Source organism: Nonomuraea sp. NPDC049269 (assembly GCF_043197155.1).
GTDB lineage: Bacteria > Actinomycetota > Actinomycetes > Streptosporangiales > Streptosporangiaceae > Nonomuraea.
In genome coordinates this window covers 414,418-462,265 of record NZ_JBICSO010000004.1, presented here as the reverse complement: position 1 = coordinate 462,265, position 47,848 = coordinate 414,418, and the positions used below count along the sequence as shown (strand labels likewise).

General features: G+C 70.4%; 42 protein-coding genes (1 of these 42 cut by a window edge). 17 read left to right on the top strand and 25 right to left on the bottom strand.

Annotated features, from left to right (window positions below):
• Positions 1-123 precede the first annotated feature (123 nt).
• The 10 genes from ACGFNP_RS24670 to ACGFNP_RS24625 form a co-directional block, all read right to left on the bottom strand.
• On the bottom strand, positions 124-3,141 hold the full coding sequence (locus tag ACGFNP_RS24670) for a hypothetical protein (protein WP_393322401.1): 3,018 nt from the start codon (positions 3,139-3,141) through the stop codon (positions 124-126).
• Positions 3,142-3,185: 44 nt separating this feature from the next.
• Positions 3,186-4,163, bottom strand: a complete 978-nt coding sequence (gene hemB / locus ACGFNP_RS24665; RefSeq protein ID WP_358315228.1) for a porphobilinogen synthase — start codon at positions 4,161-4,163, stop codon at positions 3,186-3,188.
• A gap of 5 nt (positions 4,164-4,168) precedes the next feature.
• Positions 4,169-4,978, bottom strand: a complete 810-nt coding sequence (locus ACGFNP_RS24660; protein WP_358315225.1) for an aspartate/glutamate racemase family protein — start codon at positions 4,976-4,978, stop codon at positions 4,169-4,171.
• The gene (locus tag ACGFNP_RS24655) at positions 4,971-6,167 is read right to left on the bottom strand and encodes an FAD-dependent oxidoreductase (protein WP_393322397.1); all 1,197 of its coding nucleotides are present in this window, start codon (positions 6,165-6,167) and stop codon (positions 4,971-4,973) included. Before ACGFNP_RS24655 ends, ACGFNP_RS24660 begins: the two co-directional genes overlap by 8 nt.
• Positions 6,164-6,889, bottom strand: a complete 726-nt coding sequence (locus tag ACGFNP_RS24650) for a hypothetical protein (RefSeq protein WP_358315221.1) — start codon at positions 6,887-6,889, stop codon at positions 6,164-6,166. The genes ACGFNP_RS24655 and ACGFNP_RS24650 overlap by 4 nt, the downstream gene beginning before the upstream one ends.
• Positions 6,889-7,185: a hypothetical protein gene (locus tag ACGFNP_RS24645; RefSeq protein ID WP_358315218.1), complete on the bottom strand. Its 297-nt coding sequence runs from the start codon at positions 7,183-7,185 to the stop codon at positions 6,889-6,891. Before ACGFNP_RS24645 ends, ACGFNP_RS24650 begins: the two co-directional genes overlap by 1 nt.
• 98 nt (positions 7,186-7,283) lie before the next feature.
• Positions 7,284-7,481: a hypothetical protein gene (locus ACGFNP_RS24640; protein ID WP_214635801.1), complete on the bottom strand. Its 198-nt coding sequence runs from the start codon at positions 7,479-7,481 to the stop codon at positions 7,284-7,286.
• Between the two features lie 52 nt (positions 7,482-7,533).
• Positions 7,534-7,863: a hypothetical protein gene (locus ACGFNP_RS24635; protein WP_358315212.1), complete on the bottom strand. Its 330-nt coding sequence runs from the start codon at positions 7,861-7,863 to the stop codon at positions 7,534-7,536.
• Positions 7,864-7,874: 11 nt separating this feature from the next.
• The gene (locus ACGFNP_RS24630) at positions 7,875-9,470 is read right to left on the bottom strand and encodes an MFS transporter (protein ID WP_358315209.1); all 1,596 of its coding nucleotides are present in this window, start codon (positions 9,468-9,470) and stop codon (positions 7,875-7,877) included.
• Positions 9,467-10,243 (bottom strand): hypothetical protein, encoded by a 777-nt coding sequence (locus ACGFNP_RS24625; RefSeq protein ID WP_358315207.1) that lies wholly within the window; start codon positions 10,241-10,243, stop codon positions 9,467-9,469. Before ACGFNP_RS24625 ends, ACGFNP_RS24630 begins: the two co-directional genes overlap by 4 nt.
• A 218-nt stretch (positions 10,244-10,461) precedes the next feature.
• On the opposite strand from ACGFNP_RS24625, the gene ACGFNP_RS24620 reads away from it, so the two are divergent.
• Both ACGFNP_RS24620 and ACGFNP_RS24615 read left to right on the top strand, forming a co-directional pair.
• Positions 10,462-11,712: a Scr1 family TA system antitoxin-like transcriptional regulator gene (locus tag ACGFNP_RS24620; protein WP_393322391.1), complete on the top strand. Its 1,251-nt coding sequence runs from the start codon at positions 10,462-10,464 to the stop codon at positions 11,710-11,712.
• A gap of 165 nt (positions 11,713-11,877) precedes the next feature.
• The gene (locus ACGFNP_RS24615; protein ID WP_358315201.1) at positions 11,878-12,711 is read left to right on the top strand and encodes an SAM-dependent methyltransferase; all 834 of its coding nucleotides are present in this window, start codon (positions 11,878-11,880) and stop codon (positions 12,709-12,711) included.
• A gap of 85 nt (positions 12,712-12,796) precedes the next feature.
• Here the strand turns inward: ACGFNP_RS24615 and ACGFNP_RS24610 are convergent, their stop codons facing one another.
• Positions 12,797-13,615 (bottom strand): DUF4253 domain-containing protein, encoded by an 819-nt coding sequence (locus ACGFNP_RS24610; protein WP_358315198.1) that lies wholly within the window; start codon positions 13,613-13,615, stop codon positions 12,797-12,799.
• A 131-nt stretch (positions 13,616-13,746) separates the two neighbouring features.
• Here ACGFNP_RS24610 and ACGFNP_RS24605 point away from each other — a divergent pair, with 131 nt between their 5' ends.
• The 3 genes from ACGFNP_RS24605 to ACGFNP_RS24595 are packed head-to-tail and all read left to right on the top strand — an operon-like array spanning position 13,747 to position 16,465.
• The gene (locus ACGFNP_RS24605; RefSeq protein WP_393322386.1) at positions 13,747-15,270 is read left to right on the top strand and encodes a carboxylesterase/lipase family protein; all 1,524 of its coding nucleotides are present in this window, start codon (positions 13,747-13,749) and stop codon (positions 15,268-15,270) included.
• Positions 15,271-15,284: 14 nt separating this feature from the next.
• The gene (locus tag ACGFNP_RS24600) at positions 15,285-15,890 is read left to right on the top strand and encodes a response regulator transcription factor (protein ID WP_358315192.1); all 606 of its coding nucleotides are present in this window, start codon (positions 15,285-15,287) and stop codon (positions 15,888-15,890) included.
• Positions 15,881-16,465, top strand: a complete 585-nt coding sequence (locus tag ACGFNP_RS24595) for an HAD family hydrolase (RefSeq protein ID WP_393322383.1) — start codon at positions 15,881-15,883, stop codon at positions 16,463-16,465. The genes ACGFNP_RS24600 and ACGFNP_RS24595 overlap by 10 nt, the downstream gene beginning before the upstream one ends.
• Here the strand turns inward: ACGFNP_RS24595 and ACGFNP_RS24590 are convergent.
• Together ACGFNP_RS24590 and ACGFNP_RS24585 are read right to left on the bottom strand one after the other, a co-directional pair.
• Complete coding sequence (locus ACGFNP_RS24590) at positions 16,462-17,277, bottom strand: MerR family transcriptional regulator (RefSeq protein WP_393322380.1); 816 nt, start codon at positions 17,275-17,277, stop codon at positions 16,462-16,464. The genes ACGFNP_RS24595 and ACGFNP_RS24590 overlap by 4 nt on opposite strands.
• 239 nt (positions 17,278-17,516) lie before the next feature.
• Positions 17,517-18,548 carry a TIGR03118 family protein gene (locus ACGFNP_RS24585; protein ID WP_358315183.1) on the bottom strand — a complete coding sequence of 344 codons (1,032 nt, stop codon included), beginning with the start codon at positions 18,546-18,548 and terminating at the stop codon, positions 17,517-17,519.
• Positions 18,549-18,768: 220 nt separating this feature from the next.
• Here ACGFNP_RS24585 and ppgK point away from each other — a divergent pair, with 220 nt between their 5' ends.
• Positions 18,769-19,482: a polyphosphate--glucose phosphotransferase gene (gene ppgK / locus ACGFNP_RS24580; protein ID WP_393322377.1), complete on the top strand. Its 714-nt coding sequence runs from the start codon at positions 18,769-18,771 to the stop codon at positions 19,480-19,482.
• Between the two features lie 248 nt (positions 19,483-19,730).
• Positions 19,731-23,600, top strand: coding sequence for an ATP-dependent RNA helicase HrpA (gene hrpA, locus ACGFNP_RS24575; protein ID WP_393322374.1), 3,870 nt, complete (start codon positions 19,731-19,733; stop codon positions 23,598-23,600).
• Here hrpA and ACGFNP_RS24570 read toward each other — a convergent pair.
• Positions 23,590-23,856, bottom strand: a complete 267-nt coding sequence (locus ACGFNP_RS24570) for a Uma2 family endonuclease (RefSeq protein WP_393322371.1) — start codon at positions 23,854-23,856, stop codon at positions 23,590-23,592. The two genes, hrpA and ACGFNP_RS24570, sit on opposite strands and share 11 nt — an antisense overlap.
• 134 nt (positions 23,857-23,990) lie before the next feature.
• Here ACGFNP_RS24570 and ACGFNP_RS24565 point away from each other — a divergent pair, with 134 nt between their 5' ends.
• A complete protein-coding gene (locus ACGFNP_RS24565) occupies positions 23,991-24,644 on the top strand; it encodes an HAD family hydrolase (RefSeq protein WP_393322368.1) in 654 nt (217 codons plus the stop codon).
• Here the strand turns inward: ACGFNP_RS24565 and ACGFNP_RS24560 are convergent.
• Both ACGFNP_RS24560 and ACGFNP_RS24555 read right to left on the bottom strand, forming a co-directional pair.
• Positions 24,637-24,960 carry a DUF5709 domain-containing protein gene (locus ACGFNP_RS24560; protein ID WP_358315172.1) on the bottom strand — a complete coding sequence of 108 codons (324 nt, stop codon included), beginning with the start codon at positions 24,958-24,960 and terminating at the stop codon, positions 24,637-24,639. The genes ACGFNP_RS24565 and ACGFNP_RS24560 overlap by 8 nt on opposite strands.
• A gap of 46 nt (positions 24,961-25,006) precedes the next feature.
• The gene (locus ACGFNP_RS24555; protein ID WP_393322364.1) at positions 25,007-26,740 is read right to left on the bottom strand and encodes an ABC transporter ATP-binding protein; all 1,734 of its coding nucleotides are present in this window, start codon (positions 26,738-26,740) and stop codon (positions 25,007-25,009) included.
• A 70-nt stretch (positions 26,741-26,810) separates the two neighbouring features.
• On the opposite strand from ACGFNP_RS24555, the gene ACGFNP_RS24550 reads away from it, so the two are divergent.
• A complete protein-coding gene (locus tag ACGFNP_RS24550; protein WP_358315166.1) occupies positions 26,811-27,230 on the top strand; it encodes a MarR family transcriptional regulator in 420 nt (139 codons plus the stop codon).
• A 6-nt stretch (positions 27,231-27,236) separates the two neighbouring features.
• Here ACGFNP_RS24550 and ACGFNP_RS24545 read toward each other — a convergent pair whose 3' ends face one another.
• Together ACGFNP_RS24545 and ACGFNP_RS24540 are read right to left on the bottom strand one after the other, a co-directional pair.
• A complete protein-coding gene (locus tag ACGFNP_RS24545) occupies positions 27,237-28,316 on the bottom strand; it encodes an amidohydrolase family protein (protein ID WP_358315163.1) in 1,080 nt (359 codons plus the stop codon).
• A gap of 64 nt (positions 28,317-28,380) precedes the next feature.
• A complete protein-coding gene (locus ACGFNP_RS24540) occupies positions 28,381-29,538 on the bottom strand; it encodes a helix-turn-helix domain-containing protein (protein WP_358315105.1) in 1,158 nt (385 codons plus the stop codon).
• Between the two features lie 100 nt (positions 29,539-29,638).
• On the opposite strand from ACGFNP_RS24540, the gene ACGFNP_RS24535 reads away from it, so the two are divergent.
• Positions 29,639-31,747: a M6 family metalloprotease domain-containing protein gene (locus ACGFNP_RS24535; RefSeq protein WP_393322359.1), complete on the top strand. Its 2,109-nt coding sequence runs from the start codon at positions 29,639-29,641 to the stop codon at positions 31,745-31,747.
• 114 nt (positions 31,748-31,861) lie between these two features.
• Positions 31,862-34,339 (top strand): tetratricopeptide repeat protein, encoded by a 2,478-nt coding sequence (locus ACGFNP_RS24530; protein WP_358315099.1) that lies wholly within the window; start codon positions 31,862-31,864, stop codon positions 34,337-34,339.
• Here the strand turns inward: ACGFNP_RS24530 and ACGFNP_RS24525 are convergent.
• On the bottom strand, positions 34,320-35,192 hold the full coding sequence (locus tag ACGFNP_RS24525; protein ID WP_393322356.1) for a hypothetical protein: 873 nt from the start codon (positions 35,190-35,192) through the stop codon (positions 34,320-34,322). The genes ACGFNP_RS24530 and ACGFNP_RS24525 overlap by 20 nt on opposite strands.
• Before the next feature lie 65 nt (positions 35,193-35,257).
• Here ACGFNP_RS24525 and ACGFNP_RS24520 point away from each other — a divergent pair, with 65 nt between their 5' ends.
• On the top strand, positions 35,258-36,049 hold the full coding sequence (locus ACGFNP_RS24520) for a tyrosine-protein phosphatase (RefSeq protein WP_358315093.1): 792 nt from the start codon (positions 35,258-35,260) through the stop codon (positions 36,047-36,049).
• 6 nt (positions 36,050-36,055) lie between these two features.
• Here ACGFNP_RS24520 and ACGFNP_RS24515 read toward each other — a convergent pair whose 3' ends face one another.
• Positions 36,056-37,105: a Gfo/Idh/MocA family oxidoreductase gene (locus ACGFNP_RS24515; RefSeq protein ID WP_393322352.1), complete on the bottom strand. Its 1,050-nt coding sequence runs from the start codon at positions 37,103-37,105 to the stop codon at positions 36,056-36,058.
• A 20-nt stretch (positions 37,106-37,125) separates the two neighbouring features.
• A complete protein-coding gene (locus ACGFNP_RS24510) occupies positions 37,126-38,025 on the bottom strand; it encodes a PAC2 family protein (RefSeq protein ID WP_358315087.1) in 900 nt (299 codons plus the stop codon).
• Positions 38,026-38,110: 85 nt separating this feature from the next.
• Between ACGFNP_RS24510 and ACGFNP_RS24505 the strand changes: the two genes are divergently transcribed.
• Positions 38,111-38,512, top strand: a complete 402-nt coding sequence (locus tag ACGFNP_RS24505; RefSeq protein ID WP_393322349.1) for an ankyrin repeat domain-containing protein — start codon at positions 38,111-38,113, stop codon at positions 38,510-38,512.
• A 154-nt stretch (positions 38,513-38,666) separates the two neighbouring features.
• Entirely contained in the window at positions 38,667-39,587 is a 921-nt protein-coding gene (locus ACGFNP_RS24500) for a hypothetical protein (protein WP_358315082.1), read from the top strand.
• Here ACGFNP_RS24500 and ACGFNP_RS24495 read toward each other — a convergent pair.
• Positions 39,584-41,695, bottom strand: a complete 2,112-nt coding sequence (locus tag ACGFNP_RS24495; protein WP_393322346.1) for an ATP-binding protein — start codon at positions 41,693-41,695, stop codon at positions 39,584-39,586. The genes ACGFNP_RS24500 and ACGFNP_RS24495 overlap by 4 nt on opposite strands.
• Before the next feature lie 121 nt (positions 41,696-41,816).
• On the opposite strand from ACGFNP_RS24495, the gene ACGFNP_RS24490 reads away from it, so the two are divergent.
• Positions 41,817-41,942, top strand: a complete 126-nt coding sequence (locus tag ACGFNP_RS24490) for a hypothetical protein (RefSeq protein WP_281428821.1) — start codon at positions 41,817-41,819, stop codon at positions 41,940-41,942.
• A gap of 34 nt (positions 41,943-41,976) precedes the next feature.
• Here ACGFNP_RS24490 and ACGFNP_RS24485 read toward each other — a convergent pair whose 3' ends face one another.
• Positions 41,977-42,546 carry a helix-turn-helix domain-containing protein gene (locus ACGFNP_RS24485; RefSeq protein ID WP_358315076.1) on the bottom strand — a complete coding sequence of 190 codons (570 nt, stop codon included), beginning with the start codon at positions 42,544-42,546 and terminating at the stop codon, positions 41,977-41,979.
• A gap of 94 nt (positions 42,547-42,640) precedes the next feature.
• Between ACGFNP_RS24485 and ACGFNP_RS24480 the strand changes: the two genes are divergently transcribed.
• Together ACGFNP_RS24480 and ACGFNP_RS24475 are read left to right on the top strand one after the other, a co-directional pair.
• Positions 42,641-43,393: an enoyl-CoA hydratase/isomerase family protein gene (locus tag ACGFNP_RS24480; protein ID WP_358315073.1), complete on the top strand. Its 753-nt coding sequence runs from the start codon at positions 42,641-42,643 to the stop codon at positions 43,391-43,393.
• Between the two features lie 23 nt (positions 43,394-43,416).
• Positions 43,417-44,322 carry an NmrA/HSCARG family protein gene (locus tag ACGFNP_RS24475; RefSeq protein WP_393322341.1) on the top strand — a complete coding sequence of 302 codons (906 nt, stop codon included), beginning with the start codon at positions 43,417-43,419 and terminating at the stop codon, positions 44,320-44,322.
• Positions 44,323-44,455: 133 nt separating this feature from the next.
• On the opposite strand, the gene ACGFNP_RS24470 is transcribed toward ACGFNP_RS24475, so the two are convergent.
• Both ACGFNP_RS24470 and ACGFNP_RS24465 read right to left on the bottom strand, forming a co-directional pair.
• Positions 44,456-45,304, bottom strand: coding sequence for an ABC transporter permease (locus ACGFNP_RS24470; RefSeq protein ID WP_219531113.1), 849 nt, complete (start codon positions 45,302-45,304; stop codon positions 44,456-44,458).
• Positions 45,305-45,437: 133 nt separating this feature from the next.
• On the bottom strand, positions 45,438-47,848 hold the 3' portion of the coding sequence (locus tag ACGFNP_RS24465; RefSeq protein ID WP_393322336.1) for a CocE/NonD family hydrolase. The gene runs 298 nt beyond the window's last position; 2,411 of the gene's 2,709 nt are visible here — the last part of the coding sequence; its start codon lies beyond the right edge, outside the window; its stop codon occupies positions 45,438-45,440.

The window sequence follows — 47,848 nt, the reverse complement described above, 5'->3', positions numbered from 1 at the left end:
TACCCCCCCCCCCCCCCCCCCCCCCCCCCCCCCCCCCCCCCCCCCCCCCCGCCCCCCCCCCCCCCCCCCCCCCCCCCCCGGGGGGGGCCCCCCCCCCCCCCCCCCCACCTGAGGTTCCTGGAGCTATCCGCAGTTCGTCCAGTAGCCGCCGCCCTTTCCGTCGGCCACGAACGCTCCCTTGGCGTTGGCCACGGTCCAGGACAGGCGCAGGTTGAGGGTTCCGCTGCCGCGGGCGACGCCCGTGGTGTTCGCGCCGTCGCCGCTGGACGTACCGGTCCACCGTAAGGTGATCCGCCCGAACTCGGTGGCGGGCGGCCCCGGACAGCCGGGCCGCGAGGCGGGCACGCGCACCCGGAACGCGTGCGTGGAGACCGCGATCCCCTTCGATCCGGACACCGCGGTGATCTTACAGTCACCCGGACAAACCAACCTGAATGATCCGGTACGGCGGGTGCCCAGGTTGATCGACGACGGCGACAGGCTCGCGACCGGGGGATTGGGACCGGGCAGGGCTATCTTCTGCGGCCGGACCTCGCCGGTGGGGGTGTCGCTCATCTTGGATTCCGGCTTGGACGGTGCTGCCGTGGCACTCGGGTCGCCCTTGGCCGACGGGGTGGGCGCGGGGCCGGTCGCCGTCACGCCGGCCGGTGGTGGGACCACCGTGGGGTTGAGCGTGACGTTGGGGCCGTTGGCCGGTGGTGCGGCCGGGATGGTGCCGGTGTTCGACAGGCGGGTGGTGTGCGTCTCGGACATGGCGGGGCGCTGGCGGCTCTGAAGGCCGGACCAGGCGAGGCTCGCCACCAGCATCCCGGCGCCGACGAGCAGCCCCACCGTGGCCACGGACCGGATGGTGAACCGGCCGTCGGGCCCGAAGTCGTCGGGACGGTTGCGCCAGAACTCCGAGTCCGGGTCCTCCGGGCGGTCGCGCCAGATGTCCGCGTCCGGCTCGGCGCCTCCTGGGCCGAGGTCGGTGCTGGGGGTCGCGACCAGGAGGTCTCGGTGCTCGCCGCCGGCGATGATCAGGGCGTCACGGTGGGTTCCGGCGGTGGTGAACAGGGCGTCCGGGCGGTTTGTGGTGAATGGCTCGTTTCGGTGGGTGGTGAGCAGAGCATCCTGGCCCGCTGTGCTGAACGGTCCGTTTCGGCGGGTGGCGGGGGTGGAGGTCAGGGCGTTCTGGCGGGTGCCGGTGGTCGCGATCAGAGTGTCCGGACGCGTGCCTGTCGTGGCGAACGGTCCGTCTCCGCGGGTGCCGGGGGCGGTGGTCGCGGCGCCTCGGTGGGTGTCTGGGGTGGGGGTGTCCCGGCGGTTACCGGACGTGGCCGCGTCCCGGTGCGGGCTCGTGGTCGTGGCGTCCCGGCGGCTGCTCGGGGCCGAGGGGGCCGGGCGGCTCCTGGCGGCGGAGGTTTCGCGGCGGGTGCCGCTGGCCGCTACGAAGACGCCCTGCCTGTCGCGGGCGGTGGCCACCAGGACGTCCCGGTGACGATCGCCGAAGGGGTGCCGGCCACGAGGCCCCGCACCGGCCGCCGGACCACGATCGGACGCATCCGGCGGCGCCTGGCCGGTGGACGCACCCGGCACGGGCGGGTCGTCGACGCCCAGCGCAGGTGGCTCGCCGACGGGGGCGCCCAGAGGCGGCCGGTTGCCGACGGGGGCGCCCAGCGTGGGCGGCTTGGCGATGGGGGCGGTCCGAGGTCGCCGGTTGCCGGTGGGCGCGGTCGCCGCGTGCGGGTTGGCCGGTGGCGTGCCCAACTCGTGGCGACTCTGTGCGGGCACTTCAGGCACCGGAGGCCCACCGATGACCAGCCCAGGCAACCGCAAGACCGGCTGGGGTGGCGGAGAGGCCGCTTCGGGCAGCCGCAAGACCGGCTCAGGTGGCGGCGAGGTCACCTCGGGCGGTGGTGAGTCAGCTGGGCTCGCATTCCGGTCCTGCTGGCGGTTGGTGGGGGCGCCTTGTGGGGGAGCCGCCGGAGCCTCAAACGTGGGGGCGGCCAGGATGCCGGGAGCGGACGGGCCAGTAGCCGCGGCGCTCCGCGGAAGGACGCCGGCAGCGGGTTTCCGGGCGAGCGGAATGGTGGTCTCGTGATCGCGAGGCGCCGGACTCGCGTCCGGGTCGGACCGCTGAAGCGGAATGGCGGCCGGGGCGTCGTGACGAGGCGGGGTGGCGGGTGGCGCGTCGTGTCGGGCCGGAATGGCGGGTGGCGCGTCGGGCCGGGCCGGGGTGGTGGTTGGTCTGTTGTGTCGGGTTGGGACGGTGGTGGGAGCGCGGTGGCTCCTGTGGGGTTTGCGCTCCTGGCCGGCGGCAGCCGCGCCCGCCGCCGGCCAGGAGCTTCCCCTGGTCGCCGCCGTGGGGTCGGCGATCGGGGAGATCAGCATCGGAGCGGCCTCGACCAGCCCCCGAACCTGCACGGGGAACCCGTCCACGCGCCACAGCTCGCCCGCGTCCGGCAGCGGCTGGGCCCACGTCAGGCGGTCGCGCAGCGTGGGTGGAGCGGTGGCGATGGGCAGCTCACGCAGTAATGTGGCCGCCACCACGGCCCGGGGCGCCGCCCGGCACGTGGGGCAGATGGGGATGTGGCGGCTGATGCGGGCCCGGTTGCGCCGCGTGGGCGTCGTCGCCCAGGCCGAGACCTTGGCGGCGAGCTGGCCGCAGCCGTTGGCGGCCCGGGCGGCGATGACGGCGGAGAACCATCGCTCCACCCCGCGGGCCGCCTCGCTCACGATGGACGTCACGTCCGGGGGCGTCACATCGAAGATCACCGCGATCTCCTGATGCGTGAGCCCGTGCCGTACGGACAGGTCGAGCAGCTCCCGCTGCAGGGTGTCCAGCGCGCGCAGAGCCTCGGGCAGCAGGTCCGGCATCCGGCCGGAACGCGACCACGAGCCGGTGCTCGCGGGGCCGGCCACGGTCGCGCGATGCGCCCGGGCCAGCCCGTAGAGCCACGGCCGCACCAGGGAGGAGTCGACGACCCGGTGCGTGTGACCGTGCGCTGACAGCAGCGCTCCGGCGACCGCCAGTTCGGCCTCGCTCTGGGCGAGCTCCGTCCGGCAGTAGTCGTAGAGGTGGGACCCGTACTCGTCGCACAGGTCGCGGATCTCATCACGTACGTCCTCGGTCAACGTCCGCCACATCACCTGTGCCACCTCCTTCCAGAGCTGCTGAAAGCCGAAGAGTCACCGAAGAAGCCTCAGCCGGGTAACTGCTCCGCGATCTCCGTCGCCCAGTAGGTGATCACGCTCCCGGCGCCCGCCCGCCGGATCGCCGTCAGGCTCTCCCGGATGGCGCGGTCGCGGACGAGCCACCCCTGGGCGGCGGCGGCCTCGATCGCGGCGTACTCGCCGGAGGTCTGGTACGCGGAGACCGGCACGTGGACCGCGTCGGCCACCATGCGTACGACGTCCAGATACAGACCCGCCGGTTTGACCATCACCATGTCGGCCCCCTCCTCGATGTCCAGCAGCACCTCGCGCAGCGCCTCGCGGCTGTTGGCGGGATCCTGCTGGGCGGTCGAGCGGGTGCCGGTCAGCCGCGATTCGACGGCGTCGCGGAACGGGCCGTAGAAGGCGGAGTCGTACTTGGCGGCGTAGGCCAGGATCGCCACCCGATCGTGGCCGGCCCGGTCGAGCGCCTGCCTGACGGCGGCGACCTGGCCGTCCATCATGCCGCTCGGCGCCACCACGTGCGCGCCCGCGTTGGCCTGGGCGATGGCGACCTCGGCGTAGGCACGCAGGGTGGCGTCGTTGTCGACGTCGCCGCTCGCGTCCAGGACGCCGACCTGGCCGTGCTCGGTGTATTCGTCCAGGTTGATGTCGCTGATCACCACGGTGGCGTCGCCCACTTCCTTGGCGACGTCGGCGATGGCCAGTTGCGCGATGCCGCACGGGTCCCAGGCGCCGTAGCCTTCGGGGTCCTTCTCGGCCGGGATGCCGAAGATCAGCAGGCCGCCGACGCCCGCGGTGGCCGCGGCCGAGGCCGCCTTGCGCAGGCTGTCGCGGGTGTGCTGGACCTGGCCGGGCATGCTGGGGATCTCACGGGGTTCGTCGAGTCCTTCGCGGACGAACAAGGGCTGCACCAGGTCGGCCGGATGCAGCCGCGTTTCGGCGACCAGGCCGCGCAGAGCGGATGTGCGCCGCAGGCGGCGGGGACGGTCAGCGGGGAAGCTCATGGGTCCTAGCCTCCGATTACCTTGCCGAGGAAAACACGTTCCGCGTGCCTGACAGCATCCGCGGGCGGGAGCCGATACCAGTAGCCGCTGGTGCTGCGCGCGGTGATGTTGAGCCGGCGCAGGTGGCACAGGTGTTCGGCCGTCTTGACCGCCAGCCCGTCCGGGTCGATCACCGGCAGGCCGTGCAGTTCGTGCACGCCGAGGTGGACGAGGATCTCGTTCGGGATGCCTTCGGCGGGCACCAGCCACTGCGCGCCCGCGTCCGCCGCCCGTTTCGCGGCACTGGTGTACGCCTTGAGCAGCGGGCCGAAGTCCTGGGCCAGGGCTCGCTGGACGAGGGTGGTGCCGTCCTCCACCACCTGATATGAGGCCAGGTCGGCGCCCGCCGCCCGGATGTTCTCGGTGATCGGTTCGGCCAGGTACGGGATGAAGCCCAGCACGCCGAGCCGGTGGCGCTCCATGCGCGCCGCCTGCCAGACCGCGTCGCCGTAGCCGATCACGGGGATCGACACGCGTGAGCGGGCGGCGGCCAGCCCGGGGTCCTGCCCCGCGCCGCTGATCCAGGCGGCGCACCCGTCGCGTTCCGCCGCCACGGCCGTCTGGGCGAAGTAGTTGCCGAACAGCAGTCCCAGCTGCCCGTAGCCGACCAGGTGCTCGGGCAGGTCGGTGCCGTATGTGTCGGCCGGCAACGTGTGGATCTCCACCTCGGTGCCGGGTTCGGTGATCTTGGATAAGTGCTCGGCGTACAGTTTGTCCAGCAGGGCGGACCGACCCTCGACGGTGTGTTTCTGGAACCAGATGCGCATGTCAGCCATGCCTCACGTGAGATTGATGGGGCCTTGAGCGATCGGGCATCGTGTCGAGCATCGAGGCTTGCGCCAGGTAGGCGCGGGTGGACTCCGGATCGCCGGCGATGGCGCGCAGCCCCGCCATGGCCGCCGCCAGCTTCGTGGTGTCTCGGTCCTGCACACCGGCCACCCGCGCTTCGCTGCGCGGGATCACCCGGTTGACCAGTACGGTGCGCCGCCGCCACGCCCACGCGTCCAGCGCGGCGGGTGCGGTGAATCCGCCGAGCACGGCCGCGAGCACCTGGCCGATCTCGACGGCGTCGTGGATGCCGGCGTTCATGTTCAGGCCGCCGGCCGTGGAGGTCAGGTGCGCGGCGTCGCCGACGAACAGCACCCGCCCGCACCGGTAGTCGGCCAGCACGCCGCGGGCCAGGCTGTATCGGTCGGCCCCGATCACACGGATCGGCGTCTCCTCGGTGGGCAGGGCGCGGTGCACCAGTTTGGCGATGTTCTGGGGATTGAGCGGGTCGCGGGCGTTGCCCGGGATCCTGATGATGATCCGCCAGTGATCGGGCAGCGCCAGCAGGCTGCACGACTGGCGGGAGTCGCGGACGTAGGTCAGCGGCGCCAGGCCGGGCAGCAGCGCGTCGAGCGGTGAGTCGGTGAAGACCCGCAGCGCCTGCGTCGGATACTCCGAGCGCGGGAACGGCAGGCCGAGCGAGCTGCGCACGGTGCTGTGCGCGCCGTCCGCCGCGACCACGTAGCGGGCCCGCGCCCATGTGCGGCCGATGCGCAGCCGGACGCCCGTGCCGCCCTCGGCGATCCCGTCGACCGGGGTGCCGAAGCGCACCTCCGCCTCCGGGTAGGCCGACAGCGCCTCCAGCAGCAGCGCGGTGAGCGTGGACTGCTCGGCGTGCAGCCGGAACGGGTGCTCGGTCAGGCCGTCGAGGCTGCCCATCAGCATCTCGGCCAGCACCCGGCCCGCCCGGTCACGCCACTGGACCCGCTCCACCACCCGGCCACGGGCGATCAGCGCGGTGGCGATCCCGAGCTCCTCCAGCAGGTCGAGCGTGGCCGGGTGGAAGGTCGAGGCCCGTGACTGCCGGCCGAGGCCCGGCTCGCGTTCCAGGACCGTCACCGGCACGCCGGCCCGCGCCAGCGTGAGCGCCGCGGTCAGCCCGACCGGGCCCGCGCCGACCACGGTGACGCCGTTCATGACCGCCCCTGCGCGACCGGGCGGTGGGGCACCCGGCTGAGCGTGACCGGCTGACCGGTCGCGTGCGCCAGCGCCCACCAGGCGCTGCACAGGTTCGAGGTGAGCAGGATCCGGTCGTTGCCGGCGCCCAGGGGCCCCAGCGCGGGCAGGGTGGACATCCCGGTGCCGCTGAACAGCACCACCGCGTCGGCCGGCAGGCCGGCCTGTTCCACCTGCTCGACCAGCTCGTTCGGCGTGACGGTGTACGGAGAGAAGCCGCCCTGCGCCCGTACCGGTATCACGCGGGTGACGCGCAGGCCCGTCGCCGCCCAGAACCGTTCGGCGAGTTCGGTGAGCCAGGGCTGATACGGCGAGACGAGCACGAACTCCTGCGCCCCGATGTGCTCCAGCGCCTCCCGCGTCGCCAGTGTCGCCGAGGCGAAGGGGATGCCCGCCTCACCGCTCAGCTTGTCGCACCTCTCACGATCCTCCTCGGGTGCGAACAGATATCGCGAGCCGCTGCACGCCATGACCAGTGCGTCGAGCGGCAGGTCGCCGAACGAGCAGATCATCGCGGGCAGGACCTCGTTGTAGGTCTCCAGCCGCTCGGCCAGCGTCAGGCCGGGCCGTACCGGGAAGCGGCTCACGTACATGTCGGCCCGGGACCCGAACAGCCGGGCCAGCTCGGGCTCCACCGATGGATTCGCCGGCGGTACCAGCACGCCGACCCGGCCGCGGCTCATCAGGCGCTCCTGGCTGGATGGTCGAGTGAGAAAGCAGGCAGTTCGAGGGAGAACAGCTCACATAAGGCGTCCGCGTAGCTCTCTCCCAGAGGGGAGTCGGCATGGCTGGTCACCCGGCTGATCGGCTCGCGCAGGAAGGCGTCGACCACCCGCTGGACGGCGTCCTTGATCTCGGCGCGGGCCGCGGCGTCCAGGCTGGGCGCGCGGGAGGCAAGCCGTCCGAGCTCGGCGTCCGCGACGGCGGCCGCCTTCCGTTTCAGTGCTTGTACGACGGGGACGGTAGGCGGCACCGGCACCGTTGGGACCCTTCTGGAGCCATTAGGGCAGCGGTACGAAGCCCCCAGAGCGTTCCCGCCTTCGCCGGCGGTCGCCCGGCGGGCGAGGGTGGCGGGCATCAGCAACCCGACCAAGCCGCGGCCCAGAACGCCGCCTCCCGACGCGCCCGCGCCTCGTCCCAGTCGGTGAGGACGAGCCGGATCTCGCCGCGCTCCACTCCTAGGAGATCCACCGCTGCCCCGATCACGGTATCGGCGAACTCCCGTTGTCTATCTACTGCCAGTCCTGCCGGGGATTCGACCTGGATGGTGAGCATGAGTTCCTCCTGCGAGGGAGCCTGGGGGGTTCAAGGAACGGCCTGAGAGGAGTCAGGGAAGCTGGTGGAGCGCCTGGTCGATCACGCTGATCGCCTGGTCCGACACCTGCCGGATGTGGCGAAGCCGGTGGACGGTGCGCGCCGTCAGCTCGGGCGGGGTCTGCGGCGGCACGCCGCCGTTGGCGGCCGCCTGGGTGGGGCTGCTCTGACGGGGGCCGCTCTGACGGGGAATGGTCTGTAGCGGAATGCTCTGGGGTGGAATGCTCGCGGGCTGTGTGTCGTCGGTATCGGGCCTGGCACCTGGCGGCAGCACGTGCCGGACGCTGGGCGAGCGCACTTCGTAGGGATGCGGGTACGGCCTGCGGGTCTCGTTCGCGAGCATGATCACTCCTGTCAGCGCTGGTCAAGGGTCCGGAATGCGGACGGGTCTCGGACGCCGAAGCGGGCCAGCTCATGCTCGGCCTCGCTGCGGACCTGGACGAAGCTGTCGCGGAGCTCGGCGAGCAGGCTGCGCAGCAACACCAGCTCCGCTTCCGCTTCTCGCAGGGAGGGACGGCGTGGCCGGTTGCTGGTGGCCGCGACGGCTACGCGGATCAGTGCCGCGACACCGAGCAGGACCGCCACCGCCAGGCAGGCCACCAGCACCGTGGAGAAGCCCGGCATCGGTCCGGCCAGCATGGGATGGTCGACCAGCACCGAGGCGCCGGCCACGCCGATGGCTCCGCCGAGCATGCGCGCGGTGTTGATCGCGCCGACCGCTGAGGCGTACTGGCTGGGGTCGGCGGCCATCGAGCCGACCATGAACGTTCCGGTGGACAGGAAGCCGAACCCGGTGCCCAGCATGACCGCGCCCAACAGGCACCACAGGTTCGGGTGCGGCTGGGCCAGCATCAGCGCACAGCCCGTGCCGAGCATGAGGGCACCGCCATAGATGACGCCGTTGATGCCGATGCGCCGGCTGATCGGTGCGGCCATCGGGCTTGAAACGATCATGGCGATGGAGATCGGGGTGAGCCAGAGGCCGATGGTGCTCGTGTCGAACTCGGCGTTGCGCAGGTAGAGCGGCCCCATGGCCAGCACGACGAAGGATGCGGCTCCGTACATGGAGGAGGTGGCGCCGGCCCACAGGAAGCCGGGACGCCGCCACAGGCTCATGTCGATCGCTCCGGCGCGATGCCGCCACGAGATCGCGATGGCCCCGGCCAACAGCAGGCCGCCGCCTCCCGCGCACGCCAGCGTGCGCATGGAGGTCCAGCCCCACAGGCTGCCCTGGGAGATGGCCAGCACCGCTCCCGCGACCGCGCCGATCAGCAGGACCGCGCCGAACAGGTCCGGTACGCCCTGCCTGGTGCCGCGGTTGCGGGGCAGCGCCGGGGTGAGCATCAGCAGCGCCGCCGCGAGTCCCGCGCCGGGCAGGAACAGGCCGCGCCAGCCGTACTCGGTCAGCAGCCAGCCCCCGCCCCCTTGCAGGGCCAGGGCCCCGATGCCGGACGACGCGCTCCACAGCGCGATGGCTCCGGCGCGGCGGTTGGCGGGCAGCTCGCCGAGCAGCAGCGCCAGCGAGGCGGGGAACATCAGCGCCGCCCCCACCCCCTGGGCCACCCGCCCGGTGAGGAGCAGGGTCCAGGACGGGGCGGCGATGACCGTCGTCGCGCCCAGGCCGTACAGGGCCAGCCCGAGCGCGAGGACGCTGCGCCTGCCCAGCAGGTCGGCGAAGCGTCCGGCGGTGGCGAGCAGCGCCGCGACCGCGGCGAAGTTGACCGTGCTCACCCAGGTGACCTCGGCCAGCGGCAGGGCCGCCGCCAGCGGGTCTCGGCTGAGCACGGGGATCGCCAACGTCGTCGCGGTGCTGTCCGCCATGATGGCGACCACCACCCCGGAGGCGACCAGCCGCAGTACGGCGAACCGCCCCCGGATCCGGCGAGCCGACGGCATCGCGGGCACCACCATGGGACCGGTGACGCCCTCGCGGATGGGCGTCAAGGTCATCGGGCCGACTCCGCGTAGCTGAGTTCGGGCTCGACCGGGGCCGGAACGGGTTCGGCGGGAACCGGCACCGGGCTGTTGTTCGGCACGCTCGCGGCGACGACCCGCTCGGACAGGCCGATGTCGCGGCTGCTCGTGCGGACCCTGGACGGCACGTCGCCGCCGGCCAGCGTCAGGGCGACCTGCGCGGCCAGGGCCAGGTGCTCGGCACAGCGGCGGGCCACCTTGGCCTCCAGACCGGCGATCTGCGCCAGCCTGAGCCGCAGCGGCTCCACGGTAGCGGTGCGTTCGAGCCCGTCGAGGTCGGCGAGTCTGTCGGGCCAGCGCAGCGACCGGCTGAGCTGCGTCTCCACCTCGAGGGTGATCTCGTCGACGGACAGGTCCCGGTCCTTCAGCGGGTTGGCGATCATGACGGCCATGACCGCGGTCTGGTCGAAGTCGGCCAGCCGGCCCCTCAGCGCCGCGGCCAGCATGCGGGCGCGGTGGTGCAGGCAGTCGGCGCTCCAACCGAGCACCAGCAGGCGATCGGCGCCCGCCTCCGTGTGCCACCCGGCGAGCCGCAGCTCGCGGGCCATGCGGTGTTGCACACTCCACCGGTCGGGGGTGTCGTCCACCCAGACCTGTACGCCGCCAAGTGGCAGCTCGGCTACATGGATCACATTCCTCTCTGGGGCCGCCCGAGCGCAGACGCGTCTGATCACGTTCGCCTGCGCGGGCGGGGCCGGATTCTTCGAGAACCAGGAACGGACCTTGGAATCGACGGAATCGACGGTCACGTCCGGCCACCTCCTCGCCGGAGACTCTCCAGAACCCTCCGGCTGTCAAGTCTCAGTTACCACGATCAGTACGATAGTGGGCGTCCCCCGCTCGTTGTGTCAACTGACAGTTTTCGTATACATTGACCTCCCGCTGCGGAGTTTCGCTTCCCGCGGGGCAGGGGACGGCGAGCCAGGCTTCCTTTACGCTGGAGGCTTGTGGCGGCTGGGAGGTACGAGTGGCGAACTTCGCCGAGCGACTCGATCTCGCTCTGAGCAAGCGCGGCTTTTCGGGGGCTCAACTTGCCGCGGCCCTCACCGAAGCCGGCATCCCGATCACGCGCGCCTACGTCAGCCAGTTGCGCACGGGCAAGCAGACCAACCCGACCCTCCAGGTGCTACGCGCCCTCGCCGCCTGCCTCCAGGTGAGCGTGGGCTGGCTGCTGGGCGAGGACGCCGTGGACTCCGGCGCGGTCGAGGAGCTCCAGTTGCGGGCCGCCGCGATCGGCGCGTCCGCCTCCGGGCTCTCCGACGGGTCGCTGAGTGTCCTGCGTGGCGTGATAGGGCTCGCGCGCGCGGCCGAGGGATTGCCCGAGCAACCGGAGACCACCGCCCCCGAGATCCCCGAGGCCGCGGCCCCGCTGACCGAGCCGCAACGCGAAGCGCTCGGCGACCGCCTGCGCAACCTCCGGCTGATCGCGCGCATGTCGCCGGAGGAGGTCGAGACCTCCCTGGGCCGGGGCGCCGCCGCCATCGGCGCGATCGAGGAGGGCCGCGTCACGCCCGCGCCCGTCACGGTCGAGCGCCTGCTCACCCTCTACGGCGTGACCGCCCCGCCGACCCGCGAGTACGTCCTGTCGCTGGCTCGCGGCGAACGCCCGCCCTCCTGGTACGACGCCGGCTCCGTGCCCGTCTGGATGGCCGCGACGTACGCGCTGGAGCAGCGGGCCTCGCTGATCCGCACCTACCAGACCCAGCTCGTCCCGCCGCTGCTGCAGACCGAGGCCTACGCGCGGGCCGCCATCGAGGTGGCGGGCAACGCCGGGCTCGGCCAGACGTCGGCCGACGCGGCCGTGGGCCTGATCCGCTCCCGCCAGGCGCTGCTGAACCATGGCGACGGCCCCGTGCTGTGGGCGGTGATCGACGAGAGCGTCCTGCTGCGCTCGATCGCCGACCTCCAGACGCAGGCGGCTCAGCTCGACCGGCTGATCGAGTACGCGAAGCGGCCCAACATCTCGCTGCACATCGTGCCGATCGACGATCCGATCTATCTGCCCCGTAGCGGATCGTTCACCATGTGGCGCTTCCCGGAGGCCTTCGAGCCCGATGTGGCCTGCGCCCACGCCATCGACTCCGATGAAGTGATCACCGATGCGGCCGCGGTCGAGGCCTATCACCAGGCCTTCACCAAGCTGTCGGTCACCACCACCATGGGCGACGAAACCCACGAGTTGCTGTATGCGCACCGTGACCGTCTGACCCATAGATGATCTGACACTTCCCCGCGCCACAACGGGAAATGGATATTTCCCAACAAATATTGCTCTTTCTATTGTCAGATCCGGGCGTTGATGGATCATTGGTATTGTTGGACCAAATGAGTGGGGTCAGTGGGATCAACTTTCTTCCTGGCGAGGGGAAAGGGGCAACACTCAATGCGTCAGCGTGCCATCCGAAATCTGACCAACCTTGACACCACCCGCGCGAGTGTCACCCGAATACTCGACGCCGCCGCGGGGGGAAAGAACCATTTCGAGGTTGACAGTGATGCGGTGCGCCGTTACGACGAGGCGGTTCCGGTCACCGGCTCCGCCGCACGAGCCGTCCTCCGCTACCTGGCACGGGTGGTGAGCCATCTGGCCGGCTCCGGCATCGACCAGTTCCTGATCATCGGCAGTGGCGTGCCCAGCGCGCTGCCGCCCGGACATCAGTTACATGACGTCGCCCGCGACGCCTCGGCCGCCTCTGACGTTCGCGTGGTCTATGTCGAGAACGACCCCATGGTCCTGGCCAGTGCCCACGTCACCATCGAGCGCGTCCACGACCTGGTACGGGTCGTGGAAGGTGACGTACGACAGATCGACGAGCTGCTCGCCGACGAGGTCGTGGCCCGGTTCATCGACTGGGAACGGCCTGTCGGGGTGTTGCTCCTGTCCACTCACAGCCTCAACGACGACGAGCTGGCGTCCTTCGTGATCAAGCGCCTGCGCCACGCCGTCGTGGACGGCAGCTACCTGGGGCTCCTTCAGACCACCTTCGACGGGATCCCCGCCGAACTGCTGCCCGCCATCAACGACCTGCTCGCGATGACGCTGCCGGGACACGTGATCCGCTCGCGTGCCGAGGTGGCGGCCTTGCTGGACGGTCTCGAACTGCTGGAGCCGGGACTGGTGTGGGTCCCGCTCTGGCGGCCCGACGGCTTGGACTCCCCGTGTGCGGACCAGCCGAGTTCGTCGGGCAATTACGGCGCCGTGGCCCGCCTTCCCTGATACGCCCGGCCATGGCGCCTTCGCGGGTGCCCCCCGCGACCGAGGGTCCGGCCCGGTGCACCGGCCGGACCCTCAGGGTCCAGGGCTAGTCCCACCAGAACGACCAGTAATGCCGGCCGATGATCTGCTCGGCGTAACTGTGCAGATCGCCCGGCCCCTGGACGACGTTGTCCGGGCAGAAGGTCCAGTGCTCGGCCGCCACGTGCAGCGCGTGCTCGGGCTCGACCGGCGGTGCGGCGACGCTCAGCTCCAGCGTGTTGAAGCCGACGCCGACCACGCGGACCCCGAACCGGTCCTCCCAGCTGCGTACCACCGCCGCCAGCGGCACCATCCACTCGTTGTGGTGCAGCGCCCCCTGCCAGCCCATCACGGCCAGCGCGTCGGCGCCCCGGTGCGCGGCGACCAGGCCGAGCGGCAGGCCCCTGGCCGACAGCTCACCGGCGTACCAGTCGGCGACGGCGCCCGGGTCGGCCCTCAGCACCCCAGGCGGCGCCGGGCCCGGACAGAGCGCGCCGAACGGCTCCAGCTCCTCCAGGGCGTCCGGCGGCATCTTGCCGACCCACTCCTGCCACACCTCGGCCATGAACCCCTCGGCCGTGAAGTGCTCGATCATCAGCACCTCGTCCGGCACGACCTGGCCGATCGACCAGGGCTGCGCGGACTCGTCCAGCAGGACGGGCCACAGGCCGCTACGCGGGTGGGCGGTCCGAAACCGCGCCCAGTCAGTGCCCGCCACGGCCTCGTCGCTCATCCAGAACGCTGGCCTGGCCGCCTCGCCCTGGTGCGTGTAGCCGGGATCGGGCCAGACGACGTCGCCCTCGGGCAGGCCGACCGGCAGGAGCCGCCCTCTGCCGCCGTCGGCGAACAGCTGGCACACCTCACGTGGCAGCTGATGATCGTTCATGCCCTACCGTTTCACTACCGAATCCTGTCTCGGAGATGGTAGTCCCGACGGTTGCTCCAGGACTTTTGTCCTGGGCGATCCCGTACAGGCGAATCTTCTGCCGGCCACCCCGTCTTCGAGACGGTGGAGGCATGAAGATTCTGCTAGCGCTGGCCGTGCTCGTCACCGGGTGCGCCGAACCGGCCGTCAGCAAGCCCGGGGCCGTCGCGGATCCGGCGGTCGTCGAGACCGATTCGGGGGCCGTGCGCGGCACGGTGACCTCGGCGAACCGCCTCTTCCAGGGCATCAAGTACGCCACGGCGGCGCGCTGGGACTCGCCGCAGCCCGTGCCCGCGTGGCAGGGGGTGCGGGAGGCCACCAAACCCGGCGCCCTGTGCCCGCAGGTCGGCACTCCGTACGCGCCGACCAGCAGCGACAACGAGGACTGCCTGTTCCTGAACGTCACCACGCCCGCCGTTCCGGGCAGCAGGCGGCCGGTCATGGTGTGGATCCACGGTGACGGCGCGGTCGGCGCGGGCCACTTCTCCGACGCCCGGAAGCTGGCCGCCAAGGGCGTGGTGGTCGTGACGATCAACTACCGGCTCGGCGTGTTCAGCGGTTTCGGCTACCCAGGGCTGCGTAACTCCGGCACGTTCGGCCTGCAAGATCAGCAGGAGGCGCTGCGCTGGGTCAAGCGCAACGCGGCGGCGTTCGGCGGCGACCCGGGCAACGTGACCGCCTTCGGCATCTCCTACGGCGCGCTGTCGATCGGCGGCCAGCTCTCCTCGCCGGGGGCCAAGGGCCTGTTCCAGCGGGCGATCATGCAGAGCGGCGAGACCCTGATGGACATGCCCGCCAACAGCATGGTGCCGGGCGTGCCCGCCCTGCCGTCGTTCGCGTGGCGGCCCGCCGCCCAGGTCAGCGCCATCGGGCAGGTGTACGCCAAGCAACTCGGCTGCTCGGACCTGGCCTGCCTGCGCGCGCTGCCGGTCAAGAAGATCCTTGAGGTGCCGCAGATCATGAACGCCTTCCAGTCGTACGCGTACGGGAACGACGTCCTGCCCGAATCGCCGGCCGACGCGATGCGGAAGGGGCACACCACCCCGATGCCGGTGCTGGCGGGCACGACGCGGGACGAACACCGGATCTTTGTCGGAATGAATTACGACGTCCAGGGCGCCTCTCCGGTTTACCGGCAATTGCTAAAAGATGCGTTCGGAGCGAACGCTGAGCAAATTGCCCGGAAATATCCGGTAAGTCGCTATAAGTCGCCGAGTATCGCTTGGGCTACCGTGTTGACCGATCGTATGTGGGCCCGGTCCACCCATGAGCAGAACGCGCTGCTGGCCAAGAAGGCGCCGGTCTACGGCTACGAGTTCGCCGACCGGAAGGCGCCGATGTTCCTGCCGCTGGAGGCGGACTTCGACTGGGGCGCCTACCACGCGAGTGACCTGCCGTACATCTTCCCGGAGACCAAGGCCGAGCTGTCGCCCGCCCAGGAGCGGCTGTCCGGGCAGATGATGAGCTACTGGACGAACTTCGCCCGCACCGGCGACCCGAACGGCCGCGGCCTGCCCGCCTGGCCGCGCGTCTCCGCCGGCACCCTGTCCCTGGCCCCGGGGGCCATCCGGCCGGTCGACTACGCTGCCGAGCACAAGCTGGCCTTCTGGAAGTAGGCGAAGGAGGCGTCGTGATCAGGGTCATGATCGCTGAAGATCAGGGGATGATGCGCGACGCCCTGGCGCTGTTGCTCGGGCTGGAGGACGACCTGGAGATCGTCGCCCAGGTGTCCTCCGGCCACGAGATCGTACCGGCCGCCACGGAGCACCGGCCCGACGTGGCGCTGCTCGACATCGAGCTGCCCGGCCGCAGCGGTCTCGACGTGCTGCCCGTGCTGCGCGCCGCGCTGCCGGAGTGCGCGGTGCTGGTCCTGACCACGTTCGCCAGGCCGGGCTACCTCAGGCGGGCGATGGAGGCGGGGGCGGCGGGGTTCCTGGTCAAGGACGGGCCGGTGGAGGAGCTGGCCGCGGCGATCCGCCGGGCGGTGGCGGGGGAGCGGATCATCGATCCCGCCCTGGCCGCCGCCGCGCTGAACGCCGGGCCCAGCCCGCTCACGGACCGCGAGCGGGACGTGCTGGCCGCCGCGCTCGACGGCTCCACGATCGCGGACGTGGCGGCGCGGCTGCACCTTTCCGAGAGCACCGTACGCAACCACCTGTCGTCCGCCATCGGCAAGACGAGCACCCGGAACAGGATCGAGGCCGCCCAGTTGGCGCGGCACAATGGGTGGTTGTGATCCCCTTTGACGCGGTTCTCTGTGATCTAGATGGAGTGCTCCGCCAGTTCGACCACGCGGTCCAGGCCGACATCGAGGCCCGTTACGGCCTGCCCCTGCGGAAGACCGCCTTCGACCCCGACCTGATCGGCCCCGCCACGCTCGGCCACATCACCGAGGCCCAGTGGATCGAGTCGATCGCCGTCGCGCTGGGCGGCGACGAGCGCGCCCGCCAGGCCGTCGCCGAGTTCGCGGCGGTGCCGTTCTGGGTGGACGAGGAGGTCAGGGCGCTGCTGGCGCGGGCTCAGGAGCAGGTGCCGGTGGTGCTGGTCACCAATGCCACGGACACGCTGGAGGAGCACCTGGACCGGCTCGGACTCACGTACTTCGCCGACGCGGTGGTCAGCAGCGCCCGGGTGGGGCTGGCCAAGCCCGACCGGCGGATCTACGAGCTGGCGGCCGAGCTGGCCGGCGTCGCGCCCGAGCGCTGTCTGTTCGTCGACGACCGGCTGGAGAACGTGGCGGGCGCCAGGGCCCTGGGGATGACCGGCGTGCACTACCGCGGCATCGCCGACCTGACCGCCGTCCTCAGTTAGAAGGGACCCACCAGGTCGCTCACCGGGGCGTCCGCGGCCGCCGTGGTCAGGTCGGCGAAGAAGACCTGCCGGGGCGGCCCGCTGAACTCCCGCTCGCCCGCCCAGTCCCGCAGCGCCTGGATCGCCCGCATGGAGCCGGCCTCGTCGACCTGCGCCGCGGTCAGCCGCACGTACGCCTCCCGATGCGCGGGATCGGCCCGCACCTGGAGGTCGGGGAACCGGCGGCCGATCTCCCCGGCCTGCTCGGCGGGGATGGGCCGGCACCACTCGACCGGCCCGTCGCTGTCGGCGTCGACCTCCCCGTGGAACACCAGGAACGGCGCCCCGCCGATCCCCGGCAGCACGGGCAGCAGGCCGTTCCCGAACCGCGCCACCTGCTCCGTGGTGAACCCGCCGAGCTGGTCGATCGTGACGCTGCGCTTGGCGATCAGCAGCATCCGCTCCGGTACCTCGCGTACCTCTACCTCGAACATCGAACCGGCCTCTCCCGTGAGCCGCTCGACGAGGAAGGCGACGACGTCCCGGCGGCTCGCGTGCTCGGCCTCGACCCGCGCCCAGTAGGCGCGCAGCTCCTCGGCCGCCGCGGCGGGCTCAAGGTCGCAGACGGTCCTGATCCTGGCCAGCGGCATGCCCGCCCGGCGCAGCCAGGCGACGAGCCTGGCCCGTTCGAGCTGGCCCGGTTCGTAGAGCCGGTAGCCGTTGATCGGATCGATCCTGGCCGGTATGAGAAGTCCGAGCTCGTCGTAGAGCCGCAGCGCCTTCGGCGAGAGCCTGGACTCCTTGGCGAACGCCCCGATCGTCAGCAGGCCCATCGCCGCCTCCTTCGTCCTGTCACCCTCCACGCTGAGGGTTACCCCAGGGACAAGGTCAAGCGCCGGCGATATTCGGTTCGGAGAGCACCACTATTTCGCAGAAATGCGTATGGGCCCGCACGGGATGTGTGTTATCCCCGGCCGAGCCGCATAAAAGTCGCACAGCATTCATATAAAAACAAGTGCTTGTTTCCGGCACGGCTCGCGCCTGCCGTGCCGGAAACGCTCAGCGGGTCCGGTCAGTAACTCCCGTACGGGGACTGACTGGACGTCGTCGTCGGCTTGTGCGACGAATGGTTGGTCGGCGTAGGGCTCGCCGACGGCGTGCTCACCTGCGATCCCGTGCCCGCGGGCCGGATCAGGCCCACCAGGCCGTGCTGGGTCTTCTCGATGCCGGCGGAGAACCACAGGGCGTTCTCGCCGCCGGTGGTCGCGGTGCCCTGCTCAAGGTCCCACAGGCCCGGCAGCCAGATCGTCTTGCCGTTGCCGTCGCGCAGCGCGCCCAGGTGGCGGTTGCCGCGGTAAGCGTGGATCGTCCCGTCGCCGAAGTTGCCGACCAGCACCGATCCGGAGTACACGCCGAACTGCTTCGGTGCTGCGACGACGGCCCACGGGGCGTTGAGCCCGGTGCGTGCGATGCGTCCGAGCAGGCGTCCGCTGACGCTGTAGCGGCTGACGAAGCCCTTGCCGGCGCCCGGGATGGACTTGCCGGTCTCGGAGTCGCGCAGGGCATAGGCGACCCAGACGCTGCCACCGCTGAACGTCACGTTGTACGGCTTGTAGTTGGAGGGAACCGCCGAGTCCCTGAACGCCCGGTGAGACAGGGTGAGCTTCTCGAAGTCCGAGTTCCACGCGGCGAGGCGCCCGTTGGCGAAGTCGGCGGCCAGCAGGAAGTCACCGTCATCGGTGTTCACCATCGCGAGGCCCTTGTAGTCGGCGCCCCGGGTGAAGGCCGCGATGATCGCGTTCTTCGGGTCCACCTCGGCGTTCCAGCCGCTGATCGCGCCGCTCGGGCTGGCGAAGATGAACGTGGCGGGCTTGCCCTTGACGGTGAAGCCCTCGCCTGAACTGTTGAACACCTGGCCGGTCGGAGCGCCACCGGGGATGGCCACCTCGGTCGCTTCCTTCTGTCCCGCTCCCGAGTAGACGGTGGCGGAGCCCGTGCCAGTGTTGGAGACCCACAGGGTCTTGCCCATGGCCAGCCCCCAAGGGTTGACCAGTTTAGGATCGGTGACTGCTGCCTTTCCCTTGATGTCGGAAACGAGATTCACGACGTCAAACTTGGTATTCGTCGCTGCCTGTGCGGGGGCGGTGAGGGTCGTGCTCAAGACGACCGCACCAGCGCAGAGTGTGATGATGCGGAACCGCATCCGTGCCTCCTTGTTAGCGCTTGTGGCCGGAGATACGCGGGAGACGCAAGTGCGGTTCAGTAAGGGCCAGAAATAGTGGCCCGGCATGTCAATGAGGCCGTTTCCGGGGGAGTGGAGAGACATGGAAGTTCTGGGCATTGACATCGGTGGATCCGGGATCAAGGGCGCCCCCGTGGACACCGCATCGGGGCAGCTGACGCAGGAGCGCCTGCGCATCCCCACGCCGCAACCGGCCAAGCCGCAGGGCGTGTCCGAGGTCGTGGTGGAGATCGTCAAGCACTTCGGCTGGACGGGCCCGATCGGCGTCACGTTCCCGGGTGTGGTGCTGAACGGCGTGATCATGACGGCCGCGAACGTGCACCACTCCTGGATCGGCGTCGACGCGACGAAGCTCTTCGACGGCGCGACCGTACTCAACGACGCCGACGCGGCCGGTATCGCGGAGATGCGATTCGGCGAGGGACAGGGCCGCGAGGGGACCGTGATCATGCTGACGTTCGGGACGGGCATCGGCAGCGCGGTGTTCGTCGACGGCGTCCTGGTGCCGAACACCGAGTTCGGGCACCTGCAGATCCACGGCAAGGACGCCGAGCTCCGCGCCTCCGACCGCGCCCGCGAGGAGCACGGCCTGACGTGGGAGAAGTGGGGCGGGCGGGTGGAGGAGTACCTGCGGCACGTGGAGATGCTGTTCTGGCCGTCGCTGTTCGTCATCGGCGGGGGCGTGAGCAAGAAGGCGGACAAGTTCCTGCCGTACGTGCATGTGGACACCCCGATCGTCCCGGCCCGCCTCCGCAACGAAGCGGGGATCATCGGGGCCGCCCTCGCCGTCAAATGATCATCTTCGCAACGCTCCGACCTGGGTGATCAAGAAAGGTGGGGCCGGAGCGCAACCTGATGGGCTCTTCGGGAGTCTCATTAGTGACCGTGGTCGTCCAAGGCGACAACTCTGGGGAGAGTGGGCCCGTCTTGGGCGATCACGGTCAACGATGGGCGCTGGATATTGAGATGCGGACAGCCGCCGCCGTCGGGCAGCATGGGGCGGTTGGCTCCGGCGACGCGGGGCTCAAATATCCTGATAGCAGTATGGGAACCTCTGCGTTGTCCTCTCCACTCACCGAGCTCCAGTCACGCCTGCCCGACCTGATGCCGCGCGACCAGCGGCGACTTCGGCGCAGGCTCGACGGCGTACGCCGGGTGCGCTCCCGCGAGGCCCGGGAAAAGATCACCGCGGAGATCGTCGCCGACGTGGAGCGTGCCGAGCGACGCCTCGCGCGGCGCCGCGAAGCCGTACCAGAAGTGAGCTATCCGGAAAATCTTCCGGTATCCCAGCGTAGGGACGACATCCTCGCGGCCATCCGCGACCACCAGGTCGTGATCATCGCCGGGGAGACCGGATCCGGCAAGACCACCCAGATCCCGAAGATCTGCCTGGAGCTGGGGCGCGGCGTCAGGGGCCTGGTCGGCCACACCCAGCCGCGCCGCATCGCCGCCCGCACGGTGGCCGAGCGCATCGCCGAAGAGCTGGGCACCGAGCTGGGCCAGACGGTCGGCTACAAAGTGCGTTTCACCGACCAGGCGAGCGACCGCACCCTGGTCAAGCTGATGACCGACGGCATCCTGCTGGCCGAGCTGCAGAACGACCGGCTGCTGGAGCAGTACGACACGCTGATCATCGACGAGGCGCACGAACGCAGCCTCAACATCGACTTCATCCTCGGCTACCTGAAGCAGCTCCTGCCCAAGCGCCCCGATCTCAAGCTGATCATCACCAGCGCCACGATCGACCCGGAGCGCTTCTCCCGCCACTTCGACGACGCCCCGATCGTCGAGGTCTCCGGCCGCACCTACCCGGTCGAGGTGCGCTACCGGCCGCTCGACGAGGACGACGACCAGACGCAGGGCATCGTCGACGCCTGCCGCGAGCTGGTCTCCGAGGGCCCCGGCGACATCCTGGTGTTCCTGTCGGGGGAGCGGGAGATCCGCGACGCCGCCGACGCGCTCGACAAGGCCGAGTTCCGCAACACCGAGGTGCTGCCGCTGTACGCCCGGCTCAGCGCCGCCGAGCAGCACCGCGTGTTCCAGCGCCACACGGGCCGGCGCATCGTGCTGGCCACCAACGTGGCCGAGACGTCGCTGACCGTTCCGGGCATCAAGTACGTGGTCGACCCGGGGTTCGCCCGCATCTCCCGCTACAGCCACCGCACCAAGGTGCAGCGCCTGCCGATCGAGGCCATCTCGCAGGCGAGCGCCAACCAGCGCAAGGGCCGCTCGGGCCGGACGTCCGACGGTGTCTGCATCCGCCTCTACGAGGAGGAGGACTTCCTCAAGCGGCCGGAGTTCACCGACCCGGAGATCCTGCGCACCAACCTCGCCTCGGTCATCCTGCAGATGACCTCGATCGGGCTGGGCGACATCGAGGCGTTCCCGTTCGTCGAGCCGCCTGACCGCCGTCAGGTACGCGACGGGGTTAGCCTGCTGCACGAGCTGGGCGCGTTCGACGGCCAGGGCGGCATCACCGGTGTCGGCCGCAAGCTGGCCGGGCTGCCGGTCGACCCGCGCCTGGGCCGGATGGTCCTGGAGGCGGAGAAGAACGGCTGCCTGCGCGAGGTCATGGTGATCGCCGCCGCGCTGTCGATCCAGGACCCACGCGAGCGCCCCGTCGACAAGCAGCAGCAGGCCGACGAGAAGCACCGCCGCTTCGCCGACCCCGAGTCCGACTTCCTGTCCTACCTCAACCTGTGGAACCACCTGCGGGAGAAACAGCAGGAGCTGTCCTCCAGCGCCTTCCGCCGCCTGTGCAAGTCGGAGTTCCTCAACTACCTACGCGTACGCGAATGGCAGGACATCTACAGCCAGATCCGCCAGTCGCTCGGCGCCCAGCCCAACAGCGCGCAGGCCGATCCGCAGCAGGTGCACGCGGCGCTGCTCGTCGGCCTGCTGTCGCACATCGGCGTCAAGGACGTCATGGAGAAGCGGGCCCCCGACGGGCGCCGCCCGATCCAGGAATACCTCGGCGCCCGCAACGCCCGCTTCGCCATCTTCCCCGGCTCCGCGCTGGCCAGAAAACAGCCGCAGTGGGTGATGTCGGCCGAACTGGTCGAGACCTCCCGGCTGTGGGCCAGGGTCAACGCCAAGATCGAGCCCGACTGGGTCGAGCCGCTCGCCCAGCACCTGGTCAAACGCACCTACTCCGAGCCGCACTGGGAGAAGAACCAGGGCGCGGTGATCGCGCTGGAGAAGGTCACCCTGTACGGCGTACCCCTGGTGGCCGGGCGGAAGGTCAACTACGGCCGCATCGACCCCGACCTGTCACGCGAGCTGTTCATCAGGCACGCCCTCGTCGAAGGCGACTGGGACAGCCACCACCGCTTCCTCCAGGACAACAGAAGGCTGCTCGAAGAGGTCGAGGAGCTCGAGAACCGGGCCCGCCGCCGCGACATCATGGTCGACGACGAGGCCCTGTTCGACTTCTACGACCAGCGCGTGCCCGCCGACGTCGTCTCCGCGCGCCACTTCGACTCCTGGTGGAAGAAGGTCAGGACCACCGAGCCCGACCTGCTGACGTACTCACCCGAGATGCTGGTCAACGAGGGCGCCGACGTCAGCACCCGCGACTACCCCGACACCTGGCGGCAGCTCGGCCAGCGGATGAAGCTGACCTACCAGTTCGAGCCCGGCGCCGACGCCGACGGCGTCACGGTGCACGTGCCGCTGGCGGTGCTCAACCAGGTCAGCGCCGACGGGTTCGACTGGCAGATCCCCGGCCTGCGCGACGAGCTGATCACCGCCCTGATCAGGTCGCTGCCCAAGCACCTGCGCCGCAACTTCGTGCCCGCCCCCAACTACGCCAAGCAGGTGCTCGAAGGCGTCCGGCAGGGCGGCGAACCGTTGCTGGAGGCCGTGGAGCGGGAGCTGCTCCGGCTGACCGGCGTCCGCGTGCCGCACGACGCCTGGCAGCTCGACCAGGTCCCGGACCACCTGCGCATCACCTACCGGGTGATCGACGAGCGCAAGCGCACGATCGCCGAGGACAAGGACCTCGACGCGCTCAAGCGGCGCCTGGCGCCGCGCCTGCGCAAGACGCTCTCGGCCGCCGCCGACGACCTGGAGCAGTCGGGCCTGCACACCTGGAGCTTCGGCACCCTGCCCAAGGTCTTCGAGCAGGGTCGCATGAAGGGCTACCCGGCGCTGGTGGACGACGGTGACTCCGTGTCGATCAAGATCTTCGAGACGGAGGCCGAACAACGCCGCTCCCACTGGCCCGGCATCCGCCGCCTGCTGCTGCTCAACGTCACCAACCCGGCCAAGTCACTGCTGGGCGGCCTGTCTAACCAGGCCAAGCTAGCCCTGTCCCGCAGCCCGCACGGCGGCGCCGTGGCGCTGTTCGACGACGTGGTGAACGCGGCGATCGACAAGCTCATGCTCGACCTGGGCGGCCCCGCCTGGGACCCGGTCTCGTTCGACCGCCTCTACCAGCACGTACGGGCCCACCTGCACGAGATGTCGGCCGACGTCCTGGCCCGGACGGAACAGATCCTCACCGTGTGGCACGCGGTCGGCACCCGCCTCGACGCCCTCCGCCAGAGCGACTCCACCTCGGACGTCCGCGACCAGCTCGCCAAGCTCGTCTACCCGGGCTTCGTCACCGCGACGGGCCACCGGCGCCTGCCTGACGTGCTCCGCTACATGCGAGCCATCGACCGCCGCCTGACCAAGCTGCCCGAGGAGCCGTGGCGGGACGAGGAGTGGATGGGCCGGGTGCACAAGATGGAGGACTCGTACGAGGACCTGCTGACCCGGCTGCACCCGGCGCGGCGCTCGGACCCGGACGTGGTGGAGATCCGATGGATGATCGAGGAACTCCGGGTCAGCTTCTTCGCCCAGACGTTGGGCACGCCGACACCGGTGTCGGAGAAGCGCATCACGAAGGCGATGGAGCGGCTCACGCCTTGAAAATGGACGTGTCGAGCTCGAAGTCGATCGGAGCCGGCAGGCGGAGCGGGGTTCCGACCTCCACGGTGGACGTCGTCCGGTAGGCGCCGTCTCTGATGTCGCTGTAGACGGTGACGGACGGTGGTTCAGCGACCGTGTCCATCAGCAGGTAGATCGGCACGCCGCCGGCCGCGTAGAGGGGAGGCTTCTCTACGCGGTCTCTGAGAGTGCTTCCGGCGGAGACGACCTCGGCGACCATGATCAGCCCTGAGGACAACAGCTCACGGTCGTCCCAGTGGGGGCAATCGGCCGAAAGTATTCCACCCGGCGTGGCAGAACGCACCCCGAACGGCCCCTCATCGAAGGTCGATGAGGGATCCGTACAGTTGGAGGGACTATCCAGGAGGTTTGATGATCAAGGCAGTGGTGTTCGACGTGGGCGAGACGCTCATCGACGAGACCCGCATCTGGTCCCGCTGGGCCGACCGGCTCGGTGTGAGCCGCTTCGTGCTGATGGGTGCGCTCGGCGGGATGGCCGCGCTCGACCGCTCCCACAGCGAGGCGTTCCAGCTCGTACGCCCCGGCATCGACGTGCGGGCCGAGATCGCCGCCTGGGAACGGGACGAACCCCACAGCCTGCGCAACCACTTCGACGCCGACGACCTCTACCCCGACGTCCGCGAGAGCCTCAAGGCCCTGCGAGAGGCCGGGTACCAGGTGATCGTCGCGGGCAACCAGCCGGCCAGGGCGTTCGACGCGCTGGTCGCCATGGATCTGCCCGTCGATTCGGTGCACACGTCCGAGGGCTGGGGCGTGTCCAAGCCCGCCACCGAGTTCTTCGCCAAGGTGGCCGCCATCGCCGGGCGGGAGCCCGCCGAGATCCTCTACGTGGGTGACCGGCTGGACAACGACGTGCTCCCCGCCGCGCGGGCGGGCATGCGCACGGCGCTACTGCGCCGGGGCCCCTGGGGATACCTGCACGCCGAGCGGCCGCAGGCGCGGGTCGCCGACGTGATCGTCGACGATCTGCCCGCCCTGCTGCCCGCGCTGGAGCGGCTCACCTGAGTCCGTCGTCGGGGTCGACGCGGACGGCACGCTCCTCGGCGGACAGATCGCCGTCGTCCGCACCCCAATCCTCGGCCCACTCCTCGCTGTCCGTGTCCGGCGCCAGCCCCTCGTCGGGCTGGGTGAGCCGGTGCGACTCGCGGGGAGTGCGCTCCCGATCCGGCGCCTCGCGCCGCAGCCGCTCGTCGAGCGTGTCCTCGTGCGCGGGGTCGTCCTCTTCTATGTCATGGCTCATACCGAGGTCATCGGTCCACTCTTCGACCTCGATGCCCTGTTCGTCGCTGTAGCCGTGTCTGTCCGGAGGTTGTGCGGTCATACGCGCTCTCTTACCCCCTGCTAGGTCCCGAACCCCCGTCAGTGGGTCAAACCGGTTCGAGTGGGCGGTCCCGGTCGACCAGGGCGGCGTAGTGGCCCTCCAGTGACATCAGCGTGTCGTGGGTGCCGCGTTCGACGACCCGGCCGTGGTCCAGGACGACGATCTGGTCCGCGTCGCGGACCGTGGAGAGGCGGTGCGCGATCATGATCGTGGTGCGGCCCTCGGCCAGCGTGTCCAACGCCTCCTGTACGGCCCGTTCCGTCTGGGTGTCGAGGGCACTGGTGGCCTCGTCGAGCACGAGCACCGGCGGGTTGCGCAGCAGGGTGCGGGCGATGGCCAGTCGCTGCTTCTCGCCTCCGGAGAAGCGGTAGCCGCGCTCGCCCACCAGCGTGTCGTAGCCGTCGGGCAGCGAGGCGATGTGGTCGTGGATGCGTGCCGCCCTGGCGGCCTTCTCCAGCTCCTCGTCCGTGGCCGACGGCCGGGCGAAGCGCAGGTTGTCGGCGATCGTGGCGTGGAACAGGTACGTCTCCTGCGAGACCACGCCGACCGTCTCGGCCAGCGTGTCGAAGGTGAGGTCGCGTACGTCCACGCCGTCGATCGTCACCCGGCCGCCGGTCACGTCGTAGAGCCGGGGCAGCAGGTAGCTGAGTGTCGTCTTGCCCGAGCCGGTCTCGCCGACGACGGCCAGACTGGTGCCTGCGGGGACGGTGATGTCCACGCCGGTGAGCGTGGGCTCCTCGCCGTACGAGAAGTCGACCCGCTCGTAGCGGACCTCGCCGCGGACGCCGCTCAGCGTGCGGGTGCCCGGGTGGATGTCGACCGACAGGTCGAGATACTCGAAGATGCGGCCGAACAGCGCGAGCGAGCTCTGCACCTCGACGCCCAGCCGCAGCAGCGACACCGCCGGCCTGAACAGGCTGACCTGCAACGTCGTGAACGCCACCAGCGTGCCGACGGAGATCACACCGGTGTAGCCGACCGCCCAGTAGACCAGGGCGGGCATCGCGGCCATGACGATCTGGATCGACGACTGCCGCCAGCGCCCCGCCATGCTGGACTGCACGCCCAGTTCGGCCAGCTCGTCGGAGGCGTCGGCGAAGCGCTCGGTCAGCTCGGGCGAGCGGCCCATCGTCCGGCCGAGCAGGATGCCGCTGATCGACAGCGACTCCTGCACCATCGACGAGATCACGGCCAGTTTCCGCTGCCGCTCGGAGGTGATGCGGCGGCGTTCGCTGCCGACCTTGCGGCTGATCCCCACGAACACCGGCAGCAGCAGGAGCGAGATCACGGTCAGCCGCCAGTCGAGCGCCAGCATGGCCACGATCGTGGCGATCACGGTGGTCAGGTTCGAGATGAGCGAGGTGGCGGTGGAGGTGACCACCGACTGCATGCCGCCGATGTCGTTGGCGATGCGCGACTGGACCTCGCCGGTCTTGGTGCGGGTGAAGAACGCCAGTGACATGCGCTGCAGATGGCCGTAGACGGAGGTGCGCAGGTCGTGCATGACCCGCTGGCCGACCGTGGTGGAGACCAGCGTCTGCAGGACGTCGAACACGCTGGTGATCACCGCGACCAGGATCATGCCCAGCGCGAGGAGCGCGAGCAGCATGGCGTCGCGGGACGGGATCGCCACGTCCAGCACCTCGCGCAGCAGGAACGGCGAGGCCAGCGAGACCAGGGACGACAGGAGGATGAGTGCGCCGACGACGGCCAGCCGGCCTCGATAGGCGCGGAAGAGTTTGATGATGCGCCGCAACGGCGCGCGGGGTTCCTCAGCCAAGTAGGACTCCTTTTCAGATGCTCCCTCAAACGGAGGTTAGCTCATAATTATTCCGGTAAGCTGTTCCGACATGGAGGACGTGGAGCTGTCGGAGCTCTTGCACCGGGTCAGCCGCCGTCTGCGGCACGGCTACGTTCATCGGCTCGTCCCCCTCGGCGTCAACCCGGGGCAGGCGCGGGCGCTGCGCGCGCTCGCCGACGCCGACCGGCCGCTCAGGATGGTGCAGCTCGCCGACGAGCTGAGGATCGTGCCCCGCTCGGTCACGCCCGTCATCGACGCGCTGGAGCAGGCGGGCCTGGTGCGCAGGGAGATCGATCCGGCCAACCGGCGCTCCACGCTGGTGGTGCTCACGGAGGCGGGCCGCGAGATGTACGAGCGGTCGCGGGAGGCTCGCAGGCAGGCGGGTCAGGACCTGTTCGCGGTCCTCTCCGAGGACCAGCGCGACCAGCTCAAGGACCTGCTCGGAGCGATCGACGGCCAGTTCGGCTAAGTTCGGCTAAGCGCCGCGGGGCGATCCGTGCTCGATGACCGTGCCGCTGATCACCGCGCCGCCGACCACCGTGCCGCCGACCACGGTGGCGAGGCAGGGCGGCCCGCTGAGCAGGGCGGCGTACGGGTAGCGGCCACGGGCGTCGAACACCGCGAAGTCGGCCCGGCTGCCCGGCCCGAGCGAGCCGATCCGGCCACTCCTGCTCGCCATGCCGAGCGCTTGGGCCCCGCCCAGCGTGGCGGCCTCGACCAGCTTGCGATCGAGGCCCCGGGGCCGCGGCCCGCGCCCCCTGGCCTGCTGCCTGATGGACCTGGCCAGGCCGAGCAGGTCGGGCACCCGGTCGGCCGAGGCGGGGGCGCGGGTGCCGAAGGCGACGCGGTTGCCCTCGTCCAGGAGCGCGAGCAGGTCGTCGGGCGGCGACGGGCAGAGGGCGGCCACGCTCCCGCGCAGCCGCAGCAGCTTGCGCTCACCGGGATCGAGCGGCCGGCCGCAGGCCACGTGGCAGTGCGGCCCCAGGATGCCCGCCTCGTCGAGCGTCGCGGGCGAGTGGCGGTCCAGGTCGGCCAGCAGCCGCAGGCCGAACGTCCTGGCCAGCACCGCCACGTCCTCCAGCACCTGCGGGTCGGGCGTGTACGCGGCGATGCCCACCGTACGCGGCCGGTCGACCTCGCGGATCGCGGTGATGACCGCGTCGCGCCCGGTCTCCTCCCAGACCTGCTCGGACTCGTACGACACCTCGACATAGGACACACCGGGCAGCCGGGCCGACTCGGCCGGGTCGGTGACGAGCCCGGCGCGGGCGGTCACCCCGGGTGGCGGCGGAGCGGCGGGGGCGCAGGCGTCCACCAGCCCCGCCACGATCATGCCCGGCCAGCGTTGCTCCCGGGTGACGGGGAAGTAGGCGAGCAGCTCGTCCCGGAGCCCCACCTGGAGGACGCGGTCGCCCCGCACGGCGAGCGCGGCGCCGCGCAGCGGCTCGGCGTCGATCGGCAGCACCAGCGGCGCCGAGTGGAGGACGATGGGCGCGGGCGTGCGCCGGCCGAGCTTCGACCTTCGGCCAGATGCGGCACGCTTCGCGGACGGCAAATCGGATCTCCTGTTCTGGAAATCACCCTCTCGGCATTAAACGTGAGCCCGGCCAGCCGTGCAATCACGGACCGGGCCGCGCGTCCCTGGGCCGGTACCTGCCGGAAAGCCGGGCGAGCTTGAGGCTGAGATGCAGGGCCAGCCGCTCGCCGCCGTCCTTCAGGTCGGTGCGGGCCAGCTCCTCCAGCCGCTGCAGCCGGTAGTACAGGGAGGTGCGGTGCAGGCGCAGCGCCCGCGACGTGGCCACCGCGCTGCCCGCCAGATCCAGGTACGTCTCCAGCGTCTCCAGCAGCGGCAGGTGCTGATCGTCGGCGAGCAGCTCCGCCAGTCCCGGATGCAGCTCGTGGTGGGGGAGATGGGTGAGCATCCGGTAGACGCCGAGCCGGGCCCACTCCACCGACCGGCCGAGCTCGGGCACCCGGGCGGCCACCTCGGCCGCGTGCCGCGCCTCCGCGTACGACCCGGCGGCCTCGGCCAGCGCGGGCCTGGCCCGCCCGATCCCGACCACCACCGGGAGCGACATCGCCGCGTGCAGTTCGTCGGCCGCCACCGGGCCGCCCGCGGTGAGCAGCACGGCGTGGTCGAAGCGGACCAGGTGCAGCGGGTGGTGCCCGCTCAGCCGCCGCCGCAACGTGAGCAGCCCCTGCTCCAGCGCCAGCCGGAGCGCCTCGTCCGGCTCGTCCGACAGCGGCCTGGCCACCAGTACGGTCACCGGCTGGGCCTGCGGGAAGGCACCGGCCTCGATCAGCTGCCTGGCCGAGTCCGGCTCGCCGAGCAGCAGACCGGTGACCGCCTCCAGCTCCCGGTGCGAGGCCAGCCCCGTGGCCAGGCTCTCGTGGAAGAGCGCCAGGGCCAGGGCGGGCGCCGCCGCGGCGGCCTCGGCGATCTGCTCACCGGACATGGCGGGGCCGGAGTCGATGAACCACAGGAAGCCCAGCAGCCCGGCCTCGTGCCGTACCGGAACGCAGACCCGGGGGAGCAGGCTCAGGTGCGGCGCGCCCGGGACGCGTAACGGCCCGGGCGCGTCGTGGATCCCGGCGGAACGCACCCACTGGCGGACCTCGGGCGTGGAGTGCCGGCGGAGGATCGAGTCGCGGCGGATGTCATCCATCGTGCCGTACTGCTCGCTGTAGGCGACAACGCGTTGCACGCGGTCCTCCAGCAACAGCGGTCTGTCAAGGCGAGCCGCCAGCTCGTCCACGGTCCGCTGGAGATCCGCCACTACGTCACCTGGACATTTCATCGTTTGTCGGAACGACCACTACAGGTCTTCCCTACAACTGATCGATGATCTCCGTCAACTTCGTCTATAACGTCTATCCGTGAATGCCCCCAAGAAGCTGCTGAAAGGTCTGCTGGCGGCCCTCGTGCTGATTCCGATGAGCCTTGTGGCGACCCCGGCTTCCGCAGCACCCCCCACAGACGATCCCGAGTACCCCTGGCGGCAGAACCACTGGCCGCAGACCCAGCCCTGGCAACAGGACGCATCCTCCGACGCCCAGGCACTCCGCGGCCGTCCGACAGGCGGCATCGAGCCGATCGACCCGCAGAACTGGGAGAACCCCGACCACATGACGTGGGCGGACTACAAGAAGGTGCCGGGCACCCAGTGGAACGACCCGGCGGTCAAGGGCTCCAAGCGCACCTTCAAGGGCGCGTTAGTGCTCCTGGACTACCCGAACCAGCCGTTCGTGGTCACCCAGCCCAAGGGCTCGACGATCTACGCCAACCCGAGCGCCGAGGCCCATGACGTGCCCCGCGACCAGGTGGCCAAGTTCTACCAGGACTTCCTCAACACCCCGAACGCCCTCAACAAGGGTCACACCATCCACGAGTACTGGATGGAGGACTCCGGTGGCCGCTACGGAGTCGAGCTGACCGGCTTCGGCCCGTACACGATGCCGGGCAAGGACCACGAGTACGCCATGGAGTTCCAGGGCGGCACCGCCTGCCCGGCGGGCGACACGTGCGACCGGAACCTGCGCACCGACGGGCACGCCGCGTTCATCGGCGCGATCGGCGAGGAGGCCGCCAAGCAGTTCGACTTCATCTTCTACGTGAGCGCCGGCCAGGACGAGTCGTCCACCTGGCAGGAGTTCGGGATGATGAAGTTCCCCACCAAGGAGGACGTGACGGACGAGTGGGGTCCGCCCGACCCCAACCTGCCGAACTGGGCCCAGACCCGCTACGTCGACTGGACCTCCTGGCAGGCCGGCTCCAACTTCTGGCCCAACGCCAACATCGGCGTCGACTCGGTCCAGGCCGAGAGCTCCGGCATGGCCGTCTACGCCCACGAGTTCAGCCACATCATGGGCGTACTGGACAACTACAACAACCCGTACAGCATCCCGGCCCGCCGCGCCTACACCGGCATCTGGGAGATGCTCAGCCGGGGCAGCTTCAACGGCCCCGGCGGCCCGCACTCCCGCTGGCTGATCCCGCCGACCGCCGGCGCGTCCATGGGCGCCCAGCACATGCTGCGCAACAAGATCAAGCTGCAGATGGTCGACGAGCAGAACGTGCTGCGCCTGTCACGCGAGGCCCTCGACGAGTCGGGCCTGGTGAAGGCCAGGGTCATCGCCCGCGAGTCGCAGCCGGGCAAGAACGAGCTGTCGGGCGTCAACATCGCCTTCGACACCGGCGACAAGAGCCCGGCCTGCAGCACGCAGACCAACCCGCTCTGTGACGGCGGCGGCTACGAGAACTACACGGTCGAGGTCGTCGACCGGGTCGGCACCGACTCCTTCACCCCCGACTCCGGTGTGCTCGTGGCCAAGACCAAGAACCAGGACCGATCGCCGTTCGAGTGGGTGATCGACGCCAACCCGCAGGACATCGGGATGACCGACTACGTCATGCCCGACGGGACCAAGGTGCCGATCACGATCGGCGACTACCGCCAGCTGGCCGACGCCCTCTTCCACGCGGGCACCGGCTCCGGCAGCCAGTACGAGTACGTCGACCAGGCCAACCGCCTGCACTTCTACGTGACCGACCTGAAGCGCGGCCGCGACGGCACCCTGTCGTACACGGTCGCGATCCGCTCGCTCGACGGGGCGGGCCCGCAGAAGCGCGGCGTCAAGGTGCTCCCCGCCGCCGGGATCCCGACCGGCAAGGGCTACTCGACCTGCAAGTTCCCGCTGTTCAACACCGGCAAGGCGGCCCCCGCGCAGGGGACGCACCCCGAGGACGTCAGCGCCTACCTCAACTCCGACGTCTACCGGCTCAAGGCCGAGGTGCAGGGCAAGGGCTGGACCGCCCAGCTGCCCAACGCCCTGGCCGCCGTCGACTTCGGCAAGCAGGAGGTGGTCGCGGTCAACGCCGTGCGCGCCTCGGGCGGTGACCGGCTCGCCAAGGTCACGCTCACCGCGACCTCGGAGAGCGACCCCACCAAGACGGTGACGGCCACCTGTCCGGTGATCGGCCTTTAGCAGAAGGGTGGGGTACGGCTGGCGCAGCCGTACCCCATCCGCTTGAATCACCCCCGGAGGGGGTGTTCGTTGACAGGGCAGCTACCAGACAAGCCGCCGTCGCGGCGTAGGAAGGTGCCACTGGCCGCGCCGGTCTCGGCGGGCATCGCGGCCGCGGCGGCCAGCATCCTGGCCGCCTCCGTCGACTGGGAGATCCCACCCGTCGCCAAGGTGAGCGTGACCATGGCGGCGGCGCTCCTGGTCGGGCTGACCACCTGGGCCACGACCGAGGGGCGGTCCAAACGCGAGGCGGCGGCCGAGCCGTCCGCGCGTGCGCCCCACCAGTGGCCGCCCGTCCCCGAGCACTTCACCGGACGCGCCGAGCCGCTCGCGGAGCTGCGGACGGTCTTCGGCGGGCGGCGCAAGTCCGGCGGCGTCTCGCCGCCGCTGGTGGTCTCCGTGTACGGCAGGGGCGGCGTCGGCAAGTCGGCGCTGGTGGCCAGGTTCGGGCAGGAGATCGCCGGCGCGTTCCCCGACGGGCGCCTGTACGCGGACCTGCGGGGCGGCGTCGACGCCCCGGTGCGCCCGGAGGAGGTGCTGATCGGGTTCCTGCGCGCGCTCGGCGTCCGGCTGACCACCGACCCCGGCGGCCTCGACGAGCTGCGCAAGCTCTGGCTGACCTGGACCAAGGACCGCAGGATCCTCATCGGGCTGGACAACGCGCACGGCGCCGACCAGGTCAAACCGCTGATCCCGGCCGAGCCCGGCTGCGCCGTGCTGGTCACCTCACGCCAGCCGCTGTTCCTGAACGGCACCCACGACACTCAGCTCGGCGTGTTCAGCGAGGCTCACGGCGTGGAGCTGCTGGCCAGGCTGGCCGGCGGCGCCAGGGTGGTCGACGACCTCGACGCGGCCAAGGAGATCGTCCGGATCTGCGACTACCTGCCGCTGGCGATCAACATCTGCGGCGGCCGGCTGGCCACCCGCGAACACTGGACGATGAGGCAGCTGGCCGACCGGCTGGCCGACGAGCGCCGCCGCCTCGACCAGCTCGAACTCGCGCAGACCGTCGACAAGAGCGTGCGCGCCTCCGTGCAGCTCAGCTACGACGACTGCACCGGCATGCAGCGCCGCCTGCTGCGCCTGCTGTCCGCGCTCACCTCGCCCGACGTGCCCGGCTGGGTGGCGGGCGAGCTGCTCGACATCTCCGGGCTCGATGGCGCCGACCAGCTTGAGGCGCTGATCGACACGCAGCTCGCCGAGAGCTCGGGCGCCGACCCGACCGGCGCCATGCGTTACCGCCTGCACGACCTCGTCCGGCTGTTCGCCGTCGAGCTGGCCGAGGGGGACGACCAGGACCGGCGCAGAGCCGCCATCGAGCGGGTGCTGTCCGGTTACCGCCGCCGCGCCGAGGAGGCGGCCCAGGACCGCTGGCCACAGGACTGGAGCCGTGGCGGGCGCAGCTCCGGCGTCGAGGGGCAGGTACACGCGGCCGACTGGCTCAACGCCGAGCGGCTCTCGCTGATCGCCATGATCAACCTGGCCAGGCAGCTGGAGCTGTGGGAGCTGACCTCGGGGCTGGCCAGGGCGTTCTGCTCGCTATGTCACTCCCTGCGCGCCTACTGGGCCGACTGGCACATCGCGGCCGAGGCCGGCTGCGAGGCCGCCCGGCACACCGGCGACCGGCGCGCCCTGGCCATCGCGCTGCTCGACCGGGCGGCCGTGCAGGGCGGGCTCGGCGGCCACGAGCTGGGCCGGGTGGGTGCCGAGCAGGCGCTGGAGATCTTCACCGAGCTCGGCGAGTCGTGGTGGGCGGCCAGGGCGATGCGGACGATCGGCATGGGGCTGTTCAACGACGGCCACCTCGACCGCGCGCAGGACTTCCTGATCGGCGCCATCACCGCGTTCAAGGGCGAAGAGGACTTCTGGTGGATGGCCCGCACCCAGCGCAACCTCGCCGAGATGCGGCTGGCCCAGCGGCGGCCCGAGGAGGCCAGGGATCTGCTCGAAGATGCCCTGGAGGTGTTCAAGCAGGCGGGCAACCGCTACTCCGAGGCCCAGACGCTGCGTGCCTACGGTGAGGTGCTCGCCGCGCAGGCCCGCGGCAGGCGCCGCGAAGGCGAGCACCGGGCCGCGCTGGAGGGCTTCACCAAGGCGGGCTTCAGCCTCGACCGCGCCGCCGAGATGTTCCGGCAGCGCGGCGAGCTGTGGGAGGAGGCCCGCTGCCTGCGCGCGGCCGGTGAGGTCGGCGACCCGTCCAACGGGCTGCGCGAGCTCGACTTCGTCCGGCGGGCGGAGGAGATCCTGACGGCCCTCGGCGACTCGTGGGGCGTGGCGCGCACCGCGCTGTCGGCCGGCCGGGCCCTGGCCAGGCTGGGCCGGATCGAGGAGTCGGAGCACGAGCTGCGCCGGGCCGTACACGCGTTCGAGGAGCTCGACGACCGGTGGTGGATGGCGCTCAGCCTGCGCTACCTCGGCGAGACGCATCTCGACTCGGGCGGGCCGCACGCGGCCGTCGAGCCGCTGAAGCAGGCCAGGGACATCTACCGCAGCCTCGGCAACGAGGCCGGCATGCGCAGGACGCTGGAGCTGCTCAGGAAAGTGGAGTCCTGAGCAGTTCCCCGGCGGACTGCCGGGCCTGGTAGATGCTCTCCTCGAACAGCTTGCGCACGTGCGCGGCCTGGTCGGCCAGCTCCCTGACGTGCGTACGGGTCAGGTCGTCATGGACCGTCTCGGCGAGGAGCTGCTGGTAGTCCGGTGTCCGCGCGGCCAGCGCCTCCAGCCGATGGTGGGCGTGGAAGACCTTGTCCGCCTTGACCACCTGCTTGGCGTACTTCTCCAGGTGCCGCACCCGCCGCGACAGCGAGGTCCAGGCCGCGTCGAGCGCGGTGGTGTACGGCTTGAACGCGTCCTCCATGCCGGCGGGCAGGTCGCGAGGGATGAGCCGGCGGTGCTCGGCGTGCATGGACGACAGCTTGGCCAGCCGCTGGGCGATCTGCCACACCTCCTCCGGCAACGTCACCCGGTTGTCGATGGTGTCGATCAGCCCTGCCCTGTTCACCTGGGAGTTCAGGATCGCGTCCACCGCGTCCTGGGCGCGGCGCAGCAGCATCTGGCAGGGATAGTCGAGCTCTTCGGGTAGGACGTAGTGGGCGGCGTACTCGTAGGCGAGCCGCAGCCGTCGTTTGGTCGCCCGGCGCGTCGGCTCTACGGCCATCCACCGCATCAACCCGACCATGCCCATCCCGAGCGCGGCCACGACCGCGACGCCCCGATTGGTGAGCGCCAAGATCATCAACAGCAGCCCGGGAAGAACCAGGAGGAGGGCGAGATTGTACGGGGGGTCCATCAGGCGGCCCGCTCTGGCCATGCGGAGGAAATGCGGGCTGGTTCGCAGCTGGAAGGAGATGTCCGGAGGCAGGGCTGGATCTACCACCAGCTGCGGGGGCAAGGCGCGCGGATCCATACAGTTCATGCTGCGTTATGAACCTCGAATCCGCTCATATTTGAGAGACATATAGGGTCTAAACGATGAACGAGATGACGCGATGGATCGATCTGGAAGGCGCCGTCAATGTGCGTGACCTGGGTGGACTCACCACCCATGACGGCGGTGTCACCCGCTACGGACGGATTTTTCGGGCCGACAATCTTCAGGGGCTGACCGACAAGGACGTGTCCCGGCTGGTCGGCGAGCTCAAGTTGCGGCACGTCGTGGACCTGCGCTCCAACGCCGAGGTCGCGCTGGAGGGCCCCGGGCCGCTGAGCCGGATGCCCGAGGTGACGCATCACCATCTGACGCTGTTCGCCGAGGGAGGCAGGCACACCGACGTCGAGGCCGACACCATCGACGGCGACCGGGTGCTGCCCTGGCAGGAGCGTCAGCTTGACGAGGACCTGCGGATGACCGGGTTCTACTACGGTTACCTGCGCGACCGGCCCGACGCGGTGGTGGCCGCGCTGCGGGCCATGGCGCTGAACGACGGCGCGGCCGTGGTGCACTGCGCGGCCGGCAAGGACCGCACCGGGGTGCTGTCGGCGCTCGCCCTGGAGGTGGCGGGGGTCACCCGGGAGGGGATCATCGCCGACTACGAGGCCACCGGGGAGCGGCTGGAGCAGGTGCTGCGGCGGCTGCGGGGGAGCGCCACCTACCGCGACGACCTCGACTCGCGGCCCGCCGACGACCACATGCCCCGGGCGCGGTACATGGAGCAGTTCCTGTCGGTGCTGGAGGAGCGGTTCGGCGGGCCGATCGCCTGGCTGGAGTCGCATGGGTGGACGGCGGCGGACACGGAGGCCATGCGCGCCCGGCTGCGCGAATAGGCTCGATCAGGTCTCTTCGTTCAGCTGGACGACGACGCGCTCGGTCGCCGACAGGCGGGCCGCCTCGAGGACGGCGAGCGCGTCGACCACGCTCTCGGGGCTCACCGGTGGCGGCGTGCCCGCGCGCAGGCAGGACTCGACGCCGCGGTAGAAGTCGAGGTACGCTCCGGGCTCGGTGGGGACCGCGGCATTGGCGTCCTCCGTCCCCAGGAGCCCCCACATCTCCTCGTTCTCCGCGCCGAACCCCGGCGAGTCGGGCGAGATCCCGGCGCGCAGGCGTTCCTCCTGCACGTCCATCCCGTGCTTGACGTACGCCGCCCGCGAGCCGAGCACCCGGAACCGCGGCCCGAGCTGCGCGGCCATCGCCCCGGCCCACAGGTGCGACCGGGCGCCACCGGCGTGCGTCAGCGCGATGAACGTGTCGTCGTCGGCGGCCACCCCCTCGCGCCGGACGTCGCTCTCCGCGTAGACCTCACGCACCGGGCCGAGGAGTTGCAGCGCCTGGTCGACCAGGTGGCTGCCCAGGTCGTAGAGCAGGCCGGCGACCTCCTCGGCACCACCGCTCTCCCGCCAGCCGCCCTTGGGCACCGGCCGCCAGCGCTCGAACCGGGACTCCAGGCGCAGCACGTCGCCGAGGCGGCCTTCTGCGGTGAGCCGGCTCAGGGTGCGGAAGTCGCCGTCCCAGCGCCGGTTCTGGAACACGGTCAGCATCAGGTTCCGCTCGGCGGCCAGGCGTACGAGCCGGCGGGCCTCCTCGGCGGTACGGGCCAGGGGCTTGTCGATCACGACCGGCTTGCCGCGGGTGAGCGCTTCGGTGGCCACCGGCACGTGGGTCTTGTTCGGTGAGGCGACGACCACGAGGTCGCAGCGGTCCCACAGCCCGTCCAGGCTGGGCACGGCGACCGCCCCGTAGCGGGCGGCCACCTCGTCGGCCCGCACGGGGTTGCCGGTGACGACGGCGGACAGCCGCAGGCCGGGCGTGGCGTGGATCAGGGGCGCGTGGAAGAACGCGCCCGCTGTGCCATACCCGACCAGGCCGACCTCGATCTCGCTCATCGGCCCAGCGTAACGCGGGGCTACTCGTCGTCGCGTTCGGCCAGGAAGCGTTCGAACTGGGCGGCGAGTTCGTCGCCGGTGGGCATCGCGGTGGCCTCGGCGATCAGGTTCTCGCGATCGGCGCCGCCGGCGAACGCGTCGTACTGCTGCTCCAGGCCGGTGATGGCCGTGGACAGCTCGCTCGACGCCTGGATCTGCTCCTCGATCTCGGTCGTGGTGCGCTGGGCCGCCTCGCGCAGCGGGTCCATCGGGAAGAGCAGGCCGGTGCCCCGCGTGACCGCCTCCAGGGCGGCGACCGCGGCGTGCGGATATTCGGCCTGCGACAGGTAATGCGGCACGTGCACCGCGTAGCCCAGCGCGTCGTAGCCCTTGGCGCCCAGGCGGAACTCGATCAGGGCGGCGATGCTGCCCGGCACCTGGACCCGGCCGAACGAGCTGGTCTGGGCGTTGATGAGCTCGGGACGGCTGGCGTGCATGGTGATGCCGAGCGGGCGGGTGTGCGGGACCGCCATCGGGATGCCGTGCATGGTCACCATCTTGCTCACCTTCAACTCGTCGGCGAGGGCGCCGACCGCCCGGGTGAACAGCTCCCACTCACGGTCCGGCTCGGGGCCGCTCATCACCAGGAACGGGGTGCCGGTGTCGTCCTTCGCGGCGTACACGGCCAGCTCAGGGCTCTCACACTCGACCCATCGGTCGGTGTCGAAGGTCATGATGGGCCGCCGCGAGCGATAGTCGAGGAGGCGATCCACGTCGAACGTCGCCACGGTCCGGTGCTCCAGCTCCGCCAGCAGGTGGCCCAGCGCGAGGCGTCCGGCACCACCCGCGTCGACGAAGCCGTCGAAGTGGTACAAGAGCACGGGATCGGCCAGCTCGGGCACATCATCTGCGAGCTTGTAGAGATCCGTCGGGTCGAACACGGTTGGACAGCCTTTCCCTAGGTACTCTCACCAGAACCTACGACGAGCCGCAACGATTCCGTGCAGGGCACCCTATCGAGGCAGAATGGGGGGCATGGACGGGGACCCGGAGCTCGAGGAGTTCGCCGGCAGGATGTTCGACCTGGCCAGGGCGGGCGATACGGAGACGCTGCGCGCCTATGTGGACGCGGGTGTTCCGGCAAATCTCACCAATAGCAAAGGTGACACTTTGCTGATGCTTGCGGCTTATCACGGTCACGCCGCCACCGTCCAGATGCTCGCCGAGCAGGGTGCTGATCCGGGGAGGGCGAACGACCGGGGCCAGACACCTCTGGCGGGTGCCGTGTTCAAGAAGGAGTCTGCCGTGGTCAGAGCGTTGCTCGACGCGGGTGCGGATCCGGCGGCCGGAAACCCTTCCGCGGTGGACACGGCTCGAATGTTCGCGAACGACCAGTTCCTTGAATGGTTCCGGCAAATAGCGCCATAGTATGAAATATGGCGAAATGTCCGGGAAGTTATCGAGTGTGGCCTTTCGAACAGTCCATCGCCATGCTGTAAGTGTGGTTACATCTGCGCACTCCTTCAGTAGGCGGCCGCTTCGCATCCCTCCCTTGCCATGCCCGTTCCCGAACGAGATCAACGTGCACGCCACGGAGATCGACTCGGAAAGCCACGCATGGCTGGCCGCCTCGCACATGCTCGCCGGAGCCGACACGATCGAGCACTTCCGGCGCTCAAAGATCGGCCTGCTCGCCGCACGTACCAACCCCACCGTGCCGCGGGACAGTCTCAGGCTGATCAACGATTGGTACAACTGGCTCTTCGCGTTCGACGACGCGTTCTGCGAGGGCGAGCTGATGGGACACCGGGCCGCCGCACTGGCCCGCGCCCTTCCGCCGCTCCTTGAGATCCTCGACGGCCGCAAGGAACCGGACTCCGCCGATCCCTTCGGGCTCGCCCTGAGCGAGCTGCTGCACCGCATTTCGGACACAGCCACGCCTGCTCAAGTGGACCGGTGGCGCATCACGGTAAAGGAGTATCTCTTCGCCCAGATCTGGGAGGCCGCCAACCGCGAGGTCGACCTGATCCCCACGCCCGAGGACTACGTGCTCATGCGCCGCATCACCGGGGCCACCTACACCTGCCTCGCGCTCATCGACGTGGGTGGCGGCTACCGGCTGGAAGCGGAGGAATGGCATCATCCGGACGTGCGCGTGCTCTCCGACCTCGCCTGCGATCTCATCGGCTGGGACAACGACCTGCTCTCGTACGCCAAAGAACGCGGCAACGACAAGGCCCGGCACAACCTCGTCACGGTGCTGGCCACGCACAAGACGCTCACGCTGCAAGAGGCGCTGCAAGAAGTGGCGAAGATGCACAACGACGCCATCGCGGCCTTCCTCGACAGGCGCGCGGCGCTCGACCACTGGGCCTCGCGCCCGGTGCGCAACTACGTGCGCGGCCTCGAACACTGGGTGCGGGGGCACATCGAGTTCTCGCTCGGCAGTGCCCGATACGTCCACGCCTGGCCGACCGACACTCGCTGGCCGCAGGCCGTCTAGCCGAGATCTCCTGGGGCGTCCAGCTCGCCGAGCGCGAGCGCGGACGCCTCATCGAGATCGAGCCGCGTGCCCTCGTTGAAGGCGTCCCGGTAGACGTCCTCGCCCATCGCCTTCTGGCACTCCTTGACGCACTGCTCGTGGTCGCTGGTCATGAACGGCGCGCCGAGCATCGGCAGGCCGGCCGTCTTCCAGTTCTGGTGGAGCGCGCCGAGCAGCCGTGCCGCGAGCGGCGCCTGATCCATGGCGGCGAAGATCCGGGCCGTGGTCTCCAGCACCAGCAGCGTGCCGAGCGTGTCGTGGAAGTGGCGCTTGATCCGCAGCCCCTCACGCGCGCTCTGCAACGCGTCCCCGGCCCGGCCGGTCGCCAGCCTGGGCAGGCACAGCGCCCACTGCGCGTAGGAGCTCAGCCACAGCTCGCCGCGTTCCCTGCACACCTGCAGGCAGTCCTGCAGCAGGGACTCGGCCTCGTAGAGCTCACCTTGCGCCGACAGCACCAGCGACAGCTCGACGATGGCCGGCAGCAGGCCCGGGTTGAGCTCCTTGTTGTCGGTGTTGAACTCGATCGCCACACCCAGCAGCGCGCTGGCCTTCTGCAGGTCGCCCTGTAGCAGGGCCGCCGTCCCCTGCATCTTGGAGGCCAGGATGACCGCCCTGGAGTCGCCGACCCTGACCGCCTCGGTGCTGCACTGCTCGGCAGCCGCCAGGGCGCCGGCGCTGTCGCCCTGGGCGCTGCGGACGTACGACAGGACCCAGAGAGCCTTGCACCGCTCCTTGCTCACGCCCGGATTGGCCTGCAGAGCACGTTCCAGATAGAGCCGGCCTTCGCGTACGAACCCGCAGCAGATCCACATGAACCACAGCGACGACAGCAGGGTCAGCGCCAGCACGGACTCGCCGGGCGTGCGCAGCGCGTGTTCGAGCGCCACCCGGACGTTGTCGTGCTCCTGGCGCATGCGGATGAACCAGTAGATCTGCCTCGGCCCCGACCAGGCGTCCTCGCTGCGCTGCGCCAGGCTCAGGTAGTACTCCAGGTGCTTGCGGCGCATCTGCTCGGTCTGCCCGAGCTTGTCGAGCCACTCCTCCCCGTACTCCGCCAGCGTGTCGATGAGTTTGTAGCGGACTCCGGCGTGGTTGCTCCTGATCAGCAGGATCGACTTCTCCACCAGCCCGGTGACCAGGTCGGTGATGTCCTCGGACGGTAGCCGCTCGTCCGAGCAGACGAACCTGGCCGCGTCGAGCTCGAAGTCGCCCGCGAACACCGAAAGCCGCGCCCAGAGCAGCCGCTCCGCCGGCTCGCACAACTCGTGACTCCATCCGATGGCCGCACGCAGGGTCTGATGGCGCGGCAGCGCCGTACGGCTGGCGCCGGCGAGCAGGCTGAACCGGTCGGTCAGCAACCCGAGGATCTGGTCGACGGACAGCGCCCGCAGGCGTACGGCGGCCAGCTCGATCGCCAGCGGAATGCCGTCGAGACGGCGGCACAGCTCGGCCACCGCCCCGATGTTCTGCTCGTCGAGCACGAAGTCGGGCATCACCGCGCCGGCCCGCAGGCCGAACAGCTGCACGGACTCGTTGGTGAACAGGCTCTCGGTCGGATCGTCGCCCGGCACCTGCAGCGGCGGGACGGGTATCACGTGCTCGTACGGCAGGTGCAGCGACTGGCGGCTGGTGGCCAGCACCTTCAGATTGGGGGCGCGCTCCAGCAGCTCCTCGACCAGCTCGGCGCAGCCCTGCACGAGATGCTCGCAGGTGTCGATGATGAGCAGCATGTCGCGGTCGCCGACCCACTCCGACAGCGACTCCGACTCGGTCCGCGACGACTGGTCGGCGATGCCCAGCGCCGACGCGATGGTGTGCTTGACCATCCCGGCGTCCTGCAACCGGGCCAGGTCGGCGAACCAGACGCCATCCTCGTACTGGGAGCGGATCTGGTGCGCCAGCCGGAGCACCGTGCGGGACTTCCCCACACCGCCGATGCCGGTGACCGTCACCAGCCGGGAGTCGGCGAGATGTCGCTTGAGGTTGGCGAGCAGGCGAGTCCGACCCACGAAGCTGGTCAGCTCCGACGGCAGATTGCCTTCTCGCCGCCAGCCGGTCGGGGTGGCCATGGGCGACCTCACGGGGGATAGACGACACCTGCCTTCGCATCGTACCCTCGCGGCCCTTGGCGGTCCGGGGTTCGCCGTGCGGGCCGGGAATGGGTTTGTCCCTCTGAGTAGCATGTATGCCGTGAGTGAATTTCTCCCGGAGCAGACGGGCGACGACACGGACCTCGGCTGGGGCGATTGGCGCGACTCCCAGGACACCGACCCGGACGCCTTCTACCTGGACGACAAGCCACCCCATTGGGGCTGATCGTCCGCGCTCTTCCACGCTCTTCTAGGCGCTTCTAGGCGCGGAGGCCGTCGAGCAGCAGGCTGAGCAGCTGGTCGGCCTGCTCGCACTTCCCGGGTTCGCCCTCGGTGGCCAGAGCGATGGCGTTCACGAACTTCAGCAACTGCCGCACGGTCACATCCGCCCGGATGTCACCGGCGCTCTGCGCACGCTCCAGCAGCGCCGTGGCCGTGGCGAACACGGCCCCCCGGCACCACGACACATCGGTCTCCGTGACGCCCATCGCCGTCATGAGCGACGCGGCCACCCCGCGGTCGGTGCTCCCTTGGGCGACGACCGCCCTGAGCCACTCCACCAGTCCCTCACCCGGTGACGGGGCGGTCAGCAACCCCTCTCCCAGGTGGCACAACGCCGCGATGTGGTCGCGATAGACCGCTTCGAGCAGCGCTTGACGGGTCGGGAAGTGCCGGTAGAGCGTCGCGTTGCCGACGCCGGCACGCTGGGCGATGTCGTCGAGCGGCGCGTTCGCTCCCAGCTCGGTGAAGGCCGCCCTGGCCGCCGCGATGAGCCGCTCGTAGTTGCGTAGCGCGTCCGCCCGCAGCGGCCGGGTGGTCGGTCGTGTCACTTCTCTCCTGCTGTTGCGAAAGTGGGGACTGTCCCCGTATCGTACCTCGAAGCTAACCGGGGAAACTCCCCGTTTAGCCGTGCGGAGGTCGAAGGTGTTGGGAAAGTCCAGCGGAGTCGTGGGCGGGTACGGTCAGCACTTCGTGATGGAGCGGCGAGACGGTGTGCTCCTCCTACGGATGCACACGGGCGGCGGCCCGGCCGTCATGTCGCTGGCCCTGCACAACGCGTGGGGCCAGGTGTTCCAGGAGGTGGGGAACGATCCGGACACAGAACTGCTGATCATCACCGGCACCGGCGACTCCTGGATGGCCGGGCTGGAGCCGGGACTGCGCGAGCGGCGGCCATACCGCGAATGGACGTCCGAAGCCCGCTACGCGACCTACTACGACGGCCTCAAGCTGCTGGAGAACCTGGTTTTCTCGGTGGACGTGCCGACCATCGGCGCCATCAACGGGTCCGGGTTCCACCACGAGCTCGCGCTGGTCTGCGACCTCACCCTGTGCACGCCCGCCACGGTCTTCGACGACACGCACTTCCCCGCGGGCGCGGTGCCCGGCGACGGCCAGCATCTGGTCTTCCAGGAACTCATGGGCCTGAAACGCGCCGCGTTCTCGCTCTACACCGGCGCGGGCATCGACGCCCGGCAGGCGGCGGAGCTGGGCCTGGTCAACGAGGTCGTAGACGCCGACCGTCTGCTCCCACGCGCCTGGGAGCTCGCCGAGACGATCATGGCCGCGCCCCGCACGACGCGCCGCCTCACCCACGCCGTACTCCAGCGGCCCTGGAGGCGGCGCCTGGTCGACGACCTGGCCTTCGGCCGTACACACCAGCTGTTCGACGCGTGATCCAGCCATTCGGAGGAGAAAGCATGAACGAGAACATCATCCTGGTCACGGGCGCCACCGGCACCCAGGGCGGCGCGGCGGCGCGCGAGCTGCTGGCCGCCGGGTGGCGGGTCCGGGCCCTCGTGCGCGACCCGGCCGCCGCCGGCGCCCGCGCCCTGGCAGACGCCGGGGCCGAGCCGGTCCGTGGCGACATGGGCGACCGCGCCTCCCTCGACGTGGCCGCCCACGGCGTGCACGGCGTCTTCAGCGTCCAGCCGACCCTGGGCTATCCCGGGACTCCGCCGGACTTCACCATCGGCGACGAGATCCGCATGGGCAGGAACGTCGCCGACGCGGCCGCCGCGGCCGGGGTCCGGCACTTCGTCTACACGTCGGTCGGCAGCGCCGATCGCGACCACGGCATCCGCCGCTGGAAGAGCAAGCTCGAACTGGAACACTACGCCAGGGGGCTCGGTCTGCCGACCACCTTCCTGCGGCCGGTTCGCTTCATGGAGAACCAGGTCGACCCGCGGCTCGGCGTCCGGAACGGCGTCCTGATCGATGTCATCCACCCGGATGTCCCGGTCCAGCTCATCGCCGCCACCGACATCGGCGCCTTCGCCGCGCTGGCGTTCACACATCCGGACGAGTACATAGATGCGGCGCTCGAACTGGCCGGGGACCAGCTCACGATGACCGAGATCGTCACCGCCATGGAGCAGGCCATCGGGCAGCCCATCGCCTACCAGGCGATCCCCCGTGAGGCGCTCCTGGACAAGGACCCGGACGCGCTCGCGGGCTACGAGTTCGCCAACCACGGGGGCGGCTGGCACGCCGACATCCCCGCCCTGCGCAAGGCACACCCCGGATTGATGGACTTCGCCACCTGGCTGACCCGCGAGGGCACTGCCAAGTTCACCGCAGGGCAACTGCCCGCCACCGCAGGCTGACGACTCCGGCGGCGGTGGCGATACTGTGCCCCTGCGGGGGCGGGACTTTAGCTGACCACGTCCAAGCCGATCGCGTCCTTGCAGGGGTGGCGGGACTCCCACTGACCAGGCCCTTGCAGGGGTGGCGGAACTCCTAGCTGACCACGTCCTTGCGGCGGAAGCGGCGGAAGGCCACGGCGATCAGGATGGCCGCGTAGGTCACTGACACCGAGGCGCCCTTGGCCATGCCGCTCCAGTCGAGCTCCGGTGCCAGGGCATCGAGCCAGGCCGTGTTCCAGAAGGTCGGCAGGAACTCCCGCAGCGACCCCAGCGCCTCGACCGCCTGCAGGATGGTGCTGACGATCCACAGACCCACGGCCCCGCCGACCGCGCCGAGCGGCGAGTCGGTCATCGTCGAGATGAGGAACGCCAGCGCCGCCACCACCAGCTGGCTGACCAGGGCGTAGCCGATCACGATGCCGAAACGCGGCAGCACGTCGAGCGCCGCGATCGTCTCGCCTGTGCCGGGCACCTGGATGTCGTGCCAGCCGAACGCCAGCGTGCCGGCGAGCAGCGCCATCAGCGGCAGGCAGATCACCGCCGCCGCCGAGTAGCCGAGCGCCACGATGATCTTCTGCCGCAGCAGCCGATCACGCGGCACCGGCGCCGCCAGCAGGTAGCGCAGCGACGACCAGCTCGCCTCACTGGCCACGGTGTCACCGCAGAACAGGGCGACGGCCACGACCAACAGGAAGCTGGCCGACACCGACAGGGCGAACGCCGCGAAGTTGAGGCCGCTGGCCGTCGCCAGGTCGGAGATGCGCAGCGCCGACTGCTGCTGCCCGCTGGACTGCGGGCCGAACTGGAAGGCGATCACCAGAATCCACGGCAGCGCGAGCAGCAGCCCGAACATGACGAGCGTGCGCCGCCGCTTGAACTGCCTGACGATCTCGACCCTCAACGGCAGCGTGCGCCGAGGCGCGTAGCCGGTCGCGGCGGTCATGAACCCTCCTCGACGACGATCACGACTTCTCCTCGGTGGCGGATTACGATGCACCTTCCGGTCATGGGACCGGTCGCGATGCACTCTGCGGTCAAGGGCGCGGTCGCGACGTACTTCCCGACCGGGAGGGCGGTCACGACTGCTGCCCGATGAGGTCGAGGAACACGTCTTCGAGTCGGGGTCCGTGTCCGTTGGTGGAGACGGCGGCGCTGAGCAGCACCGAGACCGGACCCGCCGAGACCAGGCGGCCCCGGTGCATGACCACGGCGTGGCTGCACGTCTGCTCGACCTCGGCCAGCAGGTGACTGGAGACGATCACCGTACGGCCGTCGCGGGCGTAGCGCTTGAGCACCTCGCGCATCTCCCTGATCTGGGGTGGGTCGAGGCCGTTGGTGGGCTCGTCGAGCACGAGCAGGTCCGGGAGCCCGAGCATGGCCTGGGCGATCGCCAGCCGCTGCCGCATGCCCTGCGAGTAGGTGCGTACGGCCCGATCCAGCGCCTTGCCCAGATCCGCGATCTCCAGCGCGTCGTCGAACCGGGCGTCGGCGGCGGGGCGGCCGGTGGCGGCCCAGTAGAGCTCGATGTTGTCGCGGCCGGACAGGTGCGGCAGGAATCCGGGTCCCTCGACGAACGACCCGAGTCTGGACAGTACGGGTGCGCCGGGCGTCACCCGGTCGCCGAAGATGCGGACCTCGCCGGCGTCGGGCTGGATGAGGCCCATCATCATGCGCATCGTGGTCGTCTTGCCCGCGCCGTTGGGACCCAGCAGGCCCAGCACCTGGCCGCGCTCGACCCGGAACGACAGGTCGTCCACGGCCAGCTCGCCGTTGCGGTAGGCCTTGGTGAGCCCGCTGATCTCCAACGGCACCGCCTCGCCTGGGGGCGGGTCAGCGGTGAACGGGTCGCCGTCCGTCACGAGGGTGCCGGCGTGGTTGCCGTCCTTCTGGACGTCGGCGGCCTGGCCGTTGTCCGACACCAAGGTGCCGGCGTGGCTGTCGTCCATCTCGACGGAGATGGAGCGGCTGTCGTCCTGGACGGTGGCCTTTCGGGTGAAGGTGGTGCGGCGGCGTGATGGGGTGCGGCCGGTGGCCAGGATGAGGGCGGCCAGGGCGATGGCGGCGAGCGGCATCGCCCACACCCACCATGCCACCCCGGTCGTGGGTGCGGCGAGCGCGGCCACCGTCGGTACGGCGAGGGTGGGCGCGGCCAGGCCGATCCGGTAGGAGGCGGGTTCGCCGGGTGTCGCGTAGCCCATGTCGGTCGTGGTCACCGCCAGCCGCAGCCGGTGCCCGACCGCGAAGCGGAAGTCGACGGCGGGCAGCGTGACCGTGGTCTCCACGCTCTCGGCGCCGTCCGGAATCGTCACGCGCAGCGGCGAGACCAGCCCGGCGGGCAGGTTGGGCGGCTGGGCGTTGTCGGCCACGTCGTAGAGCTTGGCGAACAGCGTCACCTGCCCCTTGCCGTAGACCTTCAGCTTGACCGAGGGGCTGCCGGTGAGCTGGAGCGGCGCGGTGAGCGGCGCCGACTCGAAGGTGGCCACCTGGCCGGGCATGTCGAGCCCGACGCTGAGGTTGGTGGTGCCGCCGCCGCCGAGCAGGCCGCCGACGCCGGGCACCGTGGAGATGGAGGCGGGGGAGCCGCCGGGCGGGTTGGCGACGTTTTGCTCGGGGCCGGTGAGTGTGATCGCGGTGGTGGCGGTGCCGCCGAGGCCGGGATAGGAGGCGGATTCGGGGTGGAGCCTGATGCGCTGGCGGGTGCCCGGGTCGCGGCCGCCGTCACGGGTGACGGTGAACTTCTGCGGGACCGGTGAGCCGTCACCCTTGAGGTAGTGGCCGAACCAGCCGGCCGTCTGGTCGTAGAGCCAGTCGACCTCGCCGTTGCCGCCGTCGTGGCCGCCGTCGAACCAGGCCAGGCTCACCGGCGTGCCCGCGGCGGCGATCGCCTTGGCGTTGGCGTCGGCCTGGCCGAGCGGGAACAGCGAGTCGCGCTGCCCCTGGATGAGCAGCGTCGGCGCCTTGATGCGGCCGGCCACCGCGACCGGGCTGGACTTGCGCAGCAGCTCGATCGCCTCGGGCGTGGCCCGGCCGGTCTTGGCGACCTGCTGGTACATCTCGCAGACCGCGGGCAGGAACCGGCCGCACCTGGCCTGCTCGGCCGTCAGCGGCACGGTCTGCTGGGTGAGCGCGCCGAGCCCCTGAGCGGCGCCGCCGCCCTGGACCGGGGCGCCGCGGCCGAAGAAGTAGCCCGCCCACATGCGCTTGAACACGCCGTTGGCCGGGCCCTGGCCGCCGCCGTCGGGGAACAGCGCGTCGGCCAGGTCGGCCCAGGTGATCTGCGGCACGATCGCGTCCACGCGGGTGTCGTAGGCGGCCGTCATCAGCGTGATGGCCCCGCCGTAGGAGCCGCCCGCGATGCCCACGCGCGGGTCGCCGGCCGCGTCGAGCCGGACCTCGGGCCGCTTGGCCAGCCAGTCGATGAGCTGCTTGACGTCCTTGACCTCGTAGTCGGCGGAGTTGAGCGCGATCTCGCCGGTCGAGCGGCCGA

Excerpts from the sequence above, each read along its gene's own strand:
- hemB (WP_358315228.1), bottom strand. The coding sequence starts at position 4,163 with ATGAGCTTCCCCGCTGACCGTCCCCGCCGCCTGCGGCGCACATCCGCT.
- ACGFNP_RS24660 (WP_358315225.1), bottom strand. The coding sequence starts at position 4,978 with ATGGCTGACATGCGCATCTGGTTCCAGAAACACACCGTCGAGGGTCGG.
- ACGFNP_RS24655 (WP_393322397.1), bottom strand. The coding sequence starts at position 6,167 with ATGAACGGCGTCACCGTGGTCGGCGCGGGCCCGGTCGGGCTGACCGCG.
- ACGFNP_RS24650 (WP_358315221.1), bottom strand. The coding sequence starts at position 6,889 with ATGAGCCGCGGCCGGGTCGGCGTGCTGGTACCGCCGGCGAATCCATCG.
- ACGFNP_RS24640 (WP_214635801.1), bottom strand. The coding sequence starts at position 7,481 with ATGCTCACCATCCAGGTCGAATCCCCGGCAGGACTGGCAGTAGATAGA.
- ACGFNP_RS24635 (WP_358315212.1), bottom strand. The coding sequence starts at position 7,863 with ATGCTCGCGAACGAGACCCGCAGGCCGTACCCGCATCCCTACGAAGTG.
- ACGFNP_RS24630 (WP_358315209.1), bottom strand. The coding sequence starts at position 9,470 with ATGACCTTGACGCCCATCCGCGAGGGCGTCACCGGTCCCATGGTGGTG.
- ACGFNP_RS24615 (WP_358315201.1), top strand. The coding sequence starts at position 11,878 with ATGCGTCAGCGTGCCATCCGAAATCTGACCAACCTTGACACCACCCGC.
- ACGFNP_RS24610 (WP_358315198.1), bottom strand. The coding sequence starts at position 13,615 with ATGAACGATCATCAGCTGCCACGTGAGGTGTGCCAGCTGTTCGCCGAC.
- ACGFNP_RS24605 (WP_393322386.1), top strand. The coding sequence starts at position 13,747 with ATGAAGATTCTGCTAGCGCTGGCCGTGCTCGTCACCGGGTGCGCCGAA.
- ACGFNP_RS24590 (WP_393322380.1), bottom strand. The coding sequence starts at position 17,277 with ATGGGCCTGCTGACGATCGGGGCGTTCGCCAAGGAGTCCAGGCTCTCG.
- ppgK (WP_393322377.1), top strand. The coding sequence starts at position 18,769 with ATGGAAGTTCTGGGCATTGACATCGGTGGATCCGGGATCAAGGGCGCC.
- hrpA (WP_393322374.1), top strand. The coding sequence starts at position 19,731 with ATGGGAACCTCTGCGTTGTCCTCTCCACTCACCGAGCTCCAGTCACGC.
- ACGFNP_RS24565 (WP_393322368.1), top strand. The coding sequence starts at position 23,991 with ATGATCAAGGCAGTGGTGTTCGACGTGGGCGAGACGCTCATCGACGAG.
- ACGFNP_RS24560 (WP_358315172.1), bottom strand. The coding sequence starts at position 24,960 with ATGACCGCACAACCTCCGGACAGACACGGCTACAGCGACGAACAGGGC.
- ACGFNP_RS24550 (WP_358315166.1), top strand. The coding sequence starts at position 26,811 with ATGGAGGACGTGGAGCTGTCGGAGCTCTTGCACCGGGTCAGCCGCCGT.
- ACGFNP_RS24525 (WP_393322356.1), bottom strand. The coding sequence starts at position 35,192 with ATGGATCCGCGCGCCTTGCCCCCGCAGCTGGTGGTAGATCCAGCCCTG.
- ACGFNP_RS24520 (WP_358315093.1), top strand. The coding sequence starts at position 35,258 with ATGAACGAGATGACGCGATGGATCGATCTGGAAGGCGCCGTCAATGTG.
- ACGFNP_RS24515 (WP_393322352.1), bottom strand. The coding sequence starts at position 37,105 with ATGAGCGAGATCGAGGTCGGCCTGGTCGGGTATGGCACAGCGGGCGCG.
- ACGFNP_RS24505 (WP_393322349.1), top strand. The coding sequence starts at position 38,111 with ATGGGGGGCATGGACGGGGACCCGGAGCTCGAGGAGTTCGCCGGCAGG.
- ACGFNP_RS24495 (WP_393322346.1), bottom strand. The coding sequence starts at position 41,695 with ATGGCCACCCCGACCGGCTGGCGGCGAGAAGGCAATCTGCCGTCGGAG.
- ACGFNP_RS24475 (WP_393322341.1), top strand. The coding sequence starts at position 43,417 with ATGAACGAGAACATCATCCTGGTCACGGGCGCCACCGGCACCCAGGGC.
- ACGFNP_RS24470 (WP_219531113.1), bottom strand. The coding sequence starts at position 45,304 with ATGACCGCCGCGACCGGCTACGCGCCTCGGCGCACGCTGCCGTTGAGG.